General features: G+C 51.8%; 52 protein-coding genes (1 of these 52 running past the window's edge). 21 read left to right on the top strand and 31 right to left on the bottom strand.

The features are described from left to right. Window positions 1-63 precede the first annotated feature (63 nt). From Q1A69_RS08055 to Q1A69_RS08085, 7 genes are all read right to left on the bottom strand, one after another. Window positions 64-885 carry a membrane dipeptidase gene (locus tag Q1A69_RS08055; RefSeq protein WP_299583755.1) on the bottom strand — a complete coding sequence of 274 codons (822 nt, stop codon included), beginning with the start codon at window positions 883-885 and terminating at the stop codon, window positions 64-66. A 146-nt stretch (window positions 886-1,031) separates the two neighbouring features. Beyond that, window positions 1,032-1,811, bottom strand: coding sequence for a CPBP family intramembrane glutamic endopeptidase (locus tag Q1A69_RS08060; protein ID WP_299583758.1), 780 nt, complete (start codon window positions 1,809-1,811; stop codon window positions 1,032-1,034). 65 nt (window positions 1,812-1,876) lie between these two features. Beyond that, complete coding sequence (locus tag Q1A69_RS08065; protein ID WP_299583762.1) at window positions 1,877-2,563, bottom strand: SCO family protein; 687 nt, start codon at window positions 2,561-2,563, stop codon at window positions 1,877-1,879. A gap of 4 nt (window positions 2,564-2,567) precedes the next feature. Further along, the gene (cyoE, locus tag Q1A69_RS08070) at window positions 2,568-3,461 is read right to left on the bottom strand and encodes a heme o synthase (RefSeq protein ID WP_299583766.1); all 894 of its coding nucleotides are present in this window, start codon (window positions 3,459-3,461) and stop codon (window positions 2,568-2,570) included. A 39-nt stretch (window positions 3,462-3,500) separates the two neighbouring features. Next, window positions 3,501-4,595: a COX15/CtaA family protein gene (locus tag Q1A69_RS08075; protein WP_299583769.1), complete on the bottom strand. Its 1,095-nt coding sequence runs from the start codon at window positions 4,593-4,595 to the stop codon at window positions 3,501-3,503. Window positions 4,596-4,605: 10 nt separating this feature from the next. After that, complete coding sequence (locus Q1A69_RS08080; RefSeq protein WP_299583772.1) at window positions 4,606-5,247, bottom strand: hypothetical protein; 642 nt, start codon at window positions 5,245-5,247, stop codon at window positions 4,606-4,608. 11 nt (window positions 5,248-5,258) lie between these two features. Beyond that, on the bottom strand, window positions 5,259-6,029 hold the full coding sequence (locus Q1A69_RS08085) for an SURF1 family protein (protein WP_299583775.1): 771 nt from the start codon (window positions 6,027-6,029) through the stop codon (window positions 5,259-5,261). A gap of 33 nt (window positions 6,030-6,062) precedes the next feature. Between Q1A69_RS08085 and Q1A69_RS08090 the strand changes: the two genes are divergently transcribed. Further along, complete coding sequence (locus Q1A69_RS08090; RefSeq protein WP_299583778.1) at window positions 6,063-6,287, top strand: DUF2909 domain-containing protein; 225 nt, start codon at window positions 6,063-6,065, stop codon at window positions 6,285-6,287. A gap of 51 nt (window positions 6,288-6,338) precedes the next feature. Here Q1A69_RS08090 and Q1A69_RS08095 read toward each other — a convergent pair whose 3' ends face one another. The 4 genes from Q1A69_RS08095 to coxB are packed head-to-tail and all read right to left on the bottom strand — an operon-like array spanning window position 6,339 to window position 10,533. After that, on the bottom strand, window positions 6,339-7,229 hold the full coding sequence (locus tag Q1A69_RS08095) for a cytochrome c oxidase subunit 3 (protein ID WP_299583781.1): 891 nt from the start codon (window positions 7,227-7,229) through the stop codon (window positions 6,339-6,341). Between the two features lie 5 nt (window positions 7,230-7,234). Continuing rightward, window positions 7,235-7,807, bottom strand: a complete 573-nt coding sequence (locus Q1A69_RS08100; RefSeq protein WP_299583784.1) for a cytochrome c oxidase assembly protein — start codon at window positions 7,805-7,807, stop codon at window positions 7,235-7,237. A gap of 14 nt (window positions 7,808-7,821) precedes the next feature. Further along, a complete protein-coding gene (ctaD, locus tag Q1A69_RS08105) occupies window positions 7,822-9,372 on the bottom strand; it encodes a cytochrome c oxidase subunit I (protein WP_299583787.1) in 1,551 nt (516 codons plus the stop codon). Window positions 9,373-9,387: 15 nt separating this feature from the next. Then, window positions 9,388-10,533 carry a cytochrome c oxidase subunit II gene (gene coxB, locus Q1A69_RS08110; protein WP_299583790.1) on the bottom strand — a complete coding sequence of 382 codons (1,146 nt, stop codon included), beginning with the start codon at window positions 10,531-10,533 and terminating at the stop codon, window positions 9,388-9,390. Between the two features lie 803 nt (window positions 10,534-11,336). Between coxB and Q1A69_RS08115 the strand changes: the two genes are divergently transcribed. Then, a complete protein-coding gene (locus Q1A69_RS08115) occupies window positions 11,337-12,677 on the top strand; it encodes an MATE family efflux transporter (protein WP_299583793.1) in 1,341 nt (446 codons plus the stop codon). 230 nt (window positions 12,678-12,907) lie between these two features. Here the strand turns inward: Q1A69_RS08115 and Q1A69_RS08120 are convergent, their stop codons facing one another. From Q1A69_RS08120 to Q1A69_RS08130, 3 genes are read right to left on the bottom strand one after another with little or no spacing between them, the layout of a single operon-like run. Next, window positions 12,908-13,738, bottom strand: a complete 831-nt coding sequence (locus Q1A69_RS08120; protein WP_299583796.1) for a hypothetical protein — start codon at window positions 13,736-13,738, stop codon at window positions 12,908-12,910. Next, window positions 13,735-14,013 carry a YheV family putative zinc ribbon protein gene (locus Q1A69_RS08125; protein WP_299583799.1) on the bottom strand — a complete coding sequence of 93 codons (279 nt, stop codon included), beginning with the start codon at window positions 14,011-14,013 and terminating at the stop codon, window positions 13,735-13,737. The genes Q1A69_RS08120 and Q1A69_RS08125 overlap by 4 nt, the downstream gene beginning before the upstream one ends. A 36-nt stretch (window positions 14,014-14,049) precedes the next feature. After that, complete coding sequence (locus tag Q1A69_RS08130; protein WP_299583801.1) at window positions 14,050-16,098, bottom strand: M3 family metallopeptidase; 2,049 nt, start codon at window positions 16,096-16,098, stop codon at window positions 14,050-14,052. Between the two features lie 65 nt (window positions 16,099-16,163). Here Q1A69_RS08130 and Q1A69_RS08135 point away from each other — a divergent pair, with 65 nt between their 5' ends. The 3 genes from Q1A69_RS08135 to Q1A69_RS08145 all read left to right on the top strand — a co-directional run bounded on the left by Q1A69_RS08135 (window position 16,164) and on the right by Q1A69_RS08145 (window position 18,262). Further along, window positions 16,164-16,718 (top strand): gamma carbonic anhydrase family protein, encoded by a 555-nt coding sequence (locus Q1A69_RS08135; RefSeq protein WP_299583804.1) that lies wholly within the window; start codon window positions 16,164-16,166, stop codon window positions 16,716-16,718. A 24-nt stretch (window positions 16,719-16,742) separates the two neighbouring features. Beyond that, entirely contained in the window at window positions 16,743-17,657 is a 915-nt protein-coding gene (locus Q1A69_RS08140; protein ID WP_299583807.1) for a LysR family transcriptional regulator, read from the top strand. Window positions 17,658-17,743: 86 nt separating this feature from the next. Then, complete coding sequence (locus Q1A69_RS08145) at window positions 17,744-18,262, top strand: hypothetical protein (RefSeq protein ID WP_299583811.1); 519 nt, start codon at window positions 17,744-17,746, stop codon at window positions 18,260-18,262. Window positions 18,263-18,299: 37 nt separating this feature from the next. On the opposite strand, the gene Q1A69_RS08150 is transcribed toward Q1A69_RS08145, so the two are convergent. From Q1A69_RS08150 to Q1A69_RS08190, 9 genes are all read right to left on the bottom strand, one after another. After that, the gene (locus Q1A69_RS08150; RefSeq protein WP_299583814.1) at window positions 18,300-18,701 is read right to left on the bottom strand and encodes a hypothetical protein; all 402 of its coding nucleotides are present in this window, start codon (window positions 18,699-18,701) and stop codon (window positions 18,300-18,302) included. A gap of 107 nt (window positions 18,702-18,808) precedes the next feature. Continuing rightward, window positions 18,809-19,636, bottom strand: coding sequence for a shikimate dehydrogenase (gene aroE / locus Q1A69_RS08155; protein ID WP_299583817.1), 828 nt, complete (start codon window positions 19,634-19,636; stop codon window positions 18,809-18,811). Further along, window positions 19,633-20,085, bottom strand: a complete 453-nt coding sequence (locus tag Q1A69_RS08160) for a hypothetical protein (RefSeq protein WP_299583820.1) — start codon at window positions 20,083-20,085, stop codon at window positions 19,633-19,635. Before Q1A69_RS08160 ends, aroE begins: the two co-directional genes overlap by 4 nt. Before the next feature lie 29 nt (window positions 20,086-20,114). After that, a complete protein-coding gene (gene hemF, locus Q1A69_RS08165; RefSeq protein ID WP_299583823.1) occupies window positions 20,115-21,020 on the bottom strand; it encodes an oxygen-dependent coproporphyrinogen oxidase in 906 nt (301 codons plus the stop codon). Between the two features lie 28 nt (window positions 21,021-21,048). Next, the gene (locus Q1A69_RS08170; protein ID WP_299583826.1) at window positions 21,049-21,615 is read right to left on the bottom strand and encodes a Sua5/YciO/YrdC/YwlC family protein; all 567 of its coding nucleotides are present in this window, start codon (window positions 21,613-21,615) and stop codon (window positions 21,049-21,051) included. A 13-nt stretch (window positions 21,616-21,628) separates the two neighbouring features. Beyond that, window positions 21,629-22,144, bottom strand: a complete 516-nt coding sequence (gene purE, locus Q1A69_RS08175; RefSeq protein WP_299583829.1) for a 5-(carboxyamino)imidazole ribonucleotide mutase — start codon at window positions 22,142-22,144, stop codon at window positions 21,629-21,631. A 151-nt stretch (window positions 22,145-22,295) separates the two neighbouring features. After that, window positions 22,296-23,729 (bottom strand): catalase, encoded by a 1,434-nt coding sequence (locus Q1A69_RS08180; RefSeq protein ID WP_299583832.1) that lies wholly within the window; start codon window positions 23,727-23,729, stop codon window positions 22,296-22,298. A gap of 89 nt (window positions 23,730-23,818) precedes the next feature. Then, window positions 23,819-24,964: a DNA-processing protein DprA gene (dprA, locus tag Q1A69_RS08185; RefSeq protein WP_299583835.1), complete on the bottom strand. Its 1,146-nt coding sequence runs from the start codon at window positions 24,962-24,964 to the stop codon at window positions 23,819-23,821. A gap of 91 nt (window positions 24,965-25,055) precedes the next feature. Further along, complete coding sequence (locus tag Q1A69_RS08190; protein WP_299583838.1) at window positions 25,056-26,126, bottom strand: LysM domain-containing protein; 1,071 nt, start codon at window positions 26,124-26,126, stop codon at window positions 25,056-25,058. A gap of 183 nt (window positions 26,127-26,309) precedes the next feature. Between Q1A69_RS08190 and def the strand changes: the two genes are divergently transcribed. The 9 genes from def to Q1A69_RS08235 all read left to right on the top strand — a co-directional run bounded on the left by def (window position 26,310) and on the right by Q1A69_RS08235 (window position 36,385). Then, window positions 26,310-26,816: a peptide deformylase gene (def, locus tag Q1A69_RS08195; protein WP_299583841.1), complete on the top strand. Its 507-nt coding sequence runs from the start codon at window positions 26,310-26,312 to the stop codon at window positions 26,814-26,816. Between the two features lie 62 nt (window positions 26,817-26,878). Beyond that, the gene (gene fmt / locus Q1A69_RS08200; protein ID WP_299583844.1) at window positions 26,879-27,826 is read left to right on the top strand and encodes a methionyl-tRNA formyltransferase; all 948 of its coding nucleotides are present in this window, start codon (window positions 26,879-26,881) and stop codon (window positions 27,824-27,826) included. 2 nt (window positions 27,827-27,828) lie between these two features. Beyond that, window positions 27,829-29,136, top strand: coding sequence for a 16S rRNA (cytosine(967)-C(5))-methyltransferase RsmB (rsmB, locus tag Q1A69_RS08205; protein WP_299583847.1), 1,308 nt, complete (start codon window positions 27,829-27,831; stop codon window positions 29,134-29,136). A 34-nt stretch (window positions 29,137-29,170) separates the two neighbouring features. Then, window positions 29,171-30,556, top strand: coding sequence for a Trk system potassium transporter TrkA (trkA, locus tag Q1A69_RS08210; protein WP_299583850.1), 1,386 nt, complete (start codon window positions 29,171-29,173; stop codon window positions 30,554-30,556). A gap of 85 nt (window positions 30,557-30,641) precedes the next feature. Further along, complete coding sequence (locus Q1A69_RS08215) at window positions 30,642-32,093, top strand: TrkH family potassium uptake protein (protein WP_299583853.1); 1,452 nt, start codon at window positions 30,642-30,644, stop codon at window positions 32,091-32,093. A 103-nt stretch (window positions 32,094-32,196) separates the two neighbouring features. Further along, window positions 32,197-33,231 (top strand): efflux RND transporter periplasmic adaptor subunit, encoded by a 1,035-nt coding sequence (locus Q1A69_RS08220; RefSeq protein ID WP_299583856.1) that lies wholly within the window; start codon window positions 32,197-32,199, stop codon window positions 33,229-33,231. A 50-nt stretch (window positions 33,232-33,281) separates the two neighbouring features. Beyond that, complete coding sequence (locus Q1A69_RS08225; protein WP_299583859.1) at window positions 33,282-33,977, top strand: ABC transporter ATP-binding protein; 696 nt, start codon at window positions 33,282-33,284, stop codon at window positions 33,975-33,977. Next, window positions 33,974-35,131, top strand: coding sequence for an FtsX-like permease family protein (locus Q1A69_RS08230; RefSeq protein ID WP_299583862.1), 1,158 nt, complete (start codon window positions 33,974-33,976; stop codon window positions 35,129-35,131). Before Q1A69_RS08225 ends, Q1A69_RS08230 begins: the two co-directional genes overlap by 4 nt. 66 nt (window positions 35,132-35,197) lie before the next feature. Beyond that, a complete protein-coding gene (locus Q1A69_RS08235; protein WP_299583864.1) occupies window positions 35,198-36,385 on the top strand; it encodes an FtsX-like permease family protein in 1,188 nt (395 codons plus the stop codon). A 64-nt stretch (window positions 36,386-36,449) separates the two neighbouring features. Here the strand turns inward: Q1A69_RS08235 and Q1A69_RS08240 are convergent, their stop codons facing one another. Next, window positions 36,450-37,337: a lysophospholipid acyltransferase family protein gene (locus tag Q1A69_RS08240; RefSeq protein ID WP_299583867.1), complete on the bottom strand. Its 888-nt coding sequence runs from the start codon at window positions 37,335-37,337 to the stop codon at window positions 36,450-36,452. A gap of 158 nt (window positions 37,338-37,495) precedes the next feature. Here Q1A69_RS08240 and glyQ point away from each other — a divergent pair, with 158 nt between their 5' ends. The 4 genes from glyQ (at window position 37,496) to Q1A69_RS08260 (ending at window position 44,429) form a co-directional block, all read left to right on the top strand. Further along, entirely contained in the window at window positions 37,496-38,452 is a 957-nt protein-coding gene (glyQ, locus tag Q1A69_RS08245; RefSeq protein WP_299583870.1) for a glycine--tRNA ligase subunit alpha, read from the top strand. Beyond that, window positions 38,452-40,533 carry a glycine--tRNA ligase subunit beta gene (gene glyS / locus Q1A69_RS08250; RefSeq protein ID WP_299583873.1) on the top strand — a complete coding sequence of 694 codons (2,082 nt, stop codon included), beginning with the start codon at window positions 38,452-38,454 and terminating at the stop codon, window positions 40,531-40,533. Before glyQ ends, glyS begins: the two co-directional genes overlap by 1 nt. A 57-nt stretch (window positions 40,534-40,590) precedes the next feature. Further along, a complete protein-coding gene (gene gmhB, locus Q1A69_RS08255) occupies window positions 40,591-41,142 on the top strand; it encodes a D-glycero-beta-D-manno-heptose 1,7-bisphosphate 7-phosphatase (protein WP_299583876.1) in 552 nt (183 codons plus the stop codon). A 305-nt stretch (window positions 41,143-41,447) separates the two neighbouring features. Further along, on the top strand, window positions 41,448-44,429 hold the full coding sequence (locus tag Q1A69_RS08260) for a S8 family serine peptidase (protein ID WP_299583879.1): 2,982 nt from the start codon (window positions 41,448-41,450) through the stop codon (window positions 44,427-44,429). A gap of 77 nt (window positions 44,430-44,506) precedes the next feature. Here the strand turns inward: Q1A69_RS08260 and Q1A69_RS08265 are convergent, their stop codons facing one another. Then, window positions 44,507-45,781 (bottom strand): serine hydrolase domain-containing protein, encoded by a 1,275-nt coding sequence (locus tag Q1A69_RS08265; RefSeq protein WP_299583882.1) that lies wholly within the window; start codon window positions 45,779-45,781, stop codon window positions 44,507-44,509. 348 nt (window positions 45,782-46,129) lie between these two features. Next, window positions 46,130-47,116 (bottom strand): GlxA family transcriptional regulator, encoded by a 987-nt coding sequence (locus tag Q1A69_RS08270; RefSeq protein WP_299583885.1) that lies wholly within the window; start codon window positions 47,114-47,116, stop codon window positions 46,130-46,132. Window positions 47,117-47,520: 404 nt separating this feature from the next. On the opposite strand from Q1A69_RS08270, the gene Q1A69_RS08275 reads away from it, so the two are divergent. The 3 genes from Q1A69_RS08275 to Q1A69_RS08285 all read left to right on the top strand — a co-directional run bounded on the left by Q1A69_RS08275 (window position 47,521) and on the right by Q1A69_RS08285 (window position 50,173). Beyond that, a complete protein-coding gene (locus Q1A69_RS08275; RefSeq protein ID WP_299583888.1) occupies window positions 47,521-48,696 on the top strand; it encodes a class I SAM-dependent rRNA methyltransferase in 1,176 nt (391 codons plus the stop codon). A gap of 215 nt (window positions 48,697-48,911) precedes the next feature. Continuing rightward, the gene (locus Q1A69_RS08280) at window positions 48,912-49,355 is read left to right on the top strand and encodes a GNAT family N-acetyltransferase (protein WP_299583891.1); all 444 of its coding nucleotides are present in this window, start codon (window positions 48,912-48,914) and stop codon (window positions 49,353-49,355) included. A 137-nt stretch (window positions 49,356-49,492) separates the two neighbouring features. After that, window positions 49,493-50,173 carry a phosphoadenosine phosphosulfate reductase family protein gene (locus tag Q1A69_RS08285; RefSeq protein WP_299583893.1) on the top strand — a complete coding sequence of 227 codons (681 nt, stop codon included), beginning with the start codon at window positions 49,493-49,495 and terminating at the stop codon, window positions 50,171-50,173. A 70-nt stretch (window positions 50,174-50,243) separates the two neighbouring features. Here the strand turns inward: Q1A69_RS08285 and Q1A69_RS08290 are convergent, their stop codons facing one another. The 5 genes from Q1A69_RS08290 to dnaA all read right to left on the bottom strand — a co-directional run. Beyond that, window positions 50,244-51,992 (bottom strand): hypothetical protein, encoded by a 1,749-nt coding sequence (locus tag Q1A69_RS08290; RefSeq protein WP_299583896.1) that lies wholly within the window; start codon window positions 51,990-51,992, stop codon window positions 50,244-50,246. 483 nt (window positions 51,993-52,475) lie between these two features. After that, window positions 52,476-54,896 (bottom strand): DNA topoisomerase (ATP-hydrolyzing) subunit B, encoded by a 2,421-nt coding sequence (gene gyrB / locus Q1A69_RS08295; protein ID WP_299583899.1) that lies wholly within the window; start codon window positions 54,894-54,896, stop codon window positions 52,476-52,478. A gap of 18 nt (window positions 54,897-54,914) precedes the next feature. Further along, on the bottom strand, window positions 54,915-56,021 hold the full coding sequence (recF, locus tag Q1A69_RS08300; RefSeq protein ID WP_299583902.1) for a DNA replication/repair protein RecF: 1,107 nt from the start codon (window positions 56,019-56,021) through the stop codon (window positions 54,915-54,917). Between the two features lie 126 nt (window positions 56,022-56,147). Next, the gene (gene dnaN / locus Q1A69_RS08305; RefSeq protein WP_299583905.1) at window positions 56,148-57,254 is read right to left on the bottom strand and encodes a DNA polymerase III subunit beta; all 1,107 of its coding nucleotides are present in this window, start codon (window positions 57,252-57,254) and stop codon (window positions 56,148-56,150) included. A 32-nt stretch (window positions 57,255-57,286) separates the two neighbouring features. Beyond that, on the bottom strand, window positions 57,287-57,671 hold the final stretch of the coding sequence (dnaA, locus tag Q1A69_RS08310; RefSeq protein WP_299583908.1) for a chromosomal replication initiator protein DnaA. 1,274 nt of this gene lie beyond the right edge of the window; only the last 385 of its 1,659 coding nucleotides appear in the window; the start codon falls outside the window, past its right edge; it ends in the stop codon at window positions 57,287-57,289.

Consider the following 57,671-nt stretch of genomic DNA (forward strand, 5'->3'; position numbering starts at 1 on the left):
CTTCCTGTGCGGAAGCGGGTAATTTTCTTGCATCAATAATATCCATTTGGATATTATATAGAACTATAGGATCGCCGAGTTAATAATAAACGTTGAGCCAAAGTTGATCATAATTATCCCGCCTTGGTCAGCGAGCGCCTTGATCATTGCGTCACTCATATTTCGCTCAAACCCAGGGGTGAAATGTCGGGCGGAGGAATGTGAAGCAATAACAGGCACACTGGAAATCTCTAAAACCTGCCAAAAAGCTTTATCAGAAACATGGGATACATCAACCATAATTCCTAACTTATTCATTTCCATAACTAATTGGCTACCAAAGTCGCTCAATCCACCCCATGGACGAGACTCATCATAGGAGGAGTCTGAAATATGATTGCTCTTTGAGTGAGTCAGAGTGATATAACGAACGCCACGACGTTGAAAATGCCGAAGCGTTTCAATACTTCCATTGATAGCCGCACCATTTTCCATTCCTAACGGCAGAGAAATCTTTCCCTGCTCAACTTGATTATTTAACTGCTGCAGAGTATTAGGAATGGCGAATATATTTGGATGGGCAGTTACCAGATCTTCAATACGATCGATCAATTGGTTTGCATATTCAGTAGCAGTACCATCGACTTCTTTTTCTGCCGGGATATAAATTGACATAAAGGGAGCATTCAAACCACCAGCTTTAGCCCTGGGAACATCAAAATCACCAACACTAGTAGAAAGGCTAACATCCGTATTTTCTTTTGAAAGCCTATAAGGCAAATCGATATACCCATCGATAAGAATATTTTGATTAACTAGCTGCTGGGCAAGAGCATATTGATCATTTTGTGAAGTCTTATTGCATCCCCCTAGGACTAAAATAATGACAAAAATCATTTTTCTCATAGCAAATCTTCCAAAATTTTAAATATTTATCAGTGGGTATTTTGATGGAGGTTCCGGATTTTCTACACGTTGAATCCAGAATAAAGAAAGAAAAACACTTAAAGTTTGGGAAATGTTGTAGATATATATTTCCCGTATTTGGTATCCTATCCCGGTAGAGGATATGGCAAGACCAATATATGAAATATATTCACCCCCCAGTGCGCCAATACACAAAGCCAAAAATTTCTCCGTAGATACCAGAGTAAAGCGTAACAAAATGAAGCTACTCCCAGCAATAAAATAGCTACCAAATTACTGGACCAACCTATATGAAGCAAGGCAAAGATAACTGCGACAATGGGCACAGATAACCATCGCCAACCATCCATACTCTCTTCTATACCTCTTTGCAATATCCAACGGAAAAAGCCTTCTTCACTGATACAAACCACTAATAAATTGAGTAGGATGGCGGTAATAATTGTGGTGGATATTTTAAAGTAAGGTTCATATAGAATTAGAGCAATAATCAATGGAATTGCAATCGCCACAAATAAATAGGGTAAATCATAAATTTGTATCGACTGCTGTAAACGCATCATAAAAGCAATAATTGCAACCGATATTATCGCCTTACCACTATTAAAGCTTGCATATATCAGGTTTCCTGTATTATCTGAATAAGGCTGTAAAACCTGTATACTCGCACTTCCGGGAATTACATTTAAGCCAGCAATAAGCATTAAAGCTGCACAGATTAAGAAAAGGGCAGCTCGCTTCCAGCCTCTATTGAATTCCAAAGCAATTAGAGAAACCCAGGTAAGTGGAGCTAGTAAACCTGTCCAACCATAAGGAATAATACACAAGGTTAATAGAATTGGGGCTCCCCAAGGTACCCCAGATGTATTGATTGATTTTTTTGAGCTGGCAACCTCAGATGACATCAACGTTCACTAATACACAGTTAATAATCTTCAGAAGATGAAAGAATATATCTGGACAAATTAAATTACCCATTAAATGTTGCACGAATTGATCGATAGGTCAGTTTCATCTTTACAGGATCAAGAGGTGCCTTAAAAAAAGCGTGGTAATGTCCGAGAGGATTAATAAGTACTACTTGTGAACCATGATCCACCGTGTAATTTCCACCTTCCAGAGTCACTTTATTAAAAGGTATATTGAGTTGCGTAGCAAAACGCTTTATATCAAAAAAATCACCAGTGACGCCCTGAAATTCATTATTAAAGTAACGTACATAATCACGCAGGACTTTAGGTTTATCTCGAGTTGGGTCGACCGAAACCAGTATGATTTTTGTATCCCTCTGAATGTCACCATCAAGCATCTGATAAAACTTACTCAATTCAGAAAGTGTTGTGGGGCATATGTCTGGGCAATGGGTAAATCCAAAAAATAATAATGTCCAATGCCCTTTCAAATTTTTTGTTTCGAATCTAACTCCAGAATCAGAAAGTAATTCAAAATTATCAATGATTCGGGCACGCTGTAATTTAACCGCTCCGTTCAAACGCAGTTCCGATTCCGTTATGACTCTTGGTTGACTTAGCTTATGCACAAAGCCCATCAATACCAAGATGATGAATACAAGCAGAACAGTAATCGTGATTCGAACTCCACGCTTCTGCTGTTGTTCTAGAGAGAAATCAGAATTATTTAATAGATTCTTTATCATCGTATTACACCGCAATCAAATAGTGATCTAATAACATAATGCAAAACAATGCCATCAAATAAATAATTGAATATCTAAAGGTCTCTATACCCGCATTCGGGTCACGACCGCGCAACATTACTAAGCTCCAATATATAAAGCCAAGTCCGAGAACGACTGCCCCCAGAAGGTAAAGCCAACCCAACATAGCTGTAGCAAATGGAAGTAGACTTACCGCAAATAAAATTAATGTATAGAGTAGAATATGCAGATTGGTGTAGGGGATACCATGGGTAACGGGAAGCATTGGTACGTTAGCTCTGGCATAATCATCTTTCCTATGCACAGCAAGCGCCCAAAAATGGGGGGGAGTCCAAGCGAATATAATCAAGACGAGCAACAGTGCATGTGCATGAATCTCGCCAGTAACAGCCGTCCACCCTAATAATGGCGGGGCAGCACCAGCTAAGCCACCGATAACAATATTTTGGGGCGTTGCATGCTTCAAAAACATAGTATAAATAACCGCATACCCCAGTAATGAAATAAGTGTTAGCCATGCTGTTAGGGCATTCACAAACACCATAAGCACTGTCATACCCAGCACCGCTAATAACAGTGCGAATACTATGGCCTTATAAGGTTCAACTCGACCCTTAGCAACTGGACGATTGCTGGTGCGCGCCATCTTTGTATCTATATAGCGGTCAACCAGGTGATTAACAGCCGCAGCACTTCCTGCACAGAGAGCAATACCTAGATTCCCCAAAATCAGAGTATTCAAAGGCACCATGCCGGGAACGGCCAATAACATACCAATTAAGGAGGTCAGAATCATCAACATGACTACTCTTGGCTTGGTGAGCTCGTAGTAGTCACGCCAGTTGGTTGAAGCCAATTCAGCTGTTTTTATAAACATAATATTATCTCTGAATATTCCCTAATAAGTACCGAGTATTTACAAGTTACTAACAAGCACCGATTCACTCGAATTCGTTAACTTCTTTAAACTTCTTTCTCTAGCTTTCATCTTTTTAGCGACATGAATCCTATAACAAAAAGTGATAATTCCAAGTAATAACAGAGCCGCACCTGCATTGTGTGCCACTGCTATAGGCAAAGGTAAAAACATAACAACATTTGCAATTCCCAGACCTACTTGTAGTAATAACAAGCTACTGAGCAACAGCGCCCATCGTCGCGCCCCGGCTCTCCAGGTATAAAATACAAGGATCAACATCAATATTGTCACAAGTACTGCACCAAAACGATGGGTTAAATGAATTGCCGTTCGCGCATCGTTTTCCAAAGCACCCCCTAAATAGTTCGGTCCTATTTGTTGGCTAATATTAAATCCTGTATCGAAATTAGCTTGAGGAAACCACTGACCATGACAAGTAGGAAAATCCGGACAGGCCAAAGCAGCATAATTAGAACTGGTCCATCCACCTAGGGCAATTTGTACAATAATTAAAAGTGCTGTTAGAAAAGCAAGGGGACGTAAGTTACTTAGGGCAAGGTATTTATTTAAATAACGGCGAGACCCCTCATATCTCATACGTTCTACGAGTAACCAAAGCATAGACAGTGTTGCCATCCCCCCAAGTAGATGCGCGGTAACTACCTGAGGCCAAAGCTTTAAAGTGACCGTCCACATCCCGAAAGCCGCTTGCAGAATAATTAATGCTAATAAGAAATGTATATGCTTGAAGGTAGGCTGCTTGGTCCAGGACCAGGACAAAAATGCCAGTGCAGCGACCAATAACAGCAGGACTCCGGCAAAATATCGATGTACCATCTCAGGCCAGGTTTTATTGGCATCTACAGGTGCATCAGGAAAGGCTTTATTAGCTGTTTGAATTTCATGAATCTCATTTGGCCAAGTTAGATGCCCATAACAACCTGGCCAGTCAGGGCAACCTAAGCCAGCATCTACCAGCCTAGTAAATGCACCTAGTACAACTACAACGACAGCCAGAGCACAACCGCTCAGAGCTAACCTGTATCGCCAGCCATAGCGAAAATTTATTTTCTGCAAAGAATTCATTTTCATCAAACTCCCCTTAATTTTCGTAGGAGTATTTCAGTAAACGCTTAATATCTTTTAGGAGTTGATTACCGCTATGATGATTGTCATAGGCCATCATAGCGAAGCCTTCCTGATCAATTAGTAACGCCTTTACTTCATCTACACTTGAGTGAGCGGTCAACTCCTGTAAATGATGTAAACTACTGTCATTCATCTGTAGTACTTTCAAGCGTGGGTGTTCTTTTTTTAATTTTTCTTGCTCGTCCAAAGACAGGGTTTCACTAATGACAAGGAGTCGCTCAACACGACTTGCTTTTTCACCTAAGCGAATATGAACCTGGCGACTGGTATACAAGAGTTTTTCACATTCTTGTTCACAAGCCGAGCCACTTAAGATCAGATAACGCCACTTGGGCGAACTACCTTTTAAAAGTGGAATTTCTTCTTCATTACGGGTTACTGTCAAATCTGAAATTTTTATAGGTGGTTGAATTAACTCCCCCTGATTGATCGTTTCAGAGGGAATACCTAAGCCTGTATAAAATACCACATAGGCTGCAGCTATCGGTAAAAGTACAGATGCTACAATAGACAACCCCTGTACTTTTCTAGATCTAAAAACACCTTTATTTTCAAGATTGCTTTTATAAATGGAAGAATTTTCTTTTGTATCCATTGTTATATTCCTCAACGATTTATCATTATTATCTTTCTAGAGAGCCTAACAATCTCAGTAGCAGAAAACATCCAAAGGATTATTAAAGCTATCGCCATGCTAAACCATTGCACTGCATATGCCCTATGACGTTCTGGGCCACTATTAGTGAATTTCCACCCAGTTACAAACGCGGAAATGGAATCAGAACTGATCCTTATAATCCAATTATTTTCACTTACCTGTAAATGCCTAGTGAGATTTTTATCTATGGACTGTACTCTTCGGATATTGTCCTTTTCCTTTTCCTTTTCCTTTTCCTTTTCCTTTTCATCTACCGAATTAGAATTTGAGACTGGAGAAATATAACCTATAATTTTTATTGTATTTCTCGGATAGCTAATTTCAGGTAAAATTTGTCGACTCTCCGTTTGCGGTACCCATCCTCGATTAATCAGCCAGCGTCGATTATTTGAAATAAATAGCTGCAACACTTCATAGCCAGCGCGCCCTTGACGAGTACGGTTATCAAGAAAATAATATTCCTCGGTGTAGTGACCAGTTAAGACCACGGGTATAAATCGCTCTAACTCTACGCCTGTATCCGGGTTAATAGGTTGAGATGACAATTTTTCATCGAGTTCTTTTTTTATAATTTCCTTGTATTCAGCCCTCTGCAACTGCCAACTTCCAAGTGCAATTAAAATAGGCAAAATCCCTGCAGAGAAGAGGGTTATAGGCCAGTTGCAAATCAGTGGTACACTGTTTTTTTTCTCAGAAACTGATGGTATCTCTAGTGTCATGAGTTACTACATTAAATAGTGGAAAATAAATATATGTGGTTAAAAATTGTTATTGTAGTTCTATTTCTTGCGGTGTTAGTCAGCCTTTCTAGTGCTCTATTTTTTCTTTTGCGGGATATGGGAGCATCGCATTCCAAGCGTACCCTCTATGCTCTTGGAATTAGAGTTACCCTGGCCGCCTTGCTTTTATTGGCCATCTGGTATGGATTTGAAAGTGGCATACTGGCAAAAAGTGCACCTTGGGCTAATAAATACTAATTTTTCCACCCCTGTGGCTTCTTCCAGGGGCGGATCAGTATTTCTTGAAGGTTATGCACCTAGAACGTACACAAAAATAAATAAACCAACCCAAACAACATCTACGAAATGCCAATACCAACTTGCTGCCTCAAAACCAAAGTGATCATCAGGCTTAAAATGCTGTGCTATGACAGACCGTAACAACATAATCAGTAACATGATGGTTCCAAGTGTCACATGAGCACCATGAAAGCCTGTCAGCATGAAAAAAGTTGTACCATAAACGCCTGATTCCAAAGTAAGTCCTAAGTGTTGATAGGCCTCATAGTACTCTTGAGCTTGCAGATAAATAAATACGCCGCCAAGTATGACTGTACCGCCTAGCCACATATTAAATTTCCCACGCTCGCCTTTCTTTAGAAAAACATGTGCAAAATGCACAGTGACACTGGAAGTTAAAAGAATAATCGTATTCCACAGCGGAAGATGCCATGGATCAATAACATCTTTTGGCCCAACAAACTTTGCCGTATCTCCATGGGCGGCAGCATCTGGAGTTACATAGAGTGGCCAAGAATTTTCAAACCCTTCCCACAACATATTTGAAATTCCATTATCACCCTCTCCAGCTAACCAAGGGACTGAGAAATTCCTGATGTAATATAGGGCACCAAAAAAAGCGGCAAAGAACATGACCTCGGAAAAAATAAACCATCCCATACCCCAAACATATGAGCGTTTCAATTGCTCACTGTTGAGACCCGCCATATTTTCCTTAATGACAGCGGCAAACCAAAACCACAAAACAGATGCCAGAAAGAGTGCGCCCGTAAAGAAAATATAAGAACTACCACCATTGATCCAATTCGCAGCACCAAAGGCCATCAAAAATAAACCGATAGTAGCAAATATCGGCAGCTTAGATTGTTCAGGAACGTAATAACTGCTTTCACTGGCCATAATGTTTATCCCTCTCGCGCAGATTCGGTATTATTTTTATCGATATTTTTAGAAATTCTTCCCGTAACATCGAACAGCGTGTAGGAAAGGGTTATAGTATTCACATTTTCCGGAATATCTGGATCTACGATAAATCGGAGTGCTAATTTCGCTTCTTCCCCAGCTTTTAAGACTTGTTGATTGAAACAAAAACACTCAGTTTTGTGAAAAAATTCGGCCGCTTTGAAAGGAACCAAGCTGGGAATAGCTTGACCAATCATATCTTTTTTTGTCGGATTAAAAGCGTGGAATACTGTATCTGCCGCTTCACCGGGATGTACATCTACGGACCTTACACTCGGTGAGAATTTCCACGGCATGTTGTCATTATTACTTGCAACGAACTGAACCGTAATGGTTCTACTCTCATCTATGGCTGCCGGTACCGCCACATAGCGCCCCCCAGTTTTTCCATTTAGACCAGTAATTTCACAAAAAGCATCATACAGCGGCGGCATTACAAATATAGCGAAAACCAGCATACTGGCGGCTAGCGCCAGTAACTTCACTGTTATTTTGGTATTTTTGCTAAATTTCATTAGTTATCCAACTCTTAACGAAGAATTGGAGGGGTGCTAAAAGTGTGGTATGGAGCGGGTGATGGTACGGTCCACTCTAATCCCTGTGGATTCTCCCAGACCTGTTCGGAAGCCTTTTTTCCACCCATAACTGTACGAACTACATTAAACAAAAATACCACCTGTGCAGCACCGAATAAAAAAGCACCCATACTGGCCATCTGATTAAAGTCGGCAAACTGCAAGGCATAGTCGGGTATTCTTCTCGGCATTCCAGCTAACCCAACAAAATGCATCGGGAAAAAAGTAAGATTTAAGCCAACAAATGCCATCCAGAAGTGAACCTTACCCATTGTTTCGTTGTACATATTTCCAGTCCACTTGGGAAGCCAGTAATAGACTCCCGCAGTAATTGAAAATATGGCACCGGGAACCAGTACATAGTGAAAGTGCGCAACGACAAAATAGGTATCGTGGTATTGGAAGTCCGCTGGAGCTATTGCCAACATCAGACCTGAGAACCCGCCTATGGCAAATAGTATGATGAAAGCTATTGCAAATAGCATCGGAGTTTCAAAGGTCATGGACCCTTTAAACATCGTCGAAACCCAGTTAAAGATTTTTACTCCAGTGGGGACAGAGATCAGCATGGTCGCATACATAAAGAACAGTTCACCAGCGATTGGCATTCCAACGGTAAACATATGATGCGCCCATACGATCAAACTCAAAAAAGCAATAGCGGCTGTGGCATAGACCATAGAGCTATAACCAAATAAAGGCTTTCTCGCAAAGGTGGGTATGATCGCAGAGATAATCCCAAAAGCCGGCAGGATCATAATGTACACTTCTGGATGACCAAAGAACCAGAAAACATGCTGAAATAGAACCGGATCACCACCACCTGCGGCACTAAAGAAGCTGGTGCCAAAATGGATATCCATCAACATCATAGTTACCACACCGGCCAATACCGGCATTACTGCAATCAAAAGATAAGCAGTAATTAGCCAAGTCCACACAAACAATGGCATTTTCATCAATGTCATGCCGGGGGCACGCATGTTCAGGATGGTTGCAATAATATTAATCGCACCCATAATCGATGAAGCACCCAGAATATGCACAGAAAATATAAAAAAAGTGACGCTTGGAGGTGCATACTCTGTAGAGAGTGGAGCATAGAAAGTCCAACCGAAATTTGGTGCACCTCCCTCCATAAAGAGCGTGGAGGCCAACATCGCGAAACCAAAAGGTAGTATCCAGAAGCTCCAATTATTCATTCGCGGTAGTGCCATATCAGGAGCACCGATCATCATCGGAATCATCCAATTGGCCAGTCCTACAAATGCTGGCATTACTGCGCCAAAAACCATGATCAGACCATGCATGGTTGTCATTTGATTAAAAAATTCCGGCTGTACTATCTGTAATCCTGGTTCAAAAAGTTCCGCGCGTATAATCAACGCCATACAACCGCCCAGGAAAAACATTGCGAAACTAAACCATAAGTAAAGAGTTCCTATATCTTTATGATTTGTGGTGTATAACCAGCGTTTTAAGCCAGGTTGAGGTCCATGTGCCATGTTAAAATCCCCCTGCTACTGCTTATTCTTGAAATTAAGGATATCAACGGGCTGAACCGTATCGCCCATCTCGTTACCGAATGCATTGCGCTGATAGGTGATCACCGCAGCAATATCTACTTCGGATAACTGCTCCCCAAATGCTTGCATGGCTGGATTAACCTGCGACCCATCTATTACCATATCGAGGTGAGTATTCAGAGGGCCGGTAGCAATTTTTGATCCAGCAATCGCCGGAAATACGCCGGGAACACCCTTACCATTTGGCTGGTGACAGGCCGCACACATGCTCGTGTAAACTTTTTCACCCTGAACAAAAAGTTCGTCAAAAGTAAACGTCTTACCTGTGAGTTCACGCATTTTTACGGCCGAGGCTACCCGACCATCAAGCCAAGCTTTGTATTCATTTTGAGGAACTGCCTTTACTACAATGGGCATGAATCCATGATCTTTACCACAGAGCTCTGCACATTGACCGCGATAAATTCCGGGCTCTTCAATACGTGTCCAAGATTCATTGATAAATCCAGGTATCGCATCTTTTTTTACAGCGAGATCCGGAACCCACCACGCATGAATAACATCATTGGCGGTAATCAAAAAACGAATCTTTTTCTTAATCGGAACCACTAGTGGCTCATCTACCTCCAACAAATAGTTAGGATTTTTTGGCTGTTGATTATTGATTTGTGTACGAGGGGTAGAAAGATTCGAAAAAAATGAAATATCTGAGCCAATGTAGTCGTATTTCCACTTCCATTGATATCCCGTAATCATGATATCTAAATCTGCTTTATCGGTATCATAAATATCGTAAAGCGTCTTAGTTGCGGGAATAGCCATGAGGATCAGAATTACAGTGGGAATGATTGTCCACACAAGCTCCACTGCGGTGCTCTCATGAAATTGTGCAGCCTTATATCCCTTACTCTTGCGGTGCCGCCACATACTGTAAAACATGACGCCAAATACAAGGACACCAATGACAACACAAATCCAAAAAATCAGCATATGTAATTCATAGGTGGTCTGGGCAACTTCAGTCACCCCCTTGGGCATATTAACCCCCCAGCGCTCAACAGCCTGCTCTTCCGCCAGTACAGATTGGGCGGATAGCGAAGCAGCCAGCAAGGCGAATAGCCGGTCAAAGCCTTTCAACATCGCCTACAGATCTCCGTGGTTGCGGGTTTCCTTGGGAATCCCGTAATTTTATTTTGGCCGCCGGCCTTCACGGATAGCTGAAATAGCCCTGTGTATATCCTCTACAGGGTTAATTCCACGTAAAGTTTGTGGACATACTGTTGTATTACAAGACTTCTTACACTGCGCGGGAAGACATTCCCGCAATACTGCTGTCAGCGCAACTTGTTATTTTTTTACCTCAGATGTCGTCGCCCGGAAGGTACAACCAACAACCTGTGTTTCTATATTTGTCGCAACTACTGCAGGTACAACAGGAACATATTGACAATGGAAAGTCAATCAGCACTTATAGCGATTAATTATGATGGTTGAGTCCCACTTGATAAAAATTTTCAAATATATTTAACCATTCCTTAAGAAAGATTGATCAGACCTCACGCAAAAGTACGTATTTTGTCTCGATACGATTTTTTTATGTAAACCAGATCATTAGTAAAGCCCCTCCTAGGGAGAAATTTTTCCTCTAGTACCACTTTATTTCTTGATTGCAGACTGGATAAACATTACTCCTTTTGGAATAGGTTAAGGATCTATACGAAATAGCTTGCCAAAGCTGACAATAAGGTATAATCGTTAGCTTAGTGACAAATGATTTTCATGCCATAAAATTTCTTTACCCACACATATCATTCAGACCTGATCGTTAACTGGCAATGTGGTAATTGGGAGTTTTATATTTCAGCGATTGCGCATTGATAGCCATTGTCATTATCCCTAGCTGAATGCTAATCCATCTGAGCAGTAACTATTTAGTGACCTCTATGCAGTATCCCCAAATCGATAATAAGAACCTGGGACGGGTTTGGAACCTTGCCTGGCCAATGATCCTGAGTAATATTTCTGTTCCACTTTTAGGGGCTGTTGATACTGCAATTCTTGGCCATCTTTCCTCTCCAGAGTACCTATCGGGAGTTGCCATCGGTGCAAGTGTTATGTCTATGTTGCTATGGGCCTTTGGCTTCCTGCGCATGGGAACTACTGGCCTTGTAGCCCGTAGCCAAACAGGTGGCGTGGAGTGGTTACTACGTGCGCTGTTATTGGCTTTGGTTTTGGGCGTATTATTAATCCTTTTAGCTTATCCGCTACTCGAGCATATCATTATCTGGATGAATGCCAGCAGTGAAGCTAGCCCTCATGCACTGGCCTATTTACAAATTCGCCTAATCAGCGCTCCGGTGGCATTAGCTAATTTCGCCATTCTTGGCTTTTTTATTGGCAGACAGGATAGCCGTGCGCCGTTGTATATTTTGCTTACAGCCAATCTATTAAATATTGGCATGGACTTCCTTCTTATTGTCGGCTTTGGATTAGGGGCTAAAGGGGCTGCCATTGCCACCGTGTGCGCTGATGTTTTTTCATTTCTGATGGGGTTAACATTATTGATCCGGGTAAATAAAAATATCTGGCAAGCTATTTTAGCTTATTTACACAATCGTCAGATTTTGCCCTGGATTGAATGGGGACCATGGCTAGAATTGGTACATATCAATACCGATTTATTTGTGCGTACCTGCCTACTATTATTAACTCTCACTTTCTTTACAGCCCAGGGGGCAGCACAGGGAGACTCTGTATTGGCAGCGAATGCCATTTTATTACAGTTGTTGATGATTACTTCTTACGCATTAGATGGCTTTGCCCACGCGACAGAAGCGTTGGTTGGAGAATCCATTGGGAAAAAGTCCAACAAATTATTTCATGAAACGGTATCTGCGGCAGGTATCTGGGCTTTAGGTAGTGCTTTATCCCTGACCGTGCTACTGATACTGGGTAAGCCTTTTATCATTGCGCTGTTTACAGATATAGATTCTGTTATTGAGCAGATAAATTCTGCCTATTGGTGGTTGTGTGCCCTTCCACTACTGGCAGTCTGGAGTTATCAGCTCGATGGTGTATTTATTGGCGCCGCCAAGAGTCGGCAAATGCGTGACACCATGTTGATTGCCACGATCTTTATTTTTTTCCCATGTTGGTGGCTAACTCAAAGCTGGGGTAATCATGGTATCTGGTTTAGCCTATTTTTATGGATGAGCGCACGATCTATTGGCCTTATTTTTTATTATCACTACTACACTGTAACCAAATCCTGGGTGTGCGAATAATTAGCTGATTGGCCGTATTATCAGCCTTATTCCTTTACCTCTGCAGAAAATAAAAAATGGTGTCACGGTGATATTGAGTAGATGCTAAAACACAACAGTGTCTGCAGTATCATCATACAACTAAACACTTGACATTTAGCTTTCAACTATTTTAGATAAAAATCAGTATTACTCTCAAGTTGGTAAATAATGAGCGGGCGAAATAATAATTCACACCCGCTCACCATTTTTTATAAATCTGGATTCTGTATCTGCTTTTGCATCAAAATCTGAGTGAAGTTCGAAAAAAATGTAGTTTCTCCCTGCAAAATTATACGATTCAACCCCTCTACTTTACTTCTCAAATTCCGATCATAGAAATATAAGCTACCGCTGCGTACTGTATAGGCTTTAGGGTTCTCCGCCATTAATTGATAAAAACTTGAGAGTCTTTCAAGATATACGTTAGCGTTTTCCAGTGAAAATTTACCGTGCTGATAGTAATCCAGAACTTCTTTATTTATCTGTTGTAGTAAAAATTCTTTTTCGTCCCCAGAGAACGGTTGGGCTTGTATCTGGGTATTAATATCGCTTCGTAAATCTTTCAAGTATCTATCGGCCGCTTGCGCGGACTCTCTAAGAGCACCAATAGTTTTCTTGCGCTTTCTTAGTGATTTACGGCTTTTAAACGTTGTAGCATCTGACATTTCAGATGAGGCAAGATCGGCCAATGGCCTAAATATAGTGACATGCTGTAGATTGCTATTAACCGTCAATTTATCACAAACCTTTAACGCAAAACTCCATTTTTTGAACGATCTTCCATCTAGAATTTTTTGTGGCAAAGCCTCTATATTCGCATTGAGTATACGCTGCTGCTGTAAATAATAATCCGGCCTTAAATTCCAGTCATTTGCCTGTAAACGGAACAGACTTAGTATTCCCTGATTGACGCAACTGGCCAACAGGTGAGAAGCCTGCTCTAATTGTTTCTTTTGCGTTTGTTGATAATTATTTAGGCCGTACAGTGCCGCAGCAATCACGATAATAAGCACGACGAAAGGTATGATTATTTTTTTCACTTTTTATTTTTATTTTGTGGCTGGATAAATTTAACAGGCTCTTCATTCACCTCTTTTTTCTTCGCTGTACTCACTCGGGTAATTAGTTCAGAGGGGGCGGATTGCAAACGAATTTCATCCTTGAAACCACAGGATACACATTCCCGATAGTTTTTCCCTTCTTCCTGATAATTCACTATTCTGTCCATTTCGCTGCAGCGCGGACAAACCGCGCCGGCGATAAAGCGCTTTTTGGAAGATTTTTTTGGCTTTCCAGGATTATTTTGATCGATCATGATTACTGCTCAACATGTCATGATGTGATGGTCCTTTCAGACCGGACTAATATTCAACTCAAGCTGCTCTATACCCGAGTGACGTAATAGGGCATCAATATCGGGTTCTCTCCCACGAAACTCCACAAAAAGATCCAGGGCATCTCGGCTTCCACCCTGTTCAAGAACTGAATGTAGAAAGTGCTCTCCTGTAGCCCTGTCAAAAATACCCTTCTCTTCAAACAGGGAAAACGCATCGGCCGAAAGTACTTCCGCCCACTTATAGCTGTAATACCCTGCGGCATAACCCCCCGCAAAAATATGGCTGAATCCGTGCTGAAAACGATTCTCTTCGGCAACGGGGACGACAGCCACCTCTGAGCGTACTTCGGTTAATAGCTGCTGAATTTTTTCAGCATTCATTGTCTCTTCACTGGCGTGCAGGCGGAAATCAAACATGGCGAACTCGAGTTGGCGCACTGTAAACATAGCCGACTGGAAATTCTTTGCCTCCAACATTTTATTCAGTAGCTGGGGCGGTAGTGATTCCCCTGTTTTGAAATGTGAGGAGATCATTTCAATTGCCTGCGGTTGCCAGCACCAATTCTCCAAAAACTGGCTGGGCATTTCCACCGCATCCCAGGCTACACCATTAATTCCCGACACTGCCGCTACATCCATTTGTGTCAGCATGTGATGCAAGCCATGACCAAACTCGTGAAACAATGTCGTGACTTCATAGTGTGTTAACAGAGAGGGCATATCGCCCGCTGCGGGACTAAAGTTGCACACCAGATAAGCGATGGGTAACTGCAAGCCATTCGCACTGTGGCGACGTGTAGCGACAGTATCCATCCAAGCCCCACCGCGCTTTTTCTCCCTGGCAAAGGCATCCAGATAAAAACCTGCGATACGCTCGCCTTCTCTGTACAGCCAGAAGAACTGTACATCTTTATGCCAGGTTGCCACAGACCTGTCTTCCTGAACGGAAATGGCAAAAAGTTTTTCCACTACGGTAAATAGGCCCTCAACCACTTTTGCATAGGGAAAATAGGGGCGCAGCTCTTCCTGGCTTATGGCATAACGTTGTTGCTTGAGCTTCTCTGCTACCCAAGCAATATCCCAGGGCTGGAGTTCATTGAGGTTGTACTCTGCTTCGGCAAATACGCGTAGCTCCGCCATCTCGCGCTCGGCCGCGGGTTTTGCTCTCTGCGCTAGGTCGTTGAGAAACTCCAGTACGCGCGGTGTATCGGGGGCCATCTTACTGGCCAGTGACAATTCGGCGTAATTAGACATACCCAGCAGCTGGGCCTGCTCTGCCCGCAACGCCAGAATAGCCTCCATCACCTCTGAATTGTCATACTCACCGGCATTGGGGCCAACCTCTGAAGCGCGACTGACAAAAGCGGTGTGTACCCGCTTACGCAGCTCGCGATTGTCCGCATGAGTCATTACCGACAGATAGCTAGGCCCGTCGAGGGTAATTAACCACCCCTCCTTGTCCTTGTTCTGTGCGGCACTGCGCGCTGCAGCCACAGCGGTCTGCGGTAATCCGTTTAATTCTGACTCCTCCGAGGTATGCCAGGACCAGGCATTCGTAGCATCCAATACATTATTGGCAAATCGACTGGAGAGTTCTGCCAAGCGCTTGCTGTTCGCGGCAAATTGCTCTCGCGCCTCCCCCTGCAGACCAACTCCGCTCAACTCAAAATCCCGCAATCCCAGCTCGACAGATTTCTTGTGTGGCTGTGACCAGTTTTGAAAAGCCGGCGATGCCGCCAGCTGTTGATAAACCTGATACAGCTCGCGATTTTGACCCTGTTCCGTCCAGTAAGCGGTGACTTGCGCGAGCGCCGCTTCATAGGGAGCACGCCACTCGCCACTCAGCACACTGTTGAGGTGACTGATCGGCGAAAATGCGCGATTCAGCTGGTCCTGGGCCTCTTCGAGCGGTACCAGGGTGGTCTCCCAGCCCGGGGTTTCTAATCCCCGTAGTAATTGCTGCTTACAGTTCTCGATCAACTGTGCAATCGCGGGCTCCACCTGTTGGGGCTGCAGTTGGTTAAACGGGGGGAGTAGGGGGATATTCAACAGTGGATTGGACATACGGGACCCTGTGCTCAAATTAGGATACAGCTATGATAGAGGATTCATTGTACAGGAGCTCCTTTATGTCCCCACTGCGCAGCCTCAATGACTCTGTCAGCGAGAAATCCCCACAACTCGGCAATCGCGTTTTTATTGATCCGCAGTCGGCTGTGATTGGTGATGTCACCCTTGGAGAGGATTGCTCTGTGTGGCCCATGGCGGTGGTGCGCGGCGATATGCACCACATCCAAATAGGCGCGCGCACCAGTGTACAGGATGGTGCGGTATTACATATTACCCATGCCGGGCCTTTCAACGCCGATGGTTGGCCACTGACCATTGGTGAAGATGTCACTATCGGCCACAAGGCCTGTCTACATGGTTGTACCATTGGCAACCGCGTTTTGATCGGTATCGGTGCAATTGTACTGGATGGTGCCGTCATAGAGGACGAGGTCGTATTAGCCGCGGGGGCATTGGTGCCGCCGGGGAAAACCCTGGAGAGCGGTTACCTCTATGTAGGCGCGCCCTGCCGCAGAGCGCGCCCCCTGTCCGAAAAGGAGATGGCTTTTTTCCGCTATTCAGCGCAAAACTATGTGAAGCTGAAAGATCAATACCTACAACAAAGCCGCGATTAATCCATTGCATATCAACCGAAGAGCATGCTCACTCTGAACACTGACCAGCTACATACTTTTGTGCGCGCCTGCGAACTGGACTCCTTTTCCGCCGTCGCCCGAGAGTTGGGGCGCGCGCAATCCTCGATAAGTGCCAACATCCAGAATCTGGAGTTAGACCTGGGGCTTGAGCTTTTCGATCGCAGCGGAAAATACCCCCGCCCCACGGCGGCCGCCCAGGCCCTGTTGCCGCTGGCCCGCCAGGCCCTCGGCCAACTGCAGCGTTTCCAGCAGGCCGCAGATTCTTACCAGCGCGGCGAAGAGCCGCTGCTGCGCATTCTGTTTGAGGAGCTGGTGATGCCGGACCGCCTCAACGATGTGCTTGCCACTTTCAGTCATCGATTTCCCCACACCCAGTTACAACTGAGCAGTGCCAGCAGCGAGCAAGCCGTGGCGTGTGTAAGCCGTGGAGAGGCCGATTTCGCTTTTGTAACAACCAGAGATAATTATCCGAGCGCGCTGGATTTCAATACCCTCGGGCGACAACAAATTCTCTGTCTGGCGCCTCCCGATCACCCATTGGCTCAACAACAGCCTGCTTCGCTCAGCGAAGCGGCCCGCCACCGGCAAATAATTGTTGCAGGGGTGAACAGCCAGCACCGTTGGCAACTCTCGGCACAAACTTGGATCTGTGATTCTCTGTTACAGGCCTTGGATCTGGCCTGTAAGGGGATCGGTTGGGTCAATGCGCCCTATGAGCTGGCCCGCCCTTTCCTGAAAAGCGGTAAATTGGTGGAGTTGAAACTGACTAGCGCACTGAGCACTTGGAGTCTGGATGTCGACCTACTGTGGTCTGCAAAAAGCGCCCAGGGGCAGGCTGGGCTTTGGTTCGCCAGGGAGGCCCGGCGCTTATATGGTAACTATTACAGCCCACCTATCGCGTTTTCCGATAGAACCTAATTTCTCTACAAAAAAATTTCCGATAACACTTGGCTACAGGGCCCGCAGGCCCGATTCCGTAAAACTGGCAATCAGGAGCCAACACGATGAATGAACAGCAGCGGCTAGAAGAAATGGACGCCTTCTCCCAGAAATACCGCTACGACATGGATTATCTTCGGGAGTTTTTACGCAGCTCTCCTGAGGGTTTTGAAAAGTTTGCCAATTTCCAGCCTTTATCCATGCACCGGGAGTTTTTGCCTCTGGAGGTATTTTGGGTCAGTAAACTGGCGGCCATGCAGGTTGCAGACTGCGGCGCCTGTCTGCAGCTAAATGTGCGTATGGCTCTTGAAGCCGATGTAGAGCCACACCTGGTCAGAGCCTGTATTCAGGGCGGGAGTAATTTGCCCGAGCCGCTCAAGGATATTTTTGACTTTGCCACGGCGTTGGCCAGCTACAAAAACATCGATCCGGTTCTGGACCAGCGTATCGGCACTCAGCTGGATCAAAGGCAACGCATCGAGTTGGGCGTCAGTGTCGCTACCGCCTCTGTGTATCCCACCATAAAACGGGCCATGGGCCACACTCAGAGCTGTAGCCTGATCGAAATCGAATTTGAAGCCTAATCACACAAGCCGCCGCAAAAAATGTACGGCGGCGTCTTCATTTACCCTGCAGTCGCAGCAACGCAGAAGCGGCAATGCCGCCGATGGCACAGGCGAGAATAATCACTAGCGGAGTCATAGCCCCCAATGCAAAAGCGCCGTAGTCATAACCCCGTTGCGGTAACAGGTAGAGCAGTAGCACACCGGCCGGTAGCAGTGATAACAGGGCTCCACGCAATAGCCAGGCATTGCGCAAAGGCAACAGAAATAACAATCCACAGAGCCCCCCCCAGACAATGCGCTGGTAGAGATAGGTATTACTCAGGTGTGGAGCCAGGTCTACCCCCAGCCACCGAGTGAATCCGTAGCTCCCCATGGCCCACAAACCCAGCGCATAGCAGAGGCCGCCGAAACACCCCACCGCAAAGCATATAGAGAGATTACGCAACCAGTCGCGCACAGCCTATTTCCTCGTCATTGTTGTTATTGGTTGATCCGGCAAGCTAATGCCGCCAGCGAACGGAACCGGTCCGTGAGGTAGTAATGGGTTGATCTATCTGCAGCGTTTTATTGTCCGCTTAGCAGTGCCCGACGTAATTGCGCCTGTACCGGCTCAACCAAGGGCGCCACACCTCGCCACAGGAAAAAAGCTTCCGCCGCCTGCCCAACCAGCATGCCAAGTCCATCTGCCGCCTCAACTCCCTGCTCGCGGGCCCAGTGTACAAAAGGCGTCGGCGTGGCACCGTAAACCATGTCATAGGCTCGACCACTGCTTGTAAAAAGATACTTAGGCAGAGGTGGCAATTGATTATCCAGGCTCGCCGAGCTCGCGTTGATTACCAGATCAAAGCCGCCACACAACGGCTCTAAACCCCCGCCGCTTAAGGCGCCATAGTGGGAAAATTCATCGGCGAGCTGGCAGGCTTTGGCTGCAGTGCGATTGGCAATATGTAACTGTGCGGGACGTTCAGCTAATAGTGGCAGAAGGGCGCCACGGGCGGCGCCACCCGCGCCCAGGAGCAAGACCCGCTGATCCTGAATTGCCCAGTTCAAATTATCGCGGATATCCGCTACCAGCCCTGCGCCATCGGTATTATCACCGAGCAAGCGCCCATCTTGATCGCGCATCAGGGTATTCACCGCACCGGCGGCGGCGGCGCGTTCGGTAAGCGCATCGGCCAGCTCACAGGCTTGCAATTTGAACGGCACGGTGACATTCAGGCCGCGGCCGCCCTCGGCAAAAAACGCGGAAACCGTTTTGACAAAACCATCCAGCGGGGCGAGCAGCTTCTCGTAGACAAGATCCTCTCCCGTCTGCTCGGCAAAGGCGGTGTGAATTTGCGGGGACAGGGAGTGCTCGATGGGATTGCCTACAACGCCATAGCGGTCGCTCACGACGGCCCCCTCTTACGCGCCCTGACCGCCTCACGAATCTTGGCGCTCTCATCAACGATCACCAGACCGTCGATCCTGAGTCCCTGCTCGGTATCGGTGAGCAGGTAACGGGTATAAGAACTGTACAGTTCGATAGCCTTACCGCCCTCTTCCTGGCGGTGCAGAAAGGTCCAGCGCAAACTGGCAAGGCTCATAAATGCATTCAGCTCGATAACCTCCGTCACGGTGCCGAGGATTTGGCACACTTCGAGGCGCCGATAGGCGTTGAGCAGCTTCTCGACCTGTTGGACAAAGGCACCGCGATCCACGGCCAACTTGGCGCCGTCCTCTCGGTAGTAATGCAGGGGAAAGCGGTAATAATCCGCTATCTGCTCGGCATCGCCGGTTTCGAAATGGCGCCTGTAATCCAGGAAGAGAGAATTGATATTTTCCAGTCGCGTCTGTTGCACAGCGAACCTCCATAGTGCCCGATCCAGGCCTATACCCAATCCCGATGCGGCAGAAAATCCGTGTAAAGCTTTTCCTCTGGGGAGCCCGACTCGGGGTGCCAGTCATACTTCCAACTGACCATGGAAGGCAGTGACATCAGGATGGACTCGGTACGTCCGCCGCTCTGCAGGCCAAACAAGGTGCCCCGATCAAACACCAGATTGAACTCCACATAGCGACCGCGGCGGTACAGTTGGAAATCCCGCTCGCGCTCACTGTAAGGGGTATCTTTGCGTTTCTGTAAGATGGGCAGATAGGCATCCAGATAACTGTCACCCACAGCGCGGGTCAGTGCGAAGGCGTTTTCAAAGCCGCCCTCATTGAAATCATCAAAGAAAAGACCGCCCACTCCGCGGGCCTCATCCCGGTGCTTCAGGTAGAAATACTTGTCGCACCACTGCTTGAAACGCGGGTAAATCTCTTCACCGAAAGGCGCGCAGGCACTCTTTGCGGTGCTGTGCCAGTGCACCACATCCTCTTTAAAACCATAGTAAGGCGTGAGGTCATAGCCCCCCCCAAACCACCAGATGGGCTCGGCACCGGGCTTTTTAGCGACAAACAGTCGCACGTTGGCGTGGCTGGTAGGCACATAGGGATTGCGCGGGTGGATCACCAGGGAGACACCCATGGCCTCAAAAGAGCGGCCGGCCAGTTCAGGACGGCTGGCCGTTGCGGAGGGCGGCAAACCATCCCCATAGACATGGGAGAAGTTGACCCCACCCTTTTCGATCAGGTTTCCCTCCTCCAGTACGCGGGTTCTCCCACCGCCACCGCCGGGTCGCTCCCAGGTATCCTCGTGAAACGCTCGGCCATCCTCGCCACCCAGGGCGTTGCAGATACGATCCTGTAGATCCAGCAGATAGCCCTTAACTTCCTTGGTATCAATATCACTCATGGGGAAACACTAACTCGCTTTAAAGAAATCAACCGCCCGCGCGCAATTGCTCCCCACTGAGGAGGTCGCGGATTTCACTGGGTGCGCTGCGCCCCCCAGTGGAACCGCCACCGACATAGTCGAGGGCATCGCCGAAATAACGGAGTACCTGGTATTTATGTCGAGCGGGTTGGCAACCCGCCGGATTGGCCGAGGTGGATACAATAGCACCGCCAAAAGCCCGTGTTAACGCAACGGTGAATGAATGGTCAGTATGACGCAAGGCCACTGCGGGATGGGCGCCGCACACCCAGTAGGGGATACGATCTCGGTGGGGCACCAGCCAGGTCACCGGTCCCGGCCAGGTTTTGCGCAGTTGCTCGCGCTGTTCAACGCTGAGCGGATCGAGCAAGGTGCTAAAACTCGCCTCCTCACCGGAAACCAGGATCAAGCCCTTTTCCAGCGGACGAGTCTTCAGGCGCAGTAAGCGCCTTACCGCCTGCAAGTTATTCGGGTCGCAGGCGAGACCCCACACAGACTCGGTGGGGTGGGCAATAACGCCGCCCGCTGCCAGGGCGCGGGCGGCCTGCTTTACAGCGAGCGGAGAATACCTCATAGCAGCGTCGCTGTTATTTGGCTTTGCGCTGCTGCAGGTCTTTTTGCAGCTGGGCATCCTTGGCGATAATCGCCTCGGCATTGGCACGGCGCTCATCTACCAGCTTCTGGTGCATCTCCGCATCGGAGGAACCGATAATCTGTGCGGCCAGGTAAGCAGCGTTCTTGGCGCCGGCTTTACCGATGGCCACAGTGGCCACAGGAATACCACCGGGCATCTGTACGGTGGACAGCAGCGCATCCAGACCATCGAGAGAAGCATTGATCGGCACACCAATCACCGGCTTCAGGGTAGTCGCAGATACCGCACCGGCCAGGTGCGCAGCCATACCGGCGGCACAAATAAACGCGGCACAACCGCGCTTGTCGGCATCGGTGACATAGCTGTGCGTCGCCTCGGGGGTACGGTGGGCGGAGGTGACTTTCACTTCAAAGGGAATGTCGAACTTCTCCAGTACGCCGAAGGCGGCTTCCATTACTGGCAGGTCGGAGTCAGAACCCATTAGGATCGCTACAAAAGGCTTGCTCATTTCAACTCTCTTAACTGTCAAAGCGGGGGGAAGCGCGGCAATCTAGCGGATTGCGCAGCCGGGCACAAGATGTTGCCATTCACACCCTCTCAGCGCAGCGGATTCTGCACATTGGCTCTTGCCGGTGACCGCCAGCGACACAAGGCCCCACTTAAAGAGTCGATTTAACGCCAGCTGCATAATCTGGATGTACCTTGTGAAATTCTGCCAGCTGCCGCTGTATTATTCTATCCGGCACTCCCGCCATCGCCCTGGCAATATTGCCAAACAGCCGCTGTTTTTGCGCATCATCGAAAAGGTCGAAGAGCGCTCGCACCTGGCTGTAGTCGTCATTACCCTCTCGGTGGTCGTAGCGATCCGCAGCACCCGTTAGTGCAAGGGGTGGCTCTTTCACACTGGGGTCCTCCTGCGGGCCGCCGAAGCTGTTGGGCTCGTAGTAGGCGTCGGGGTTACCGGTGCGAATCCCCGTGGAGTTCATCTCGCCATCGCGGTAGTAGTTGTGCACGGGACAGTGCGGTGTGTTTACCGGCAGGTTTTCATAGTGGGTGCCCAGGCGATGGCGGTGGGCATCGGCGTAAGAAAAAACTCGCGCCTGCAGCATCTTGTCTGGGGAGAAGCCGATACCCGCCACAGTATTCGAGGGAGAAAAAGCGGCCTGCTCCAACTCGGCGAAGTAATCGTCTGGGTTGCGATTCAGCTCCATCTCGCCAACCTCAATTAACGGGTAGTCTCCGTGGGGCCACACTTTGGTCAGATCGAAAGGGTTGTAGGGTGTCTTGGCGGCATCGGCTTCTGGCATCACCTGTAATTGCAGGCTCCACTTAGGGTATTCGCCTTTCTCAATGGCTCCGAACATCGCCTCCTGGTAGCTCTCTCGAGTGCGGCCAACCACCGCTTCCGCTTCCGCATCGGTATAAAACTTGTGCCCCTGGCGGGTCTTGAAATGAAACTTCACCCAGAAGCGCTCACCGGTGCTATTCCACAGGGAGTAAGTGTGGGAGCCATAGCCATTCATGTGCATTGGTGAGATCGGCAGACCGCGATCAGAAAACAGAATCGTGACCTGGTGCAGACTCTCCGGCGACAGCGACCAGAAATCCCACATAGCGGTGGCAGAACGCAGGTGGCTGCGCGGGTGACGTTTTTGGGTGTGGATAAAATCGGGAAATTTATACGGGTCGCGCACAAAAAAGACCGGGGTGTTATTACCAACCAGATCCCAGTTGCCCTCATCGCTGTAAAACTTCAACGCAAAACCGCGCACATCACGCTCGGCATCTGCCGCCCCCCGCTCTCCCGCAACAGTGGAAAAACGTGCCAGCATGGGAGTTTCCACCCCCACCTGTAACACCTTGGCACAGGTGTATTTGGCGATATCCCCGGTAATACGCAGGGTGCCATAGGCCCCCCAGCCCTTGGCGTGTACTGTGCGCTCGGCAATCCGCTCGCGGTTCTGATGCGCAAGCTTTTCCAGCAACTGGTAGTCCTGGATTAATAGTGGTCCGCGGGGGCCGGCACTCAGGCTGTTCTGATTGTCCGCGATGGGTGCGCCACCATCGGTGGTGAGTTTTGGTTTATCCGCCATGACCTGCCTCCTGTATTCGAGTTCACTGAGTATTAACGCAGTGTCTGGACTTGGCGAATCTGTCGGCGGCTGGAACCTCTGCCGCCCCTTCAGCTAGCCACGCCCTCCCCCTCGCAACAACAGGCCGCGCCCCGGACGGTCAACTGATAGCCACCGGGTAATGGCTCCAGCAAGCCCTCCAGTTCCATTTGCAACAACAGCGCCATTAGCTCACCTGGACCCTCCCCGGTCTCCCCAGCCAACTGCTCGATACTGCGCGGACCTCCCTGCATAGCGAGTAACAGACGCCGCTGGCGATCGTCCAACAGAATGGCCGGCGCAGGCTCAGTCGCACTCGGCTCAGCCAGCAGGCCGCCAAGCTGGCCGACGACATCGCCACTGGTCTCCACCAGCGTCGCTCCCTCTCGGATCAGGTGGTGGCAACCCCGGGCCATGGGGTTGTGAATAGAGCCGGGTATGGCAAACACCTCGCGATTTTGCTCCAGAGCCAGACGCGCGGTAATCAGGGAGCCCGAGCGCAGCGCCGCCTCGACCAACAGTACCCCCATAGAGAGCCCACTGATAATGCGGTTGCGGCGGGGAAAGTTCTTGGCCTCGGCGCCGCTCTCCAGAGGTAACTCGCTGAGGATAGCGCCTCCCGCAGCGAGGATTTCATCGGCCAGCGCGCGATTTTGGCGTGGATAAATACAGTCCACGCCGCTGCCCAACACGGCAATCGTGGCCCCCGTACCCCGCAGGGCGCCTCGATGAGCCGCCGCATCCACACCCAGCGCGAGCCCCGAAGTAATGGCAAAGCCGGAGCGAGCGAGTTCCATGGCAAAGCTGCGGGCGTTATCCAGGCCCGCGCTGGTCGCGCGGCGCGCACCCACAATGGCGATCTGTGGTAGAGCCAAAATTGCACGGGGTCCGCGCAAATAAAGCAGAGGCGGCGGCCGCGAGATTTCCATGAGCAGGGGTGGATAGTCGCTATCGCTGTGGCACACGAGCTGCACACCGCGCTGTACACAGCGGGCGCGCTCACCCTGCACCCATTCGAGCAACTCGCTCTGCGCGCCTAGACGACAGAATTCACGCCACTGGGATTGGGCGCGAACCGGCAGTTTGCTCAACATGGCTTGGGGGAGTTGCAGGAGGGCCCGATCCGGGCTGCCGAAGTGATCCAGTAATTGCCAGTAGCGCGCGGGGCCCAAGCCTTCGAGGCGTAGTAGGGCCATGCTGGCAGTCAACGCATCCATGCGGCTCACCGTTTGTCTGTTTGAGAAGAGGGGGGTGTGTCCAACCGGGCGACGCTCCAAACAGCAAGAGCGCCGCATTCAATTCCAATCGCTAGGGGTTACGCACCAAGTCCATCACCTCCAGAGGGCGATCGGCTTCGAGAATCAGGGCCAGGCTCATTTTCTCAAAGGTACGGAACACCATCATCTCGCCGGCGCGCTCATCGGGCAGTTTTACACTGTCGCCGGCAATACGATCGCGCACCAGGGAGCCGCGCTTGTACACCGCCATCATATTGCCCGGCACTATGCCATCGCGATCGCCCAGGTTGAGGATGACCACATCGAATTTACCGATTTGGGTCACCCCCTCATCCACACCGACAATCAGACCGTCCACCGTGACTGCCGGAGCGCTGGGGTGGAACAACGCATCAATGGAGCGCTCCTCCACCGGCATCAGGCGATCCTCGAGGCGAATCTCGCGGGCGGTACTGGCCACCCCCAGGGTCGCGACGGAAAAGCCCGGCAGGTTATCCGGGTCCAGCTGTAACAGGTCAACTTCACCCACACCCAGAGCCTGGCGCCCCAGGGTCTCATTGCTCACAGGGTCAACGTACACAGGGCCCGGCCGATAGAGGCCATAGGATGCCAGGGGTACTTCAAATTCACCGCGGGCGTAGATAGTGTCGCCCGCGCCCATAAGGATATGATTATCGGAGCCGGACACAATATAGGGGGTGCCCTCGAAAGCACCGGGCTCGACAATGCGCGTGCGCGACAGGAAGGCATTGATCGCATCCAGGGGAATCGCCGGAATCGCATCCTCCACCGCTTCGCGGCGGATCTGCGGCGTCAGGCGATTGCCGTTGGCACCGGGAGACAGCTGATAAGCGCGGGGTCCGCGCTGCAGCTGCAATTGCGGCTGGCCATCTACGTACACCAGGCGCAGGCTGTCGCCCGGAAAGATCAAATGCGGATTTTCCACCTGTGGGTTCACCTGCCAGATCTCCGGCCAATACCAGGGCTGGATCAGGAATTCACTGGAGATATCCCAGAGGGTATCGCCCTTTTGCACCACATAGGCATCCGGATGGCTGGGGTTCAGACGCACCTGATCCTGCGCTTGGGTGCCAAGGGCGACCGCCAACATCGAGACGGCGGCCAGGATTATTTTTTTCATGGAAGCATTCCTATGCTCTTTATCGCTATAATTCTCAGCGCCGGGACACCCTCCTTAAGGGGAAATGGCCGGCCCCGGGCGCGAGGCGCCAGCGAAAATCGGGGTCCACTCGGTAAATATTGAGCGCGATCATAATGTTATCAGCGCACGTTCAACGAATACTAGAAGTTTGTCACAGGTGTTATGGCTAAACTCGAGATACTGGAATTTCCCGATCCGCGCCTGCGCGAGGTCGCTAAACCCGTCACAGAAGTGACCGACACTCACCGTCAGCTGCTCGACGACATGTTCGAAACCATGTACGCAGCACCTGGCATAGGTCTCGCTGCCACCCAGGTTAATGTGCACGAGCGCATCGTGGTGGTGGATATCTCCGAAGACAACAGTGAGCCGTACGGATTTATCAATCCCGAGATCGAAGTACTGGATCCGGAGATCCATCAGTACGACGAGGGCTGCCTGTCGGTACCCGGTTTCTACGAGACCGTGGAACGCCCGCGCAGGGTGCGAGTCAAGGCTCTGGATCGCGACGGCGAACCCTTTGCCCTCGAGGTGGAAGGTCTGCTAGCCGTGTGTATTCAGCATGAAGTTGACCACCTGGACGGCAAGCTGTTCGTCGACTACATCTCCCCGCTCAAGCGCAACCGCATTCGCTCCAAGCTGGAAAAATCCCAGCGTCGGCGCGCCTGAGTCAGAGAACTGGCCGCCGGCACGCCCGGCGCCACCGCCATCCCCGATCTGAGAACCAGCCAGTGAATATCATCTTTGCCGGCACGCCGGACTTTGCCGCCGTGCATCTGCAGGCGCTGCTCGACAGCGAGCACAATGTCATCGCCGTTTACACCCAGCCAGACAGGCCTGCGGGGCGCGGCAAGAAATTACTGGCAAGCCCGGTGAAGCAGCTGGCGCAAGCGCAACAAATCCCGGTGTATCAACCCCAGAGCCTGCGCGATGAAAATGCCCAGGCAGAACTGGCCGCATTGGGAGCGGACATTATGGTGGTTGTAGCCTACGGCCTAATCCTGCCCCAAGCGGTACTGGACACCCCGCGATTGGGGTGTATCAACGTGCACGCCTCCCTTCTACCGCGCTGGCGCGGCGCGGCGCCCATCCAGCGTGCAGTCGAGGCTGGCGACAGCGAGAGCGGTGTGGCCATCATGCAAATGGAGGCCGGCCTGGATACCGGCCCGGTATTGGTGGAACGACGCTGTCCGATTGTGGTGACCGAAACCGGTGGCAGCCTGCACGATAAGCTGGCGGAGCTGGGCGGCCCCGCCCTGATCCAAGCCCTGGCGCAACTGGCCGCAGGCTCGGCTAAGCCTCAGAGCCAGGATGACGCCCAGGCCAACTACGCCAACAAAATCACGAAAGAAGAGGCCCGAATCGATTGGCAGCGTCCGGCACAAGAGCTGCACCGCCAGATCCGCGCCTTTAACCCCTTCCCGGTAAGTTGGAGCACCTACCCGGATAAGAAAGGCGAACAGCGCCTGCGCATATACAGCGCCACCCTGGAAAACGGCTGTCACAGCGACAACCCCGGCACTATTCTCGCCTGCGACGACGAGGGCATTCTCGTCGCCTGTGGCCGCGAGGCCCTGCGGCTGCAGTTAATTCAGCTGCCCGGAAAGAAAGCGCTGCCCGCCGCAGAAATTTTAAAAGGTTACCGGGCGCTATTCGCGCCCGGCACACAACTGGGATAAGCATGAGTAGAGATGTACGCGCCGAGGCGGCCAGGGTGGTCGCCAGCCTGTTGAATGGACGGGGATCACTGTCGAGACTGCTGCCCCAGGCAGAAGAAAAAGTCGAAGAGCGCGACCGCGCCCTGCTGCGCGAGCTTTGCTACGGCTGTGCCCGCACCGCCCCGCGCCTGCAGCTAACCGCGGCCAAACTACTGCGCAAAGCCCCCGGCGACACTCAGGTCAGCGCGCTGATCCTGCTCGGCTTATACCAGCTGGAATACACCCGCATTCCCGATCACGCGGCGATCTCCGCCACGGTCAACGCCGCCCGCAGTCTTAAACTGGACCGCGCCACTGGCCTGATCAACGGCGTGCTGCGCAACGCCCTGCGCGACAGCGAGCGCCTGCAGCGCAAGCTCTCAGGTAACCCTCAATTCAGTTCCATGCACCCGGCGTGGCTGCAACAGAAAATCAAGGCCGCCTGGCCAACCCAGGCGGGGGACATCTTCCGCGCCAACAACACCAATCCGCCCATGACCCTGAGGGTGAATAGCGCGAAGATTTCCCGTGACGACTACCTGCAGCAGCTCGATGAGACCGGCCTGTCGGCCGAGCCCTGTACCCTCTCACCGGTGGGCGTTACCTTACTTGAAGCGGTCCCTGTCGGTATTCTGCCCGGTTTTGCCGATGGCTTGGTCAGTGTGCAGGACGAGTCGGCCCAACTGGCGGCAATATTGCTCGCAGCGGAAAGTGGCGATCGGGTACTCGATGCCTGCGCCGCGCCGGGGGGCAAGAGCTGCCACCTGCTGGAACAACAGTCTTCGATCCAATTGAGTGCCCTCGATATTGAAGAACTACGTCTCGACCGGGTGCAGGAAAATCTCGAGCGGTGCGGTCTCTCCGCGCAATTGATCTGCGCCGACGCAGCCACACCGGATGCCTGGTGGGATGGACAACAATACGAGCGCATCCTGCTCGACGCGCCCTGCTCCGCGACCGGAGTGATCCGCCGCAACCCAGATATCAAATTGCTGCGCCGCGCCGAAGATATCACCGAGCTGGCGAAACTACAGGGGAAACTATTGCGTACCCTCTGGCCACTGCTCAAACCCGGTGGCAGTCTCCTTTATGCCACTTGTTCGGTGCTCCCGGCTGAAAATAACGAAGTCGTTGCGGCCTTCATTGCGGAGACCGAGGATGCGAGCGACAATACACCCGAACTGCTGCACGGAAAGCCCTGGGGCGAGAAACAGGCTGCGGGTATGCAACTATTGCCCCAGAGTCTTGGCGGTGACGGTTTCTACTACGCTCTGCTCAGCAAAGCCGAATAAATAACAGCAGCGCTAGCCGCGAGTCTCATCCGATATGAAAATTGTCATTCTCGGCGCCGGCCAGGTGGGCGGCTCACTGGCGGAGGCTCTGGCCTCCGAGCGCAATGATATTGTCCTGGTGGACAGCGACGAAAAAACCCTGCGTGAATTGCGCGATCGCATCGATATCGGCGTGGTCAACGGACACGCCTCTCACCCCGATGTGCTGATGGATGCCGGCATCGAAGATGCCGATATCCTGGTGGCAGTGACCAACAACGATGAAACCAACATGGCGGCCTGCCAGATTGCGCACTCCCTGTTTCGCGTTCCCACCAAGATTGCGCGCGTACGCGCCGCTTCTTATCTGCAATATCCGCAGTTGTTTGACAACCAGGCCATACCCATCGATGTATTGATCAGTCCCGAGCAGCTGGTCTCCGAATATATCGCGCGTCTGATGGAGCATCCGGGTGCCCTACAGGTACTGGATTTTGCCTCCGGCCGCGTGCAGCTGGTCACCGTGCTGGCGGTACAAGGCGGCCCGCTGGTGGGACACCAGCTGCGCTATTTGCGCGAACACATGCCCAAGGTGGATACCCGTGTGGCGGCCATCTACCGGCGCAATCGCCCGATTATTCCCCAGGGAGATACCGTGATCGAGGCCGGTGATGAGGTTTTCTTCATCGCCGCACGCGCCGATATCCGCGCGGTGATGAGCGAATTGCGCCGCCTGGAACACGGCTACAAACGCGTGATCATCGCCGGCGGTGGCAATATTGGCCTGCGTCTGGCCACCAAGCTGGAGAACCGTTACTCGGTCAAAATTATCGAGCAGAGCCACGAGCGCTGTGTGTTTTTATCCGAGGAACTGTCGCACACCATCATCCTGCACGGCAGTGCCTCGGACCAGGAGCTGTTACTCGAGGAGAATATCGAGGACACCGATGTATTCCTCGCCCTTACCAACGACGATGAAGCTAATATCATGTCATCGCTGCTGGCCAAGCGTCTCGGCGCTCGCAAAGTGATGACCCTGATCAATAACCGCGCCTACGTGGATTTGGTACAGGGCGGTGAAATCGATATCGCCATTTCTCCCCAACAAAATACCATCGGCAGCCTGCTCACCCACGTGCGTCGCGGCGATATGGTCAATGTACACTCCTTGCGCCGTGGCGCAGCCGAGGCCATTGAGGTGGTCGCCCACGGCGATGAGCGCACTTCCAAAGTGGTCGGGCGCAAGATCGAAGATATCGATCTGCCCGAGGGTGCCTCTATCGGTGCCATCGTGCGCGAGACCGTAAACGGCAGTGAAGTTTTAATGGCACACGACGATGTCATTGTACAGAGCGACGATCACGTGATTGTATTCCTAGTGGATCGCCGCCAGACCCGCCACGTGGAACAATTGTTCCAGGTTGGCTTCGGCTTTTTTTAGTGTCGAAGTTTTATTGAGTCATCCGGCGATCACTACCTCCGCCGTCCATATAAAGTAACAACAGATAACAGGCTGACAGGCGTCAATGCGAATTGCGGTAATTGCGCGAGTTTTTGGAATTCTCCTCACGGTGTTCAGCCTGACACTGCTGCCGCCGATCGGCGTGTCCTTGTGGTATGAAGACAATACCCACAGCGCCTTTGTTATCGCTTTTGTCATTACCCTGGTGACCGGCTTGTTTATGTGGTTGCCGGTGCACGACCTGCGACAAGATCTACGCACCCGTGACGGTTTTGTGGTGACCTCACTGTTCTGGCTAATTCTCGGCAGTTTTGGTGCCCTGCCTTTTATTATCAGCCCACTGCCGGACCTGAGTATTACCGATTCTATTTTTGAATCTATTTCCGGACTGACCACCACTGGCGCCACGGTGATTACCGGCCTGGACACCCTCCCCCCGGCCATTCTCTACTACCGCCAGCAATTGCAGTGGTTTGGTGGCATCGGCGTAATTGTAATCGCCCTGGCGATCCTGCCCATGCTCGGTATTGGTGGTATGCAGCTGTACAAGGCGGAAATTCCCGGCCCAGTCAAAGACACCAAATTAACTCCGCGTATCACCGAGACAGCACGCGCACTGATCGTGATCTACGTGATTCTCACCATACTGTGCGGCATCGGCTATTGGTGGGCGGGCATGACGGTTTTCGACGCTGTGGGCCACGCCTTTTCCACCGTGGCCAATGGCGGCTTTTCCACCCACGATGCCAGTATGGGCTTCTATGCCCACAACCGCGCCATTATGGTGATCTGTATCATTTTTATGTTCACCGCGGCAATCAACTTTGGCCTGCATTTTTACGCCTTCCGCAACAAAACTCTCAAGCATTACTGGCGCGATTCGGAATTTCGTTTTTATGTGATGTTGATTCTTGGGGCCGGGCTGTTAATCAGCTGTTACCTGTGGATCTTAAATATTTTCTCCCCGGGCAATAGCCTGCTGCACGGCTTTTTTCAGGTGGTTTCTATCAGCACCACCGCCGGTTTCGCCTCCGAAAATTTTTCCGCCTGGCCGGTTTTTCTGCCCTATGTTTTATTGCTGCTGGGTATCCTTGGTGCCTGTGCCGGTTCTACGTCCGGGGGAATCAAGGCCGTACGCGGAATGTTGATTATGAAATCCGGTATGCGCGAACTAAATCGCCTGGTACATGCCAACGCAGTAATTCCTATCAAGCTCAACCGCAAGATAGTGCCAGACCGAGTTACCGATGCGGTGTGGGGCTTTTTCGCTGTCTATGTTCTGTCGTTTTTTATCCTCTCCATTATCGTCATCGCCACCGGCGAAGATTTTGTCACCTCCGTTACCACGGTGGCCTCGTGCCTGAGTAACATCGGCCCGGCCCTCGGCGACGCCGCCTCGCACTACGGCTCGATCAATGAAGTGGCCAAGTGGTTTCTCATCCTCGCCATGCTGATGGGGCGCCTGGAAATTTTTACCTTGCTGGTGTTGCTGACCCCGGCTTTTTGGCGCCACTAAACAAGCGGCGCCGGATGAAGTGATATCGAATAGCAATATTGTTAGTTTCTGCCACAGTTGTTCTTTATAGGAAATAAACAGGCCCTTATAAGAATGTGGCTGTATGAGCAGAAACACCAGTGAGCTGCTCGGTCAGTTAAAAATTGACCGGGATACGGCGCCCGATACACCTTCATCGACCCGAAAAATCCTGTTGGCAACTTCTGCCGGCGCCCTCGCTGGCCTGCTTGTGGGGTTTTTTGGCGCCTCCCTATTGGCCGATGATCAACCCGCTATCGTGCCCACAGCCGCTCATGCCCACAATGCCGTGCCCGCCACCGCCTCTACACGAACGCGTTCGAATCGGGAGACGGTACTAAATGCGTCCGGTTATATCACCGCACGGCGTATGGCCACGGTGTCTGCCGAAGTGATGGGGCTGATCAGCAGTGTGGATGTTGAGGAGGGCATGCAGGTACACGAAGGTCAGGTTTTAGCCCGCCTCGATGACGCCAAGGCTAAGGTCAGCCTCGACTTCGCCCTCGCGCAGATTCACGTATTGCAAGCCCAACAAGCCAGCATCAGCGCAAAGCTGAAAGAGGCCGAGCGACAGTACCGGCGCTTTGCCGGGCTGCGCGATAAAAATTATTCCAGCAAAGCCCAACTGACACAGAGCGAAGCCAATGCCGAAGGGCTGCGCGCGGATTTAAACAGCGCCAAGGCGAATATCGAAGTGGCTAAACTGGAAGCCCGGCGTCAGCGTGAGCGCTTGGAAGACCACACGATTCGCGCTCCATTTGCCGGCATCGTTACTCAGAAAAATGCGCAGCCGGGGGAAATTGTCGCGCCCAGTTCCGCCGGCGGCGGTTTTACCCGCACCGGTATCTGCACCATCGTGGATATGAACTCCCTGGAAATTGAAGTGGATGTCAATGAGGCGTTTATCGGCCGCGTCTCCACCGGGCAAAGGGTAAATGCCAATCTGGACGCCTACCCACAGTGGGATATTCCAGCCACAGTAGTGGCGATTATTCCTACCGCTGATCGCGCCAAGGCCACCGTACGCGTGCGTATCGGCATCAATGAAAAAGACCCGCGCATCCTTCCGGATATGGGTGTAAAGGTTGGCTTTCTGGCCGCGGAGGAAGTGGCTCTCTAACGGCACAGGCTGCAACAAAAAGCTTTTAATTTTAAAAGAGGAAATTGCCGATGTCAGAGGATGTGTTATTTCAATTAAAGCATGTCAGTAAAGGGTTCGTTAAAGGTAAAGAAAAAATTTCAATTTTTGACGACCTGAATATGAGTATTGAACGCGGAGATTTTGTCGCCATTATGGGGCCATCCGGTTCCGGTAAAACCACCCTGCTCAATATGCTCGGCGGTGTTGACCAACCCACTGGTGGAGAAATCTGGTTTGACGGAACACGTATCGACTCCCTCAGCGAGAGCGCCCTGACCCGCTGGCGCGCTGAGAATATCGGCTTTATTTTCCAGTTTTACAACCTGATGCCAATGCTCAATGCCCAGCGCAATGTAGAACTGCCTCTACTACTCACTAAACTGTCCAAAGCGCAGCGCCGTAAAAATGTGGAAACCGCACTCGCTCTAGTGGGGCTGAGTGATCGCGCCAAACATATGTCCAGTGAAATGTCGGGAGGCCAGCAGCAGCGCGTAGCCATCGCTCGGGCTATTGTTTCCGACCCCAAGCTGATTTTGTGCGATGAACCAACCGGTGATCTGGACCGCGGCACTGCCGATGAAATCCTGGAAATGCTGCAGCTACTCAATCGCGATCACGGCAAAACTATTGTTATGGTGACCCATGATCCCGCCGCAGCCAAATATGCAAAACGCACCCTGCATCTCGACAAGGGACAATTTGTGCAAAGGGAAATTGTGGCATGAACGATCTCTATTTAATTTATAAAAATATGACGAGGAAACCTCTACGTTTATTTCTCACCTGTTTTGCGATTTTTATCGCCTTCTTGATTTTTGGGGCTGTCACCAGTTTAAAGACCGCGCTGAACTCCAGCGTGGCGTTATCGGCCGATAATCGCCTAGTGGTCTTCAATCGAATTAATTTTACTCAGTCCCTGCCCATCGCCTACTTCGAAAAAGTGGCCGCTGTCGAAGGGGTGGAGAATGTGACTCATCTAAACTGGTTCGGCGGTTATTTCCAGGAGCCGAGCCGGCAAATCGTCACCCTGGCCGTCGACCCGGAATCCTACCTGCGGGTTTACCAGGAAGTTGTTATTCCCGAGAATCTGAAACAGGCGTGGCTGAACAACCGTCAGGGCGCTTTGGTAGGCGAAAAGCTCGCCCAAATTTATGGCTGGAAGGTTGGCGATAGGATTCCCATTTCCTCGAATATTTTTACTCATAAAGACGGGGGCTATACCTGGGAATTTGAGGTCTCTGGAATTTTCAAAGGCGATACAGAACAGTACGATACCCGCCAAATGCTGATTCATTATAAATATTTTATGGAAACCCAAACATTTGGCGACGACTGGATCGGCTGGATGGCACTAACCACCAAGGACCCATCTCTCAATGAAAAAGTGGCAAAAACTATCGATGACAATTTTGCCAACTCACAGAGTGAAACCGATACGAGCACGGAAAAATCTTTTAATAAAGCGTTTATCGAGCAAATAGGCAATATCGGTCTGATTATTTTTTCGGTGGTTTTTACCGCTTTTTTCACCATATTAATTGTTGTCGGAAACACCATGGCCCTGGCTGTGCGCGAGCGAACCGGGGAAATTGCCGTGTTAAAAACCCTCGGGTTTTCCAGTCAGCGCATTTTTCGCATGGTGCTGTCGGAATCCCTATTAATTGCCCTGATCGGCGGCCTCTCCGGTTTAGCGGCCGCCTGGCTTTTGGTGGAAGGCGTAAAAACGTTCCTCGCCAGATTTCTACCCAACCTGATTCTCGATAGTCATATCGCGGTGCAGGCACTGCTCTATATGTTGTTACTTGGACTCATCACCGGCTTATTACCGGCCTTTAATGCACTGCGCCTAAATATTGTTTCGGCATTCAATCGTCAATAGTCAATATTCTTAGCGCCGCTCTGATTGTTGAAGAGCCGCCTATAACGCCCACGTGGAGGAAAACGAATGGGCTCTCTAATTGCACAAATTCTATCTGTCACCCTAATGAATCTGGGCAGTCTGCGCCGACGTCTGTGGATGTCACTGGCCATGGTATTGGCCTCGGCAGTGGTGGTGGCAATATTGCTCGCCTTTCTCGCTATGGCCAAAGGCTTCGAAGAAACTATGCGTGGCGCCGGCTCCAGCCAGATCGCTATCCTGATGCGCGAGGGCTCCTCCAGTGAACTCAGTTCGGCCATCCTGCAGGATCAGGTCAATCTGCTCTCCGAATCTGCCGGTATTGCCCGCTCGGCCAATGGCCCGCTGATCTCACCGGAACTCTATGTGATTGTCGACGGCATTAAAAAATCCACTGGCACCGAGGCCAATATTCCCCTGCGTGGTCTCAATAAAACTGGTATGGCCATGCGCACCAGCATGCGCTTAGTGAGAGGCCGTATGTTTACCCCCGGTACCAATGAAATGATTGTTGGCGAGGGGGTACTACGGGAGTTCAGTGGTTTCGAAATTGGCAAAGAAGTGCGCTTTGGTAAAAACCTGTGGACTGTTGTGGGGGTTTTTTCCACAGGCGGCAATATTTTTGAGAGCGAGTTGTGGGCGGATATCAAGATCATTCAGAGCCACTACAACCGCGGCAGCAGTTATCAGTCGATTAGGCTGCAACTAGACAATGACGGCGGACTCGGGTCAATCAAGGAGACCATTGCGCGGGAGCCCCGTCTGAATCTAGAGGCCCAAAGCGAGCGTGAATATTTTGCCAGCCAAGGCAAGCAATTGCAGTATATCGCCACCTTCGGCTGGGTTATCAGCGCGGTGATGGCACTCGGCGCACTCGCCGGGGCGCTCAACACCATGTACACCTCAGTAGCGGATCGCGCCAAAGAAATCGCCACCCTGCGCGCGCTCGGCTTCAGTAATTTCTCGGCCTTTTGCGGCACAATCGCCGAAGCCATGGTCCTGGCAGTAGCCGGCGGGCTGCTCGGCTCACTAGCCGCCTATCTGTTCTTCGACGGCCTCAACACCTCCACCCTCGGTGGTAGTTTTACCCAGGTGGTGTTCCGCTTTGAAATGTCGCCGGACCTGTTTCTGCAGGGCGCCATACTGGCGCTGGCCATCGGTTTTATCAGTGGTTTTTTCCCCGCCTGGCGCGCCGCGCGTATGCCGGTCATCGTGGCCTTTCGCCACGCGGCATAAGGAAACCGGGGTTAAAAACAAGCGGAGTTAAATGAGGCCGGGCCAGGGCCGCTATTCAGCGGCTCTATTTTTGTTTTCGGTAAATTTTGCTTTTGCCTTCCGGCTGTTTGCGAAAGCGTTTGTATTCCCACTGATACTGCTCTGGTGCGGCGGCAATACAGGCCTCCACACCGCGATTCATCGCCGCCAGGGAGACCTTCTGTTCCCCGCTGTAAATTGCTTTCTCCGCCGGCAGCAAAACCAACTCAAAACCACCCTCAACCCGTTTGCCAAAACCAAACACCACATGGCAGTTGGTGCGCTGTAGCAGATTGTGGGCGAGAGTCATAGTCAGTGCCGGACGGCCGAAGAAGGGGGCGAAATCCCCGCCCATATCCGGTTCCTGATCCGGCAGCACCATAGCGATATGACCGGCTTTCAAGCATTTGAGCAGGGAGCGCACACCGTGAATATTGGTGGGTACCATCTTGGCCCCGGTTTTTTCTCGGCCACTGCGGATTACCGGGTCCAGCGCGGGAATTTTCGGCGGCTGGTACAAAGCCATCGAAGGCCCTAGAGACGCCAGGTACATTCCAAACACTTCCCAGTTACCGGTATGTGGCATTAACACCAGAGTGCCGCGCCCCTGCGCCTCGCCCAGGCTCAATAACTGCTGGTTACGCACCCGCACGATCGTATTTTCAATGGTGGCCCAGCTGTGGTGCCAAATACTGGCCATCTCAAAGCCGGTCATGGCCGTACTCACCACACTGTCGCGAGCGAGCTGTTCGCGCTGCTTTTCCGCCATCGCCGGATAACACAACTGCACATTAATTCTGCTCAGACGCAGGCCCTCTGTGCGAAACAATACAGCCAGCTTGCCAGCCAGGCGCCCGAGACGTCGCGACCACGGCAGCGGCAGCCTGCCAATCAGTTTCAGCGCACTCGCAGCCAGGTACCCCTTAATATCCAAAGCAACAACTTCCTCTACAAAATGCCGCAAATTCGCGGACCTGAGGCCAAGTATGGCGATTCAAATCGTGTGGCGCGGCCACAGCGCTTTAAGCGCGGGAGCCGCTGCCGCTATAATTGCGCCCTTTGCCCACAGCAGATACTGATCCGGAGATAGCGGTGTCCAAGCAATACGATCTCAGTACCTTCCAGGGACTTATTTTTGCCCTGCAGGATTATTGGGCGCGCCAAGGGTGCGTCATTCTACAGCCTCTGGATATGGAAGTGGGGGCCGGCACCTTTCATCCGGCGACCTTCCTCCGCGCCATAGGCCCAGAAAAGTGGAACGCGGCCTATGTGCAGCCCTGCCGCCGTCCCACCGATGGCCGCTATGGCGAGAACCCCAACCGCCTACAGCACTACTACCAATACCAGGTGGTAATGAAGCCCTCCCCGGACAATATCCAGGAATTGTACCTCGACAGCCTGCGCGCCATGGGCGTGGACCCGAGCATTCACGATATCCGCTTTGTTGAGGATAACTGGGAGTCCCCAACTCTGGGGGCCTGGGGTCTGGGCTGGGAGGTCTGGCTGAACGGTATGGAAGTCACCCAGTTCACCTATTTCCAGCAGGTGGGCGGCATCGAGTGTTATCCGGTTACCGGTGAGATCACCTATGGCCTGGAGCGCATCGCCATGTACCTGCAGGGCGTCGAGTCCATTTACGACCTGGTATGGACCCGCAACCCGGATGGCAGCCCCGTCACCTACGGCGACGTTTTCCACCAGAACGAAGTGGAGATGTCCCGCTACAACTTTGAGCACGCCGATGTGGAGTTCCTGTTCGCCACCTTCGATCACTGCGAGCGCGAAAGCACCCGCCTGATCGAGCTGGGCCTGCCGCTGCCCGCTTACGAACAGGTGATGAAAGCTTCCCACGCCTTTAACCTGCTGGATGCACGTCACGCCATCTCGGTCACCGAGCGCCAGCGCTATATCCTGCGCGTACGCACCCTGGCCCGCGCCGTGGCACAGGCCTACTACGATGCGCGCCGCGCTCTGGGCTTCCCCCTGGCGGATGAGGCACTGCGTGCAGATATTTTGGCGGAAGACATCGAGCAAGAGGAGAAGCAGTAATGGCTCAGGATTTTCTGGTAGAGCTGGGCACCGAAGAGCTGCCACCCAAAGCGTTGCATAAATTGATGAGCGCGTTTGCCGATGGTATTACCCAGGGACTGAAAGGTGCCGAACTGTCCTTTGGCGAAGTCAAAGCCTACGCCGCACCCCGCCGCCTGGCGGTGGCCATTTTTGGCCTGGCAGACAAACAGCAGGACAAACAAATTGAAAAGCTTGGCCCGGCCGTCAAAGCCGCCTTCGACAAAGAGGGCAAGCCCAGTAAAGCCGCCGAAGGTTTCGCCCGCAGCAATAGCGTAACCGTTGAACAGCTGGGACGCAAAGACACCGACAAGGGTGAACGCCTGGCCTTTATCAGCGAACAAAAAGGTGCGGAAACCGAATCCCTACTGGCTGGCATTGTCGAGAAAGCACTGGCCCAATTGCCCATCCCCAAACGCATGCGCTGGGGCGCCCGCCGCGAGGAATTCGTGCGCCCGGTCCACTGGCTGGTCATGCTGTTTGGCAACAAAGTGGTAAATGGTGAAGTGCTCGGTTTGAAAGCCGGTAACACCAGCCGTGGCCACCGCTTCCACTGCAACCGCGAACTGGAAATCCACTCCGCCCACGACTACGCCCAGGTACTGCGCGAGCCCGGCTACGTAATGGCCGACTTTGCCGAACGCCGCGAAGTGATTCGCGCCCAAGTGATCGCCGAGGCCAACAACGTCAACGGCGAAGCGGTGATCGACGACGGCCTGCTCGACGAAGTTACCGCTCTGGTGGAATGGCCCGTTGCCCTCACCGGCCGTTTTGAGGAACGCTTCCTGGAAGTGCCCGCGGAAGCCCTGATCTCTTCCATGAAGGAGCACCAGAAGTATTTCCACGTAGTGGATGAAGACGGCCAACTGCTGCCCTTCTTTATCACCGTTTCCAATATCGAGAGTCAGGATGCCGCCCAGGTCATCCATGGCAACGAACGGGTTATTCGCCCGCGTCTGGCCGATGCCGCCTTCTTCTTCGAGACCGACAAGAAGACCAGCCTGGAATCGCGACGTGAAAAGTTACGTCAAATTGTCTTCCAACAGCATTTGGGCAGCGTCTACGACAAGACCGAGCGGGTTGCCGCCCTGGCGCGCACTATCGCCGAGAAAACGGGCCGTAACGGTGACTGGGCGGAGCGCGCTGGCCGCCTGTGCAAGTCGGATTTGGTCACCGAAATGGTGTTCGAGTTTGCCGATATGCAGGGCATCGCCGGCTACTACTATGCGGAAAACGACGGTGAGCCGCTGGATGTTGCCAAAGCCATGTATGAACAGTACATGCCCAAGTTTGCCGGCGATGAACTGCCCGTCAGCGACACCGGTACTATGATCGCACTCGCAGATCGCCTGGATACTCTGGTCGGTATCTTCGGTATCGGACAACCGCCCAGCGGCTCCCGCGACCCCTTTGCCCTGCGCCGTGCCAGCCTGGGTATTATCCGTATTCTGGTCGAGAAGCGTCTCGACCTGGACCTGCGCGAACTGCTGGAACTGGCCCGCGACAACTACCCGCGCACCGCCTTAGGCGAGTACGACAAGGTGGTAGAACAGACCCTGCACTATGTACTGGAGCGCTTCCGTGCGCGCTACGAGGACCAGGGCATTGCCACAGAAGTCTTTATGGCGGTTGCGGCGCGCAAGCTGTCGCGCCCACTGGATATCGACAACCGTGTGCACGCGGTGAACGCCTTTAACCAATTGCCCGAATCCAGCGCCCTGGCTGCGGCCAACAAGCGCGTCTCCAATATTCTCGCCAAGCTGGATACCACCGTACCCAGCCGTGTCGACGAGTCTCTGTTACAGGAAGAGGCAGAGAAGGCGCTGTTCGCCGCCGTACAGGTGGCCCGCTCCGAAGTGGAGCCTCTGTACAGCGATGCGCTGTTCGCCGAAGGTCTCGCCGGTTTGGCGGGACTGCGCGAAACGGTGGATAACTTCTTCGACCACGTAATGGTGATGAGCGACGACGAGCAACTGCGCAGCAACCGCCTAGCCCTATTGGCCCAGCTGCGCGCGCTGTTCCTTGAAGTTGCCGACATTTCCCTGCTGGTACCGGCCAAGTAAATGCCGGCAGCGCCGGAGCCTATGCCCCGGCGCACCTTTCAATGGGGAGAGTTTCCTATGGCTATTATCATTCTTGGGCGCGATGGGGTAATCAACGAAAATCCCAGCGGAGGCGTTAAATCCATTGCCGACTGGCACCCCCTACCCGGTAGCATCGAGGCGATGGTGCAGCTCAGCCGCGCCGGCTACCAACTGGTCATTGCCACCAATCAGAGCGGCCTAGCGCTAGGCCAGTTCGATCTGGATGACCTGGAAGAAATTCACGCCAGAATGCGCTCCCAAGTAGAGGATGGCGGCGGCGAAATCGCCGCTATTTTCTACTGTCCCCACGGCCCGCAAGACAATTGCCGCTGCCGTAAACCCCAGGCAGGCTTGCTCGATGCTATCGAAGCGGAGTTCGATACCAGCCTACACGGCGGCTACTTGTTGGGGGACAAGTTGGCCGATCTAGAGCTGGCCCTGGTGAAAGGGTGTAAACCGGTGCTGGTCAAAACTGGCGCGGGCGAAGACACATTGCGTCAACTGGTTGAAAGCCCAAATCCGCGCCTGGCAGAAACCGCGGTATTTGATGACTTGGCCCACTTCAGTCAATTCCTGGCAGACCACTAGCTTTCACTGTCGCAGCAATGCTGCGACTGCATCCCCTCTCTCCCCCTAGCAGACATTTGTGACTTACATTTTTTTCTGAATCGCCAGTTTGCAAAAATGGCGCAACAAAATGACATTCGCGCCAATTCATTGAGTCCTGCGACACATTCCTTTAAAAGCGAATGACGGGCTGGATAGGTTTATCGCTTTGAAAGCGAGATCTGCCAAATCACGGATGGCTAGTTGGGTGTAAGTGATGATAAAAAAAGCTCACTTTACCTCCCATGTTTTCCCGCCAGTAAGAAATATAAAAATGGGATCTCTCAATGAAAAGAAAAATAATTGCCTCGCTCATTGCAGGCCTGCTCACTTCGGGCAGTAGCTTTGCAGCAGCGGTTGCGGACACCCTCGTCCCGGATATCGAAAAACGCAAAAAAGTCTTTATCGTGCAGCTCGATGGCGAGCCTCTGGCGTCCTATAGCGGCACCTTTGCGAGCCCCTCCGCTAGAAAATCTACGGTACGGCACAAGCTGGACCCGCGCAGCAGCAGCTACCGCCACTACGCGGACTTTCTGAAAACCCGCCGCGAGCGGGTACTTTCCGCGGTCCCCAGCGCGCGAAAAGTCCACGATTACAAGGCCGCCTTTAATGGCTTCGCCGCAATCATGAGTGAAAAAGAAGCCGAAGCGCTGCGCAGTCACAAGGATGTGAAAGGTGTCTGGGAGGATCAGCTGCTTAAGATGCACACCGATTCCACCGCTGATTTTCTCGGCCTGACTCATACTCCCAGCCCCTGGCTATGGGGCATCACCGGTGAGGATGTCGTGGTAGGCGTGATCGACTCCGGTATCCACCCGGAGCACCCGAGCCTTGTCGACAGGCCCACACCGCGACAAGGGAATCGCGGAGCCGATATTCCCTACGGCCCGGTGCCTGAATCTTTTATTGGAGAGGGCTGTGAATTTGGTAACACAGAATTTAATCCCGATGACATCGCCTTTACCTGTAATAACAAGCTGATCAAGGCCAAATCATTTTCCGACGCCTTCCTCACCAACAAGACCCTGGCAGATTACGAATTTTTGTCCGCACGGGATGCGGATGGACACGGCACCCACACCGCCACTACCGCTGCGGGTAATTACGGCGTGATCACCCCGGATGGTGACACCCTTACCGGCATGGCACCGCGTGCCCGTGTAGCCGCCTACAAAGTCTGCTGGGACGCCCCGGACCCGGATGACAGCGGCTGTTCCTCGGCAGATTCCATGGCGGCCATTGATGAGGCCGTGGCAGACGGTGTGGATGTGATTAACTACTCGGTCGGTGGTTCCAGCACCGTGTTCACCGGTGCCGACGAAATGGCCTTCCTCTTCGCCGCCGATGCCGGCGTATTTGTCGCCACTTCCGCCGGTAATGATGGCCCCGCCCCACAGACCATGGGAACCCCTTCCGGCGTCCCCTGGATTACCGCTGTAGCGGCGGCTGAGGACGACCAGAGTTTTGGCACCGCCCTGCAGGTGGATGCGCCGGAAGCCGTTGCCGGTACCTACCAGGGCCGCGAGGGCAACGGCCCCGTCTCCCTGGAGGACAGCGGCCTGCTGTCGGGACCGGTGGTGTTGGGCGCCCCCCTGGAAGCCTGCTCCGAACTCACCAACGCCGATGCCCTGGAGGGCAAGATCGCCCTGGTGAAGCGCGGTGGCTGTTCCTTTAGCGAAAAATACAACAACGCGGCCGCTGCCGGCGCCGTGGCTATTGTGGTGTACAACGACGGTACCGCCGTGGACCGCATGGACCCCATAGCGATGTCGGCACCAGACACCTCAATCCCAGGGATCATGATCCGCTATCTCGATGGCGCACTGCTTGCCGAGAGTAACGGTGTTAGCGGTATCCTCGATCCTGAGTTGAAAATCTCTCGCGAGGACCGCATCGCCAGCTTCTCCTCCCGCGGTCACAACGTCGGCGCACCGGATATCATCAAACCGGATGTGGCGGCGCCCGGTGTGGGAATCCTCGCGGGTACCTCCCCAGTACTCAGTGGCGGCAGCCTGTTCGGCGCCAAGAGTGGCACCTCCATGGCCAGTCCCCACGTGGCCGGCATTATGGCCCTGTTAAAACAAGCGCATCCGGACTGGAGCCCAGCAATGGCAAAATCTGCGCTGATGAGCACGGCGCGCACCGACCTGCAAAAAACATTCGGTCCGCTCAGTGCAGATCCGTTTGATATCGGCGCCGGCGCGATTGTGCCCTCCGCCGCCTTCAATCCGGGCCTGGTCTACGATGCCGAATTCAACGATTACCTGGCATTCCTCTGCGGTGCTGAAAATCAGCCGCAAATTCTCGAGGCCACCACTTGCCAGGGACTGGCTTCCGCAGGTTACTCCCTCGATTCCAGCGACCTCAACCTGCCTTCCATAGGCATCGGCGAACTGGTCGGCACGCAGACCATCAAGCGGCGCGTCACCAGTGTGGGCCGCGGTCAGAGATGGTACTGGGCCTCCGTCAATGCGCCGGCGGGTGTTGAGGTCAGTGTAAATCCCAAGACCCTGCGCCTGAGAGAGGGCGATAGTGCCGAATTCGAGGTCACCTTCACGGTTACCGACGAGGCCGCCATGAATGAGTGGGTATTCGGGGATTTAACCTGGAAAACGGTCGGTATGCGCCAGGGGGTACGGAGCCCCATCGCTCTGCGCCCGGTACCGCTATCCACATCCAAGCTAATAAATAGCAGTGGCTCCGATGGCGCTCTCGATCTCGCGGTGCAGTTTGGCTACAGCGGCGATTATCAAGTGGGAATCCAGGGCCTGGCTGAAGGCACAGCGTCCCCAGGCAGTGTGGAAGACGGTGAAAACCAATTGATTTACTTCGACATTCCAGAGGGCACAGAGCTCGCCCGTGTAGCCCTGTTTGATGCCGATGTGGGCGATGGCAACAGCGGCGATGATCTGGACCTGCAAGTCTACGGACCGGGCCCAGACTTCCCACAGGTGGGTACCAGTGGTTCCCCGACCTCCGCCGAGTCGGTCGATCTGGTCAACCCCGCTGCCGGCCAGTACGCGGTATTTGTGGTGGACTACGCCTCCGCGGAAGGTCCCACGCCATTTACCCTGTTTAACTTCAACCTGAGCGGCGACAACGGCAATGCCCTGTTGACCGCCCCTGCTCAGGCGCAGATGAACAGTACCGGCAATATCAACCTGGAATGGATGGGGCTCGCACCCAGTAGCCGCGCCCTGGGTATCCTTAGCCATGGTAACGGTGAACGGGTATTTGCCGAAACCGAGATTATGATAAACACCCAGTAGAAATTCATTCTCTACCAGTTGGTGGGGAGAATCCTGCTTTTATAAGCCGGCCAAGACGTAAAGTTTGGCCGGTTTTTTTATTCACAACCCAACGCGTTTTGCTCCTTGATGAAGGCAGCGGCAATGTCCATAGAGACACGGCCAAAATCCCAAAAAACTTTCGTTTTACGATTGATATTTACGGCCACTGACAGGCCATGATCCGGCATAACCATCAGCCAACTCTGACTGCCGCGGCTGACTCCGCCATGATTGGCATATTGCAATAGCCCTACACCTGGAATATCTTGATTACGGTAGCGCCAGCCCAATGCATAGCCCTGCATATTCACCTCACCATTAGCGAGTTTTTGTGGAGTCCAAAAAATTTCCCGAATCTCAGGAGTGAGGTAATTATCGTCGAGATAACGGGCACCGAACTTTGCCAGGTCGCTGGGCGTAGAGATAAAACCACCCCCTGGCAGGCGATGACTTAAATCCACCGGTCGCCATTCGCGTAGACGAAGTTCATCCCCAGATAAATGATTGCTCTTGTAGAATTTAGCAATATTGCGCTGCATATCTCCATTTATCGGCGAGATATCAGTACTTGTCATAGAAGCGGGAGAAAAAACCTCTTCCTTCATCAACTGCAAATAACTTTTCTGCTCGGCCCCAGCCAAAACCGCGCCAAGAAGAACTGTACCCAGGGTGCTGTAGTAAAACTCAGTACCCGGTTTAAAAAGCAATTCACTACCATCAAAAATCCCCAAGGCCTGATACATACTCTCGTAATGATTTTTTAATGCCAGGGTCTCGTATAACCCGAGCCAATCCGAGTTTTTTTTGTAGTGCGGTAAACCCGACGTATGAGAGGCTAACTGGCGCGGAGTTATCGCCGCCCATTCCGGATTGGGCAATGGATCCAGATAATTTGCTATCGACTTATCAAGCTCAATACTCCCTTTCTGTACCAGTCGCGCCAGGGCTGTTCCGGTCAATGCCTTGGAAGTACTGCCAATACGAAAGCGCGTCTCGGTGGAAACAGGGATTTTCTCCTCTAAATCCGCCCAACCGGATGCCCCAGCCCAGACAAGCTTGCCACAAGCCGAAACAGCCGCAGAAATTGCCGGAGCGCCGATCTCCTTGCGATGGTTTTCAATTGCAATCAGCGACTGCTCTGCCGCAGCCTGCCGTTCTCTATCATAAAGCACCTGTGTCGACGGTGCTTTAGTCGATAGGACCTGCCAACCAAAGGGACTGAGCGGCAAGGCGTCTAGTGACCAGGCATAAAACTGATAAACAGGCCATAGCAAATAACCAACACCAGCCAAAAGGGTAATGCCACCGAATAAAATTTTTTTTCGAATCATGGTTTCTCTATAGAAGCTACTGAAAGTAGGTGCTTTGGAAAGGCACAGAATTTAAGTACCCCATGGAGGATACTGTCACTCATAACACAGCTCCGACGAATACTGACAAGACAGAGCCCATAACATACAGGAAAAGGCCAAAATAAATAATGACTGCCAGATCAATATTTTTTATTGCCAAAAAAGATACGCATTTCATCACTTCAAATTTGGTACTTTTAGAGTGGTTGGGAAAATGATTATCTTTCCTTGAGAAAATTGGATCTGCGGAAAATAGGATACAGTTAATTTAAAGTGAATTTTTTCAGGCGTCTTTTATGTTGGCAATTTTTAATTTTTACATCGACATTAATGAAATCGTCGACGGAATTCACTCGGCAGTATGCCTTTATGCCTGCGAAACGTACGTCGCAACTGCTCTTGGGATTGAAAGCCACATAGACAGGCCACTTTTTCCTGAGAAATATTTTGTTCGGACAGTAATTGGCAGGCCCTCTCCACACGAATACTCTCGACAAAACGCGCCGGAGTTACTCCCAACTCCTTTAAAAAGCAACGGGCAAAGTTACGCGGACTCATAGCAGACTCCTGTGCCAATTTTTCCACCGTCAGCGACTGATCCAGATTTTGATACATCCACTCCACCAACCCAGCAAAGCGGTCACTTTGCAGCTGATCCTTCAAGTGGCGGCTGTATTGCTGCTGCCCACCATCGCGCTTCAGATAAAGCACCATAATTCTGGCGATGGCCAACGCCAAACTGCGGCCGTGATCCTCTTCGACCAAAGCCAGGGCAAGATCAATCCCCGCGGTTATACCAGCGGAGGTGTACATATGCCCATCGCGCACATAAATCGCATCTGGGTCTATCTCAATATTGGTAAACTGGCGCAGCTCATCCACATTTGCCCAGTGTGTGGTCGCTCTGTGGCCATCCAATATCCCGGCATTGGCCAGGATTAAGGCTCCATTGCAAATGGAACCCATCCTCTCAGCCATCTGTTTTTGTTTGTGCAACCAGTCATTGAGGTCCGGTTTGGCGTAAAGTGCCTCATAGGTTCCCGGAGTTCCTCCACTGATCAACAGCGTGTGAATGGCGCTGGCCTCCCGATAACCGGTATCAGCGTAAAATTTAATCCCCGACCCCATTTGCACTGGCCCCGGCTTTTCTGCCAATAGCCGAATGGTGTAAGCGTCCGCAATACAGCGCCCCTCCTCACGGAGTAAATGGTTTGCTATCGCGAAAACCTCGAGTGGACCAGTCACATCCAGGCTGGAGGCACCGGGATAGATGAACATAGCGATTTGCAAAGACTGATCCTGCGGGTGATTCATTTAGGGAGAGTTCCACAATGCCAATTTGGCAGAAATAACATATTGATTGGGAATTCTGCCGTTTAATGAGTGCTTTACCAAGCATGTGCACGAATTGTCTCTCTTTTTCTTAACTGTCGTGATTTCTCTTCTAACCGCAAGGTCCTCATATCTTTGCTAGTGACTGCCCACAAACCCCAAACAACCCAGATAGCAAGCTCTCAGCTCTGAGCTCATAATTCATTAAAGTTATCCACAATATGATCTGGTATTACCATCTTATCCACACCGGTTCCTTTTCTCTGGGAAAATCGTACCAAGTACACCCAGTGATTTTTTGTCCACAGACGATTTAAGCCCTTGACCTACTTATCGAGCCGAGCACAATTGCCCACCGAACAATCCCTGCTTACGGAGACTCCCAATTGGCGGAATTAATACTGAACCGCGGCGCTGAGCGCCGTCTAAAGCGCGGCCACCTGTGGATTTACAGTAATGAGGTGGACACCAAGCGCTCCCCGCTAAAGGGTATGGCTCCAGGCAGCCAATGCCAGATACGCGACAGTCAGGGCAAGCTTCTGGGCACCGCTTTCGTCAACCCCAGTCAACTGATCTGCGCACGTCTGCTAAGCCGCAAAGATAGCTTCACAGAAGTAGACGTTAGTGAACGTTTGCTATCCGCCTTAAAGCAGCGGCAGCGCTATTTTGATCACCCGAGCTACCGTCTGGTTTACGGTGATTCGGATGCCCTACCGGGTCTGGTGGTCGACCGCTTCGGGGATCACCTGGTTGTTCAGGTGAGCAACTGGGGCATGGATCAGTATCAACAGGTGGTTGTGGATAAGTTGATTGAGCTGGTTCAGCCCAAAGGGATTCTTCTACGCAATGACCATCAGGGCCGGGCCATTGAGGGCATGCCACTCGTCAATGAGGTTGTGTACGGAGAGGTACCTGAACTGGTGCCCTTTGAAGAAAACGGAGTGCCCCTACTGGCCCCAGTCCACCAGGGACAGAAAACCGGCTGGTTCTACGACCATCGCGAGAACCGCCGCCAGCTTAACCGCTGGGTTCAGGAAAAGCGGGTGCTGGATCTTTTCTCCTATGCCGGTGGCTGGGGGATTCAGGCTTTGGCCAACGGCGCCTCGTCTGCAGTCTGTGTGGATGCTTCTCAACAGGCTCTGGACTGGTGCAAAGTCAATGCGGAGCACAATAACTTTTCTGACAGGCTGACCAGCGTTCAAGGCAAAGCACTGGATGTCCTTAAAGCCATGGTATCTGAGAAGGAGAGATTCGATGTCATCGTGCTGGATCCCCCCGCTTTTATCAAAAGACGCAAAGATCATAAAGCCGGTCTCGCCGCCTACCACCATATCAACGAATTGGCTATGCGCTTACTGTCGAGGGATGGCCTGTTAGTGAGTGCTTCCTGCTCCATGCACCTTCAATCTGATGAGTTGGTCGACTGTGTGCGCGGTGCGGCCCATCGATTGGGGCGCCGCGCCTCAATCCTCGCCAGCGGTGGCCAGGGAGCAGACCACCCAGTGCATCCAGCGATACCGGAAACCAATTATCTTAAGGCGCACTTTGTGCACCTGGGCTAATCGATAGCCACCTATGGGTGGGTTATTGGTAAATCCGGGGCCTTTGTCCCGGATTTACCTGTCTCAACCGGTGCTTGACTCAAGGGACCATTAAACAATGGGGATTCTTCTCTGTTCAAATTAGCAAGTATTCACTTACTTTCTATGCTGCGACTTCTAGGAGATAGCTTTCAGTTTGACTAGGATTCGCCCATCTGTTCGAGCCAGGGGCACCTATGTTCAGAGTCGCAAAATGCTCAGACCTGATCAGGATGGAACAGCTCTGGTTGCACGCTGTAGCCAACTCCCACCCCTCACTGCCCCGTCAGTTCTGGCTGAATCACCTCGATGAGTTCCGCAATGATTGTCGTCGCTCCAGTCAGTGTTTGGTGTTCACCAGCCGGCACAGTGCCGTTGCAGAGGCTTTTATCACGCTACTGGATAGGAGAAAGATCGCCCATCTGTGTGTCAGTCCCCTGTTTACTGGCCGTGGGATCGGAACACGGCTAATCGCCGGCGTCTCCAGGGGCAAACCCCAACTGCAGGCCCAGGTATTCCGTGAGAATCTGCGCACCCGCTATTTCTTACAGAGGCACGGTTTTATCGAAACCCGGCGCATTTACAATGCCGAATATGGGCAACACCAAATTCAGATGTCCTGCGACCGTGTTACACCCTAGGCAAATTTCCCTTTCTAAGAGGTCCACGGCTCTACTTATAACTTAAGCTTATTGATTCACTCCTTTTTATTGTTTCTACGTGACAAACTAACCGGGTAGCATGCCTTCCATCCTAGTTTTCGTATGTGCAGATTTTTATGGGACACAACGCCTCCAGCAACACCCTGCAGTCTCTATCCGACCGCGTATTTCATCACGGTGCCGACTTGGCAACCCTGAATCAGGATTTCGCTGGAGCCAAACCCAGTGAGATCATGCGATTCACCACGAAAAACGCCCAAAATCCCGTTGTTTTCACCAACTTCCGCCCCCTCGCGGTGGCCTTTCTGCACCTGGTCACTCGTGCTAAGCCAGATATTCCTGTGATCTGGGTGGATCATGGCTACAACACCCCGGAAACCTACCGCCATATTGAGAATGTGGTGAAGCTGCTGGAGCTGAATCTGCGTACCTACTCGCCCAAGATGTCCGCGGCCCATTACCATGCCGTCCATGGCGGAATACCCCCCCTGGATACTCCCGAGCACGATTTTTTCTCACGTACGGTAAAGTTGGAGCCCTTCAACCGCGCCATGCAGGAATTGCAGCCGGATGTCTGGCTAAACGGCATCCGCCACGACCAGAATGCGCACCGTAAGAATTTGGATATTTTTACTCAGGGCAACCACGGCACGATCCGTGTCGCACCAATGTTCCACCTGCGAGAGATCGATGTGGAGGAGTACGTGTACGAAAACGATTTGCCCGATAACGATGTGTATTTTGACCCGACCAAGGGTGAAGAGCATCGTGAGTGTGGATTGTTACTGGAAAAATAATACCGGCGATTTTTCCAGTAACAAATAGCAATCAACTAACGGCTAGCCGTTAGTTGATTGACTCTAGGCGCTAAAGGACCTGACTCGTCTCTGCGGCGCCGACAATCACTTCCTCCTCGAGATAGAGTTCGCACCGATCTTTCACCTGGTGTTGCTCTCTTTGTGCCTCACATGCCTGCAGGGCAACCTCGTTCGCTTCGGACTGGCTGGCACTATTCTCTATATAACCCACAACGTAAGCCCCCCGATAATCCATCGCTATCGCCAGTGCTTTATTCTCCGATAGGAAACGATATTCTGACAGCAGTTGCCCCAGTCCATTTTTTGCCGCGCCCTGTTCCACCTGTGGCCGGCCTGCGGGTTGGAGTTCAACCATCATAGAGCTGAGGTGTTTCCGCGATTCAAGGCTGGTAATCTGCATCAAAAGTGGCTGAGTAACCCGGATAAACATTTCCGTATCCCGGCTTAGATACAGCTCATGGGCATACCACCAGGCAATATTGATATCCCTCGGCGCACGTAAATAGGCCTGTTCAAGTATCTTTACGTATTGAGAGCGCGGATACCCCAACACTTGCATAGTAATTGCCAGCTCGTGCCAATAGGCGGGCACATCACCCTTGGTATTGACAAGAGTCACATAGGCATCCCGAATTTTTTTAAATTTCTGGACGTCATCCATTTTTCCAGCTGCGAGTGCTTCATAGAGGAAAACCATTGCAGCCGCCTCTAAATAGCTGGTTTCATCGCGATTTTTTTCTGCTATTTCGTCAAGTATCTCTCTTGCAGAGGAATAATTTTCTTGCTTTGCTTCCGCAATTGCCAATGCCGAAAGAAGAGCGGAGCTTGAAACCGCCTTCTGTTCCGCATAGGCAATAAACTCCTTAAGCGTCTCTGCCTCCTGTCCGGTTATAGCCATAAAGTGAGCAATTTCAGCTATAGCCTTATGATTTTCGAGTGCTTGAACATTGATAGATTCACTGACCTCTTTCGAGCTGAAGAGGCCTTTATAATATTGAAAGTCGGTTTTGCGCAGTTTTTGATAGAGACTTTCAAGCTCTTCAAAGGTCATCCCCAATGCCGCTGGCAGTGCTGCTACTGGGTCCGCTCCATTGTTGTATGCACTCAGATATTTATTCAATCCCTCAAGACGTTCTGCATCAAAGATTAGCCAATGACTAAGCATCCAACCACTGGCATACAGAGCTTCGGTATCGCGAGCGTTTATTGCACCGGGAACGGCCTCTAATAGCGCCCCTAATGGCAGCACCTTAGATCGGCTTAAACTGATCGCCCTATCTACTGGTATATCACCAACTCTAAAATTATTATTTTTATCAAAGGCAACGGTGGAAAATACTTCGGCAACGCCCTCACTAAACCAATAGGGGTAATTTTGTTGGCTATGACTATGAGTCAAAAAATGTGTGTACTCATGAAATAGTGTCTGACGAGCGGGATTATCCGGTAAATATTTATTCCCCTTGAGGTTTAATAGGGCAAAGCTCCCGTGGGAAGTATTTTGAAAGCGCCCTATGGTTCTGCCTGCATTTTCGACACCACTCATACCCTCAAAACTCATCCGATCGGATAGAGCATAAATAGTGAGTTTTTGTTGGTCTGGGGAAAAATGAATATAGTTTCTCGCAAATACGCGAAATTTTTCCAGGTCCACAGCTAACTTTTGGATACGCTTTGGATTGTCATTCGTGACAATCCGAAAGTGCTCGGTTTCTACTTCGTACCAATCGGAATTAATTAATTGTTCAGAGCTGGTACAACTGGTGATAACGAAAAAAACCAGTATGAAAGTAATCATTTTGCAAGCGGGTGTAGCCACTAGATGCATTATGAGGTTTCCCTAGAGCGATTTAACGATGGCTCCCGAATTAAAATAGGTGTGAATACTGTGTAAATACAACTGCACGCTGATTTTTGTATTCTTCACTCACAGGAGATCCCGATTGTTATGTGGTCTTGAGTTTAGAAAGTGAAATCTATCGTATTTTTAACCAATCATGCCCCATTTTCCTAATTCGGGTTTTACTTGGTTTTTTATTTTCCTTTCTGACACAACGATTATTCAGAAACCTCTGAATATTAAATTTATGGCTTTAGGCGGGTGTCGAGAAGGATGAATTCATCCCAGGACTGTTGAAAAGTATGCGAATGAATCCTTCATGGGAAGGTTGCGCCCTTCAATACGATATGCGGCTCTATGGTCCGCTAAGCGGTGCAGCTTTCCCATTTCGATCTCCCTCACAGGGAAAGCTGCATTTCTAGCGAATACTCACTGTGGTGATTAAACGTCCAAGTTTTCCACCGCCAGGGCATTGGTCTCGATGAATTCCCTACGCGGTTCTACATTGTCGCCCATCAACGTGGTAAAGATCTGGTCTGCAGCGATGGCATCCTCCACGGTTACCTGCAGCATACGGCGACTCTCAGGGTCCATCGTGGTATCCCAGAGCTGTTCCGGGTTCATCTCTCCCAGCCCCTTATAACGCTGTACACCGTAACCGCGGCGGCTCTCACTCATCAACCAGTCCAGTACTTCCGGGAAACTACCCACAGGCTGCTGCTTTTCACCGCGCTGGATAAAGGCCCCCTCTTCCAAGAGATCCACCATTTTCTCCCCTAAGGCGCAAATGGAATTGTACTCTGCAGAATTGAAAAACTCGTGGTTGATCAAATAGTCGCTGCCGACACCGTGGGCGACGATATGAATATGAGGCAGGAAGAGACCGCGCTCGGTATTCTCCTGTACGGTGACTTCGTGGCGACGGGTTCCACCACTTTCCTCATCGGCCAATTTTTCCTGTAGCTGCTTACTCCAGGCGATGATTTTCTCCTGGGATTGCAGGTCTTCCTGAGAGAGACTGGGCAGATAAATCATGCTGCGCAGCACTTCTTCCGGATAGAGACGAGATAGGCGATCAATCGTGGCCAGCACACTGCGGTACTCGCCCACCAGGCTCTCCAGAGATTGCCCTGACAAACCGGGCGCCTCCGGGTTCACGAACAGTGTGGCGCCTTCCAGAGCGGCATTGGTGAGGAACTGGGTCAGAGCCGCCTCATCCTTCAAATACTGTTCCTGCTTGCCCTTGGAGATCTTGTACAGAGGCGGCTGGGCGATATAGATATGACCCCGCTCAATCAGCTCCGGCATTTGGCGGAAGAAGAAGGTGAGCAGCAGCGTACGAATATGGGCTCCGTCCACATCCGCATCGGTCATGATAATAATGCTGTGGTAGCGCAACTTATCCGGGTTGAACTCGCTTTTACCGATACCGCAACCCAGTGCGGTGATCAGAGTGCCAACCTCGGCGCTGGACAACATCTTATCGAAACGCGCTTTTTCCACATTGAGAATCTTGCCCTTCAAAGGCAGGATTGCCTGGGTGCGTCGGTCGCGCCCCTGTTTGGCAGATCCACCGGCCGAGTCACCCTCCACCAGGTAAATTTCTGACAGTGCGGGGTCCTTTTGCTGGCAGTCTGCCAGCTTGCCCGGCAGACCAGCGATGTCCAGAGCCCCTTTACGACGGGTCATCTCACGCGCCTTGCGCGCCGCCTCGCGCGCCTTGGCGGCATCGATCATCTTGATAACGACAGACTTGGCCTCCTGGGGATTTTCCAACAGGTAGTCGGCGAAGTGTTGGCCCATCTCCTGCTCAACAGCGGTTTTCACCTCGGAAGAAACCAGCTTGTCCTTGGTCTGGGAGGAGAACTTGGGGTCTGGCACCTTCACAGAAATAATCGCGGTGAGGCCTTCACGGGCATCGTCGCCAGTGGTGTTGACCTTGTCCTTCTTACCTAGCCCTTCGCGCTCGATATAGCTGTTCAGGCCGCGGGTCAGAGCGGCGCGGAAGCCGGCCAAGTGAGTGCCGCCATCGCGCTGGGGAATATTGTTGGTGTAGCAAAAAATGCTTTCCTGAAAACTGTCATTCCATTGCAGAGCCACTTCCACCGCAGTGCCATCTTCGCGCTGACTCTGGAAGTGGAGTACCTTATTGATCGCTGTCTTGTTCTGGTTAAGGAATACAACGAAGGCACTGAGACCGCCCTCGTATTCGTAAACTTCCTCTTTTCCGCTGCGCTCATCTTTCAACACGATACGCACGCCGGAATTCAAAAAGGACAACTCGCGCAGGCGCTTGGCCAATATATCGAAGTGGAACTCGATATTGTTGAAGGTTTCTGCAGAGGGCTTGAAATGTACCGTAGTGCCGGTGGTATCGCTTTCGCCCACAATCTCCAGGGGGGCCTGAGGCACACCGTGATGATAGGTCTGCTCGTGAATCTTGCCGGCACGGCGGATAGTAAGCTTCAGCTCTCTGGACAGGGCATTCACCACCGAGACGCCCACGCCGTGCAGACCGCCGGATACCTTGTAGGTATTGTCATCAAACTTACCGCCGGCGTGCAGCACAGTCATAATCACTTCTGCGGCGGATACCCCCTCCTCTGAGTGGATTTCCGTGGGAATACCGCGGCCATTATCAGAGACAGATATCGACTCATCCGGATGGATAATCACACGGATCTCATCGCAATGCCCCGCCAACGCTTCGTCGATGGAGTTATCGACCACCTCGAATACCATGTGATGCAGGCCTGTGCCATCGTCGGTATCGCCGATATACATTCCGGGGCGCTTGCGCACCGCATCCAGGCCTTTGAGTACCTTGATACTGCTAGAGTCATAGCTTTGCTGCTCTGACATTTATTCGCTCCATTCAACTTATTGTGCGGCCGATGCTTCGGCGCTGATATTCCCATGTTCCACGTGGAACACTTTCGGGCAATTCCAAGGGGCCTCGAGCTGCCGCCAGGGGCGGCTCGTGGCACCCTCCTCAATTCCGGTGACAAGCACTTGGCTGGCGCAACGGCCAACCCAGTGGGCAAATACTTGCTGGTTGTGTTCATCCAGCTCCGCCGGCAGGTCATCTACCAGAAATACCGGTTTCTCCCTGTGGCGACAAACCAATTGCGCCATAGCGGTGCGCACGGCACAGACCAACATCTTCTGCTGGCCGCGCGACAAAACATTATGTGCGGGCTCTCCCGCAACGGTAAATCGGACATCGGCCCTATGGGGGCCTGTGCGGGTATGGCCCTGGCCAAGATCTCCATCTCGGGATTCACGCAGCGCTTCGCTCAGGGTACTTTCCTTGCGCCACCCCCGCCGATAGCTCATATCTACATGATGCAGCAGACTCTGGGGTAACTCCTCCAGGAGCCCGGAAACAGCGGCGCGTAGCGCCAGGAACTGAACCCGCCGTTGAGCATCTACACGCTCACCACTTTGCACCAGCTGCTCCTCCCAGACGCCGATCACCTGCGTATCGATTTTACCACGACGCAACAAGGCATTTCGCTGCTTCAGAGCGATTTGATAGTTTTTCCACTCCTGCGCGAAAAGATGTTCCACGTGGAACACCGTCCAATCCAACAAACGCCTGCGCACGCCGGGACCACCATCCAAAGCGGCAAAGCTGTCACTATTAATCAGTTGTAGAGGTAGGCAGTTGGCGAGCTGAGAACTGGACTCCGCCGCAGCCTGATTGATACGCACCCGACCACCGCCGTCGGCCAAGCGTTCCACCCCCAGGCTATAGCCTGTATCCAACTGAGCAAAAACCGTGAGCCCGTGACTATCGTGGCGAATGACCGACTTATGTTGGCGAGAGCGAAAAGAGCGCCCAGTGGCAAGCATATGGGCCGCCTCTAAAAGAGAGGTCTTGCCGCTGCCATTGTCCCCACAAAACAGATTGACCCCGGCATCCAGGGTCAGGTCAGCCTGGGAGATATTGCGAAAATTGGAGAGTAAAAGACGGGTCAGCGCCACAGACACCTCCCCTTGATCAGCACAGAAGCCACAAAGTAAAAACTTTCAAAAAAATAAGGGACCGTATTGGTAAAATTCAACACGATCCCCACACCATAACGCAGCAAGAGTTTAAATGCCTTATCCTTATAGACGCATAGGCATAATTACATAGAGGGCATCACCCTCCTCAGGTTGCTGTAACAGGGCACTGCTATTGGCGTCCGCCAGGCTGATGCGTATTTGGTCGCTGTGAATAGCACCGGTAACGTCGAGCAGATAGGAGACATTGAAGCCGATTTCCATAGGTTCTCCTACGTAATCGACCATCATCTGCTCTTCCGCCTCTTCTTGCTCCGGGTTATTGGCCACAATCTGCAACATTCCCTCAGAGACCTGCAGACGTACTCCACGGTATTTCTCATTGGAGAGAATGGCGGCGCGAGAGAAAGCCTGACGCAGCCCCTGACGATCGGCATAGACCACATTGCCAGCACCGCGCGGCAATACACGGTCGTAGTCCGGGAATTTGCCATCCACCAGTTTGGAGGTGAAGGTGAACTGCCCGCTCATCACACGAATATGGTTGTTGCCCAGAACCACCTGAGCCGGCACATCGCTATCCTCAAGCAGCCGGCCCAGTTCCAGAACCCCTTTGCGCGGCACAATCGCTTGGATCGGCGCGGAAACATTCAGGCCCGGCGCATCGCGATCACATAGTGCCAGGCGGTGACCGTCAGTAGCCACCGCACGCAGCTGTTGTGGGCGGCATTCCAATAACAAGCCATTCAGGTAATAGCGCACATCCTGCTGGGCCATCGCAAAGCTGGTGGCCTCTATCAGGCGGCGAATCTCGCGCTGAGAGATATCGAAACGGGTCTGTGCAGTGGCCTCTTCCTGATTGGGGAAATCCGCCGCGGGCAATGTCGATAACTGAAAACGGCTGCGACCACTGCGCAATATCAGGCGCTCGCCGTCGCGCTCGAACTTTAATTCGGCACCATCGGGAAGAGAGCGGCAGATATCCAGCAATTTTCGCGCGGGGACCGTCACCTCCCCTTCCATCTCTACACCGTCCACCGGCAGGCGGCCGACAATTTCCACCTCGAGATCCGTACCGGTCAGGGACAACTCCTGACCTTGTAATTGCATCAATACATTGGCCAGGACCGGCAAGGTCTGGCGCTTTTCAACAACACCGGCTACCAGTTGCAGGGGTTTCAGCAGGGCGTCCCGGCTCACATTGAATTTCATCGGTAGTTTCGCCTTGTTTGTCAATTATTCGATTAAGTGGTCAACGACCGTGTCAGTAACTTTACGTCCTCGCGGATATCCGCGTCGGATTCCTGCAATTCGCGAATTTTGCGGCAGGCGTGCAGAACCGTCGTGTGGTCGCGTCCGCCAAAAGCGTCGCCAATTTCCGGCAGGCTGTGATTGGTCAACTCCTTGGCCAATGACATCGCCACCTGGCGCGGACGCGCCACAGAGCGACTGCGACGCTTGGACAGTAGGTCGGCCACCTTGATCTTGTAGTACTCCGCCACCACTCGCTGAATATTATCCACACTCACCAAACGATCTTGTAAGGCGAGGAGATCCTTAAGAGCCTCGCGGACCAGGACATCGTCGATAGCGCGCCCGGTAAACTGGGAATTGGCTATCACCCGGCGC

Origin of the sequence: uncultured Microbulbifer sp., from assembly GCF_947498635.1 — a bacterium.
Classification (GTDB): Bacteria; Pseudomonadota; Gammaproteobacteria; order Pseudomonadales; family Cellvibrionaceae; genus Microbulbifer; species Microbulbifer echini.

What these genes read in the sequence shown, in the direction of transcription:
- Q1A69_RS08055 (WP_299583755.1), bottom strand. Translation starts at nt 885, where the DNA reads ATGAGAAAAATGATTTTTGTCATTATTTTAGTCCTAGGGGGATGCAAT.
- Q1A69_RS08060 (WP_299583758.1), bottom strand. Translation starts at nt 1,811, where the DNA reads ATGTCATCTGAGGTTGCCAGCTCAAAAAAATCAATCAATACATCTGGG.
- Q1A69_RS08065 (WP_299583762.1), bottom strand. Translation starts at nt 2,563, where the DNA reads ATGATAAAGAATCTATTAAATAATTCTGATTTCTCTCTAGAACAACAG.
- cyoE (WP_299583766.1), bottom strand. Translation starts at nt 3,461, where the DNA reads ATGTTTATAAAAACAGCTGAATTGGCTTCAACCAACTGGCGTGACTAC.
- Q1A69_RS08075 (WP_299583769.1), bottom strand. Translation starts at nt 4,595, where the DNA reads ATGAAAATGAATTCTTTGCAGAAAATAAATTTTCGCTATGGCTGGCGA.
- Q1A69_RS08080 (WP_299583772.1), bottom strand. Translation starts at nt 5,247, where the DNA reads ATGGATACAAAAGAAAATTCTTCCATTTATAAAAGCAATCTTGAAAAT.
- Q1A69_RS08085 (WP_299583775.1), bottom strand. Translation starts at nt 6,029, where the DNA reads ATGACACTAGAGATACCATCAGTTTCTGAGAAAAAAAACAGTGTACCA.
- Q1A69_RS08090 (WP_299583778.1), top strand. Translation starts at nt 6,063, where the DNA reads ATGTGGTTAAAAATTGTTATTGTAGTTCTATTTCTTGCGGTGTTAGTC.
- Q1A69_RS08095 (WP_299583781.1), bottom strand. Translation starts at nt 7,229, where the DNA reads ATGGCCAGTGAAAGCAGTTATTACGTTCCTGAACAATCTAAGCTGCCG.
- Q1A69_RS08100 (WP_299583784.1), bottom strand. Translation starts at nt 7,807, where the DNA reads ATGAAATTTAGCAAAAATACCAAAATAACAGTGAAGTTACTGGCGCTA.
- ctaD (WP_299583787.1), bottom strand. Translation starts at nt 9,372, where the DNA reads ATGGCACATGGACCTCAACCTGGCTTAAAACGCTGGTTATACACCACA.
- coxB (WP_299583790.1), bottom strand. Translation starts at nt 10,533, where the DNA reads ATGTTGAAAGGCTTTGACCGGCTATTCGCCTTGCTGGCTGCTTCGCTA.
- Q1A69_RS08115 (WP_299583793.1), top strand. Translation starts at nt 11,337, where the DNA reads ATGCAGTATCCCCAAATCGATAATAAGAACCTGGGACGGGTTTGGAAC.
- Q1A69_RS08125 (WP_299583799.1), bottom strand. Translation starts at nt 14,013, where the DNA reads ATGATCGATCAAAATAATCCTGGAAAGCCAAAAAAATCTTCCAAAAAG.
- Q1A69_RS08130 (WP_299583801.1), bottom strand. Translation starts at nt 16,098, where the DNA reads ATGTCCAATCCACTGTTGAATATCCCCCTACTCCCCCCGTTTAACCAA.
- Q1A69_RS08135 (WP_299583804.1), top strand. Translation starts at nt 16,164, where the DNA reads ATGTCCCCACTGCGCAGCCTCAATGACTCTGTCAGCGAGAAATCCCCA.
- Q1A69_RS08140 (WP_299583807.1), top strand. Translation starts at nt 16,743, where the DNA reads ATGCTCACTCTGAACACTGACCAGCTACATACTTTTGTGCGCGCCTGC.
- Q1A69_RS08145 (WP_299583811.1), top strand. Translation starts at nt 17,744, where the DNA reads ATGAATGAACAGCAGCGGCTAGAAGAAATGGACGCCTTCTCCCAGAAA.
- hemF (WP_299583823.1), bottom strand. Translation starts at nt 21,020, where the DNA reads ATGAGTGATATTGATACCAAGGAAGTTAAGGGCTATCTGCTGGATCTA.
- Q1A69_RS08170 (WP_299583826.1), bottom strand. Translation starts at nt 21,615, where the DNA reads ATGAGGTATTCTCCGCTCGCTGTAAAGCAGGCCGCCCGCGCCCTGGCA.
- purE (WP_299583829.1), bottom strand. Translation starts at nt 22,144, where the DNA reads ATGAGCAAGCCTTTTGTAGCGATCCTAATGGGTTCTGACTCCGACCTG.
- Q1A69_RS08180 (WP_299583832.1), bottom strand. Translation starts at nt 23,729, where the DNA reads ATGGCGGATAAACCAAAACTCACCACCGATGGTGGCGCACCCATCGCG.
- dprA (WP_299583835.1), bottom strand. Translation starts at nt 24,964, where the DNA reads ATGGATGCGTTGACTGCCAGCATGGCCCTACTACGCCTCGAAGGCTTG.
- Q1A69_RS08190 (WP_299583838.1), bottom strand. Translation starts at nt 26,126, where the DNA reads ATGAAAAAAATAATCCTGGCCGCCGTCTCGATGTTGGCGGTCGCCCTT.
- def (WP_299583841.1), top strand. Translation starts at nt 26,310, where the DNA reads ATGGCTAAACTCGAGATACTGGAATTTCCCGATCCGCGCCTGCGCGAG.
- rsmB (WP_299583847.1), top strand. Translation starts at nt 27,829, where the DNA reads ATGAGTAGAGATGTACGCGCCGAGGCGGCCAGGGTGGTCGCCAGCCTG.
- trkA (WP_299583850.1), top strand. Translation starts at nt 29,171, where the DNA reads ATGAAAATTGTCATTCTCGGCGCCGGCCAGGTGGGCGGCTCACTGGCG.
- Q1A69_RS08215 (WP_299583853.1), top strand. Translation starts at nt 30,642, where the DNA reads ATGCGAATTGCGGTAATTGCGCGAGTTTTTGGAATTCTCCTCACGGTG.
- Q1A69_RS08220 (WP_299583856.1), top strand. Translation starts at nt 32,197, where the DNA reads ATGAGCAGAAACACCAGTGAGCTGCTCGGTCAGTTAAAAATTGACCGG.
- Q1A69_RS08225 (WP_299583859.1), top strand. Translation starts at nt 33,282, where the DNA reads ATGTCAGAGGATGTGTTATTTCAATTAAAGCATGTCAGTAAAGGGTTC.
- Q1A69_RS08230 (WP_299583862.1), top strand. Translation starts at nt 33,974, where the DNA reads ATGAACGATCTCTATTTAATTTATAAAAATATGACGAGGAAACCTCTA.
- Q1A69_RS08235 (WP_299583864.1), top strand. Translation starts at nt 35,198, where the DNA reads ATGGGCTCTCTAATTGCACAAATTCTATCTGTCACCCTAATGAATCTG.
- glyS (WP_299583873.1), top strand. Translation starts at nt 38,452, where the DNA reads ATGGCTCAGGATTTTCTGGTAGAGCTGGGCACCGAAGAGCTGCCACCC.
- gmhB (WP_299583876.1), top strand. Translation starts at nt 40,591, where the DNA reads ATGGCTATTATCATTCTTGGGCGCGATGGGGTAATCAACGAAAATCCC.
- Q1A69_RS08260 (WP_299583879.1), top strand. Translation starts at nt 41,448, where the DNA reads ATGAAAAGAAAAATAATTGCCTCGCTCATTGCAGGCCTGCTCACTTCG.
- Q1A69_RS08265 (WP_299583882.1), bottom strand. Translation starts at nt 45,781, where the DNA reads ATGATTCGAAAAAAAATTTTATTCGGTGGCATTACCCTTTTGGCTGGT.
- Q1A69_RS08270 (WP_299583885.1), bottom strand. Translation starts at nt 47,116, where the DNA reads ATGAATCACCCGCAGGATCAGTCTTTGCAAATCGCTATGTTCATCTAT.
- Q1A69_RS08280 (WP_299583891.1), top strand. Translation starts at nt 48,912, where the DNA reads ATGTTCAGAGTCGCAAAATGCTCAGACCTGATCAGGATGGAACAGCTC.
- Q1A69_RS08285 (WP_299583893.1), top strand. Translation starts at nt 49,493, where the DNA reads ATGGGACACAACGCCTCCAGCAACACCCTGCAGTCTCTATCCGACCGC.
- Q1A69_RS08290 (WP_299583896.1), bottom strand. Translation starts at nt 51,992, where the DNA reads ATGATTACTTTCATACTGGTTTTTTTCGTTATCACCAGTTGTACCAGC.
- gyrB (WP_299583899.1), bottom strand. Translation starts at nt 54,896, where the DNA reads ATGTCAGAGCAGCAAAGCTATGACTCTAGCAGTATCAAGGTACTCAAA.
- dnaN (WP_299583905.1), bottom strand. Translation starts at nt 57,254, where the DNA reads ATGAAATTCAATGTGAGCCGGGACGCCCTGCTGAAACCCCTGCAACTG.